Raw genomic sequence first — 43,471 nt, 5'->3', positions numbered from 1 at the left:
ACCAGCGCCAGCCAGGCCTTGCCCATGCGCTGCGAAAGCATGCGCTGGCGGCCGGCCTTGTTGATCGCATCGGCCAGGTCGCTGACCTGGGCCCGCGCGCCCAGCGGTGCGGCGGCGGCGGCGATGAGGAGGTGGCGGCGTTGCATGTCGGTCGGCTCAGACGGGGATCAGGGGGATGAACTGGCGCGTGTCCACGGCCGCGTCCTTGAAATCGAACCACGGGTCGGGCTCACCGTCCAGCGCGAACTGCAGCTGTTCCCACAGCGCCTTGCGGCCGGCGGCATCGTCCAGGATGCGCTGCTTGATGTAGTCCAGGCCCACGCGGTTGACGTAGTGCACCGTGCGTTCGAGGTACCAGCCTTCCTGGCGGTAGAGCTCGCAGAAAGCGCCGGTGTATTCCATGACCTCTTCGGCCGTCTTCACCTTGACCAGGAAGTGCGCCACCTCGGTCTTGATGCCGCCGTTGCCGGCGATGTACATCTCCCAGCCCGAGTCGACGCCGATCACGCCCACGTCCTTGATGCCGGCCTCGGCGCAGTTGCGCGGGCAGCCCGACACCGCGAACTTCACCTTGTGCGGCGCGTACATGCGCCACATGGCTTTTTCCAGGTCCTTGCCCATCTGGGTGCTGTCCTGCGTGCCCATGCGGCACCACTCGCTGCCCACGCAGGTCTTCACCGTGCGCAGCGCCTTGGCGTAGGCGTGGCCGCTGGGCATGCCGATGTCGCGCCACACCGCCTGCAGGTCTTCCTTCTTCACGCCCAGCAGGTCGATGCGCTGGCCGCCGGTGACCTTGACGGTCGGGATCTGGTACTTGTCCACCGCATCGGCGATGCGACGCAGCTCGTCGGCCGTGGTCTCGCCGCCCCACATGCGCGGGATCACGCTGTAGGTGCCGTCCTTCTGGATGTTGGCGTGGCTGCGTTCATTGATGTAGCGGCTTTGCGGATCGTCCTTCGCCTCTTTCGGCCAACTGCTGATGAGGTAGTAGTTGACGGCCGGGCGGCAGGAGGCGCAGCCGTTGGGCGTCTTCCAGTTCATGGCCTTGAAAACGTCGGTTATCGTCAGCAGCTTGTTGGCCACGATCGCCTCGCGCACCGCCTGGTGGCCGTGCTCGGTGCAGCCGCACATGGCCTTGGTCTTGGGCGTGGCCGAGTAGTCGCCGCCGGCGGTGAACATCAGGATCTGTTCCACCAGCCCGGTGCAGGAGCCGCAGGAGGCACTGGCCTTGGTGTGCTTGCGTACCTCGTCCAGTGTGAACAGGCCTTTTTCCTTGATGGCCTTGCAGATCGTGCCCTTGGTGACGCCGTTGCAGCCGCACACTTCATCGGTGTCGGCCATCGCGGCCGCCTTGCTGTGGCCCTCATGCCCGGCGTCGCCGATGTTCGATTCGCCGAACATCAGCTTGTCGCGGATGTCGGCCACCGGGCGGCCGTCGCGCAGCAGCTTGAAGTACCAGCTGCCGTCCACCGTGTCGCCGTAGAGGCAGGCGCCGATCAGCTTGTCGCCCTGGATCACGAGCTTCTTGTAGACGCCACCCGAGGGGTCGCTCATCACGATCTCTTCGGTGTCGTCACCGCCGGTGAAGTTGCCGGCGCTGAAGAGGTCGATGCCCGTGACCTTGAGCTTGGTGGAGGTGAGCGAGCCGGTGTAGCGGCCGATGCCGAACTCGGCCAGGTGCGTGGCCAGCACCTTGCCCTGCTCGAACAGCGGCGCCACCAGGCCGTAGGCGATGCCGCGGTGCGCCGCGCATTCGCCCACCGCGTAGATGCGCGGGTCGGTCACGGTCTGCATGGTGTCGCTGACCACGATGCCCTTGTTCACGTGCAGGCGCATGCTCTCGGCCAGGGCGGTGTTGGGGCGGATGCCCACGGCCATCACCAGCAGGTCGGCCGGCACTTCGGTCCCGTCCTTGAAGCGGATCGCTTTCACGCGGCCATCGTCACCGCCCACCAGCTCCTGCGTCTGCGCGCCGATCAGGAACTTCATGCCGCGCTCTTCCAGCGAGGCCTGCAGCATCTTGCCCGCCACGTCGTCCAGCTGGCGTTCCATCAGCCAGGGCGCGACGTGCACCACGCTGACCTGCATGCCGCGCTTCATCAGGCCGTTGGCCGCTTCCAGGCCCAGCAGGCCGCCGCCGATGACGACCGCGTGCTTGTAGGTCTTGGCCGCGTCGATCATGGCCTGCGTGTCGGCGATGTCGCGGTAGGCCAGCACGCCCTGCAGGTCTTTGCCGGGGATGGGCAGGATGAACGGGTTGGAGCCGGTCGCCATGATCAGGCGGTCGTACTCCGCCGAGACGGGCTCGCCGTTCGGGCCCACCGCGTGCACCACGCGCTTGACGCGGTCCACCTCGGTCACCTTGAAGCCCGCGTGCAGCGTGACGCCGTGCTCGGTGTACCAGGACCAGTCGTTGAGGATGATCTCCTCGATGGTCTGTTCGCCCGCCAGCACGGGGCTGAGCAGGATGCGGTTGTAGTTCGGGTGCGGCTCGGCGCCGAAGACGGTGATGTCGTAGAAGTCCGGCGCGATCTTCAGCAGTTCTTCGAGTGTGCGCACGCCGGCCATGCCGTTGCCCACCATCACCAGTTTCATCTTTTTCATCGTGGCCACTCCTGTGAAAGGTTCGAAGCGTTGGGGTGGGCGGGCCCGTGCGCTCGCGCTGACGACGCGAACGTGTGGGCACCGGCGCACCGGAAAGGGGGTTGGGGTTTCAGACCCGGTCGACAACCGGGGCGGAACCAGCCGTCGGGCCGGTTCACGCTGTGTCACTGCGCACGTCGTTGTGCTCAGGCCCACGACGCTGCGGTCGGGGTTGGACGCTTCGTCACGTCTGGCCTGTTCAATGCAAGAGGTGTGCCATATCATCGGCGCCCCGCAGCGGGTCGCGCGCCGGGCCGTTCGGGGCCCGGGGTCAGGGCGCTCGCCGGGCCCCGCTCCGTTTTCACAAGTGGTTGATTTGTATGACGTCTGTACTGGTTCTGCGCGACGGCCTGCCGGGCCTGCACCCCTTGATCCAAGACCTGGGCGGTGCCGGCTTCACCGTGCTGGCCGAGGTGGACGACCGCAGCAAACTGGTGCAGGCCGCCGTGCAGCACGCACCAGATCTGGTGGTGGGCGAGGCCGCGCGCCCCGATGAGGCGCTGTTCAAGGCCACGCAGACGCTGGCCGAGGTGCTGCCCCGGCCGGTGCTGCTGTTCACCCCGGACGCCGATGCCGCCCACATCGAACGCGCCACCGGCGCCGGCGTGCACGCCTGGGTGGTCAATGGCTACGGCGCCCAGCGCCTGCTGCCGCTGGCCCGCCTGGCGCAGGCGCGCTTCGAGCGCGAACAGGCCCTGCTGGAGCAGCTGCGCGACGTGTCGCAGCGCTTCGAGGAGCGCAAGCTGGTCGAGCGCGCCAAGGGCATCCTCATGCGCGCACGGGCGCTGACCGACGACGGCGCCTTCGAGCTGCTGCGCAACGCGTCCATGCACACCAACCAGCGCCTGGGCCAGGTCTCGCAGCAGATCATCCACTCGGCCCACTTCGCCGACGCCGTCAACCGCGCGGGGCAGCTGCGCATGCTCTCGCAGCGCCTGGTCAAGCTGCACCTGCTGCGGCTGGCCGACGTGCAGCCGCGCCAGCAGCAGGCGCTGCTGGACGATTCGGTGCAGCGCGTGGACGCCAACCTGGCCTGGCTGGGCAAGAACACCTCCGCCCCCAGCTTTGGCGAACCGCTGGGCCTGCTCAACGGCAGCTGGGCACCGCTGAAAACCGCGCTGACCGGCAAGCCCTCGCCCGATCGCGTGGCGCTGGTGGCCGACCTGGCCGACCGCCTGCTGCAAGACGCCGAGCGCCTGACCACCCGCTTGCAGAGCGCCGGCTCGGTCGCTTCGCTGCAGGTGCTCAACGTGGCCGGCCGCCAGCGCATGCTCTCGCAGCGTTTTGCCCAGCTCACGCTGCTGGACCTGCTGGGTGTGGACGTGGGCGCCGCCGACCGCGCCGCCACGCTCACCGCGGTGCAGGGCGACTTTGAACGCGCGCTGGCCTACCTGAACGGCCTGCCCCTGTCCACGCCCGACATCCGAGCCGCGCTGGACCAGGCCGCCACCGGCTGGCAGCAGATGCTGGCCGCCACCCCGCAAGACCGCCGCCCCGCCGGCCGCGACCGCCTGGCGCGGCTGGAGACCGTGGCGAACGCCAGCGAGGCGCTGCTGGCGCAATTCGAGAGTCTTTCGACGCATTACGAGCGCAGCATGCAGATGTTGATGGGATGAAAAGGACGCCCCCTGCGCCGCGCTGGTGCGCGTCACCCCCCACTGGGGGGCGATGCCTGCGGCCCGGCAAAGCCGGTTCCACGGCATCCTGGCAACGGGGGGACGCCACTGCTTTGCTGCGGCGCACCAAATTTGGGCGCTGTTCTTGCTAGGGTGGGTGCATGGCTTTTGACATCGACATCGGTTACGCCTCGCAGGCCGGCCGCAAAGAACCCAACGAAGACTTCTGCGCCGCCATGCTGCCGCCGCCGGGGCAGGCCGACATGGGCTCCATCGTCGCCATCGCCGATGGCGTGAGCGCGGGCGGGCTGGGCAAGGAGGCGGCGCAGACCACGGTCACCAGTCTGGTGCGTGATTACTACGGCACGCCCGAGCACTGGGACACCACGGTCGCCATGGACCGCATCATCGGCGCGCAGAACACCTGGCTGGCGGGGGTGAACCGGCGCCGGCAGCCGGCGATGGGCCTGACCACGCTCACGGCCATGGTGCTGCGCGGCCAGGGCTACACCCTGGCCCACGTGGGCGACACGCGCGCCTGCCTGCTGCGCCAAGGCCAGCTCACCCAGCTCACGCACGACCACGTCGCCACCCACCCCGACCTCAGCCACCAGCTGCTGCGCTGCATCGGCGTGGAAGACCGCGTGGTGGTCGACTACACCCAGGGCGACCTGCTGGTGGGCGACCTGTTCCTGCTCATGAGCGACGGCGTGCACAACCTGCTGAACGAGTCGCGCCTGAAGGCCCTGATCGACGAACACGGCGCCGATGCCCCCGCCCAGGTGCTGTGCGAAGCCCTGGTGGCCGCCGCCCTGCAGCGCGGCAGCCAGGACAACCTCACCGCGCTGGCCGTGCGCGTGCGCGGCCTGGACAGCGCCACCCTGCAGGACCAGAACCGCCTGGCTGCGCAGCTGCCCATCCCGCCCCGACTCAAGCTGGGCGAACCGATCGACGGCCTGCAGGTCACCGCCGTGGTGGCCGACAACGGCATCAACCTGGTCTACCAGGTGCGCGACCCGGCCACGCAGAAGCTTTACGCCCTCAAGACCCTGCACCCGCAGCGCGCGCACGACGCCGAAGAGCGCGCCATGCTCGCGCACGAAGCCTGGCTGGCGCGCCGCATGGCCACCAGCCGCGCGGCCGAACACCTGGTGGCCGTGCACGACGCGCCGCCCACGCTGGCAGCGGGGCAGGGTGCCAGTGCCTTCTACCTGCTGTACGACTGGCACGCCGGCGAGTCGCTGCAGCACATGCTCGACCGCCAGCACCACCCCGGCGTGGCCCAGTGCATCGCCATGGCCACGCAGGCCGCCAAGGCCCTGGGCCACCTGCACCGCCAGGGCGTCATCCACCGCGACGTCAAACCCGCCAACCTGCACCAGGGCGAAGACGGCGTGCTGCGCCTGCTCGACCTGGGCGTGGCGCTCAGCGGCCGCGAGCCCGCGTCGGCCCGCGCCCTGCACGCCGGCACGCCCAGCTTCATCAACCCCGAGCAATGGGGCTTCCGGCTGCGCGGCGGCGGGGTGGACACCGACGCCGATCCCGAAGCCGCCGACGCACGCAGCGATCTGTTCGCGCTCGGCGTCACGCTCTACCAGTTGCTGACGGGCAAGCTGCCCTATGGCGAGGTGCTGCCCTACCAGGCCGGGCGTTATTACCGTGACCCGGTGGCGCCCAGCCGGCACCAGCCCGGCGTGCCGATCTGGCTCGACCACATCGTGCTCAAGGCCGTCAGCCGCGACCAGAAACTGCGCTTCGAAACCGCCGAAGAACTGTTGCTCGCGCTGGAGCGCGGCGCCTCGCGCCCGCTCACCGCACCGCCCGCCACCCCGCTGATCCAGCGCGACCCGACCATGTTGTGGAAGCTGCTGCTGGGCTTCAGCGTGCTGCTCAACCTGCTGCTCATCTACTGGCTGGCGTTTCTGCCGCGCTGAAGATCGTGCGCCGCGTGGCTGGCCCAGGTTCACACCACCATCAGACGCATCGAGACGAAGCAGAGCGCCGCCAGGAACGCGGTTTCCAGGATGACCAGCACCACCGGCTTCCGGCCGACGCGCAGGATGCCCTGGCCCACATCGCGGCGCAGCTTCTGCACGCCTGGGCCGCGGCGACGTCGGCGCCCTGCAGCACCCCGTTGACCGGCATCGTGGTGTGGGCCAGCGGGTGGTCACGCACGCCGGCGTCCAACGCCTGGCGCAGCGACTCCGCGCACCGCAGCGCGTACCCAAACATGCCGGCGCTGGAGACGTGCAGCCGCTGCCCGGCGCGCAGGCCCGCGGCTGTGTCGGGGTGCAGGCTGGCGGCATGGTGCGAGACGGTCAGGCACTGCTCCGAAAAGGCGTTGGATCGTGTGCCGGCCCATGCGCTGCAACCGTGCCACTTGGCGGTCCTTGGTCTTGAAAAGCATCTGTGCCATCCACCCCTGCCCATGCGTTGAGCGGCCCCGGATGGCCAGTTCGGGGCCCATATTGTCCGAATTTGACACGGCCTGTCCTGTGTGAGCCTTGAGCTCCATGGCTCAAGCGGAGATATTCATCGCCACTCGAAATCAGAACTCCAGCGAGGGAGACAAGGCATGCAACAAACCATCGCTGAACCGGCGCCGAGCAGCGCGACGCTGGTGAACCCGGACGTGACGCTGGACGACAAATACCGCCAGCAGCAAGGCTGGATCTTCGTGTCTGGCACGCAGGCGCTGGCGCGCCTGCCGATCCAGCAGCGCATGCGCGACGCGGCCGAGGGCAAGAACACCGGCGGCTACATCTCGGGCTACCGCGGCTCGCCGCTGGGGCGCTACGACATGGACCTGTGGCAGGCCGCGCCCGTCTTGAAAGAACACAACATCGTCTTCCAGCCCGGCGTGAACGAGGACCTGGCGGCCACCGCCCTGTGGGGCTCGCAGCATGTGGGCAACTTCCCCGGCGCGCGGGTGGACGGGGTGTTCGGCATCTGGTACGGCAAGGGCCCAGGCGTGGACCGCAGCGTCGATGCGCTGCGCCACGCCAACACCGCGGGCACCTCGCCGCTGGGCGGCGTGATCGCACTGGCCGGTGACGACCATGGCGCGAAATCCTCCTCCATCGCCAATTTCTCGGACCCGCTGTTCATCGCCGCCGGCATGCCGGTGCTGTACCCGTCGAACACCCAGGAACTGCTGGACTTCGGACTGCACGGCATTGCCATGTCCCGCTTCTCGGGCTGCTGGGTCGGCATGAAGGTGGTGACCGATGTGGTGGAAGGCGGCGGCACCATCCGCGTGGCGCCGCACTGGCCGCCCATCACGCTGCCGCCCGTGCCGTCGCTGCCGGCGCCCAACCCCTTTGACGCGCCCAGCCTGAACATCCGCGCCGTCGACATGCCCCTGATCGGCGAAGACCGGCTCTACAACCACAAGCTGGGCGCCGCGCTGGCCTACGCCCGGGCCAACAGCCTGAACCGCATCACCCACCCGGTGGCGCGCGCGCGCGTGGCCATCGTGGCGGCGGGCAAGGCCTACCAGGACGTGCTGCAGGCCGTCATGGAACTGGGCTGGGACCGCGCGCAGTTGGCCGCCATGGGCATCCGCATCGCCAAGGTCGGCATGCTGTGGCCGCTGGACCCGGAGTTCGTGCGCGCAGCGGCGCAGGACGCCACCACGCTGCTGGTGGTGGAAGAAAAGCGCCCGCTGCTCGAAGACCAGATCAAGTCCATCCTCTACGACCTGGGGTTGCCCCAACCGCCGAAGGTCATCGGCAAGCGCGCCGGTGCACCCACCTACGGCGGCACGGCGCCGCGCGTGTTTCCGAACAACGCCGAGCTGTCGCCGCTGATCGTGGCCAAGGTGCTGACCGACCTGCTGCGCCAGCTCGACCCGGCCTGCGGTCTGGCGACGATCACGCTGCCCGTGCCGAAGCCGCCGCAGCCGCAGCGCAACGCCAGTTTCTGCTCGGGCTGCCCACACAACCGCTCGACCCAGGTGGTGAACGGCTCGCGTGCGCTGGCCGGCATCGGCTGCCACACCATCGCCATGCTGCAGGACCCCAAGAAAACCGGCACCGTGTCGCACATGGGCGGCGAGGGCGTGATGTGGCTGGGCCAGTCGCCCTTCACCGACGAAGCGCATGTGTTCGCCAACATGGGCGACGGCACCTATTTCCACAGCGGTTTTCTGGCCATCCGCCAGGCCATCGCCGGCAAGGTCAACATGACCTACAAGCTGCTGGTCAACGGCTTTGTGTCGATGACCGGCGGCCAGCCCATCGACGGCGACCTGGGGGTGCCCCAGACCATTGCCGAGTTGCTGGCCGAAGGCGTGCGCGAAATCGCGCTGGTCAGCGACGAACCTGAAAAGTACCAGGGCAGTTCCTTCGGGCCGCTGGTCACGGTGCACCACCGCGACGACCTGGAGGCGGTGCAGTTGCACCTGCGCACGGTCAAGGGCGTCACCGTGATGATCTACGAACAGCCTTGCGCCACCGAACGCCGGCGTCTGCGCCAACGCGGCAAGTGGGCGGACCCGGCCAAGCGAGCCTTCATCAACGCCGCGGTGTGCGAAGGCTGCGGCGACTGCAGCACGGCCTCCAACTGCCTGTCGATCGAGCCGCTGGAAACACCCCTGGGCCGCAAGCGCCAGATCAACCAGAACAGCTGCAACAAGGACCACACCTGCGTCGAGGGCTTCTGCCCCAGCTTCGTGACGGTGCACGGCGGGAGCCTGCGCAAGCCGGCCAAGGCCGGTGCGGGCCCGCAGGCCGCCTTGCTCGTGCCCCCCCTGCCGGACGTGCCGCGCCCCGTGCTGCGCAGCACCTCGGTGCTGGTGGCGGGCATTGGCGGCACAGGCGTGGTCACCATCGGGCAGATCCTGGGCATGGCCGCGCACCTCGACGGCCTGGCCTGCTCGATCCTGGACATCACCGGCCTGTCGCAGCAATACGGTGCCGTGCTCTCGCATGTGCACATCGCGGCGCATGCCGATCAATTGCACGCCACGCGCATCGCGCCGGGCCAGGCCGACACGGTGATCGGCTGCGACCTGATCGTCTGCGCCGGTGACGAAGCGCTGTCGCGCATGCAGCCCGGTCGCACCCGTGCGGTGGTCTGCACCGATGTGATCCCCACCTCGGATTTTTCGCGCAACCCGGACTGGGCGGTGGACAGCAACGCCATGCTCGGGAACATCCAGGCGGCCTGTGGCGGCGCGGTGTTCTCGGCCAATGGCATCGAGCTGGCCAAGGCCCTGCTGGGCGACACCGTGGCGGCCAACATGTTCATGCTGGGCGCGGCCTGGCAGCGTGGCTGGATTCCGGTCTCGCTGGCCGCGCTGGACCGGGCCATCGAACTCAACGGCACGCAGGTGGAATTCAACCGCGAGGCCTTCCTGTGGGGCCGCCGCGCCGCCGCCGACCTGGCCGCCGTGCGCCAGCGGGCCAAGCCCGCCACGGTGGTGGCATTTGTGCCGCGTGAGCGTGATGAAGATCCGGCGCAAATGATCGAGCGGCATCAGCGCTTTCTGACCGAGTACGACAACGTGGCCTATGCCCAGCGCTACCGCAGGCTGGTCGACCGGGTGGCCGCGCTCGACCCGAAACTGCAGGCCAATGGGCGTCTGACACAGGCCGTGGCGCTGAGCTATTTCAAGCTGCTGGCCATCAAGGACGAATGGGAAGTCGCGCGGCTCTACACCTCGGACGCCTTCGCCCAGCAGCTGCAAAGCACCTTTGACGGTGACTTCACGCTGCACTTTCACCTGGGTGCCTGGCCCTTTGCCAGGAAGGACCCGGTCACCGGCAAGCTCCGCAAGACCGAGCTCGGTCCCTGGGTGATGGGCGCGTTCAAGGTCATGAACGCGCTGCGCGGTCTGCGCGGGTCCTGGCTGGACCCGTTTCGCCACCGCGCAGACCGCCGACTCGGGCGCCAGCTGCTGGCGCAGTACGAGCGCGACATCGATGAGCTGCTGAGCCAGCCCCGCCGGCGCCCGCTGGACCGGGTGCTCAGGCTGGCGGCCTGGCCGCAAACGATCCGCGGCTATGGCCATGTGCGCGAGGCGGCTGCCCGGAAGGCCGCGGCCGAGCGGGCCGAACTGCTGGCGGCCCCTGTCGGGCAAACCATCCAGGCGGCCTGAAGGGGTGCAGAAGGAGACGCATGAACACCGTCGCATCCCTTCGCGCGCTGGTGGGTGAGACCGCGGTGCTGGACGCCTCGGCGCTGGCCACGCGCAGCGCAGGCGTCTTGCGCTCCGACCACCTGAAGGCAACGCTGATCAAGTCCCTCGCGGCGCGCTCATCCCGCTCTCGGGCGGTCTGCCGCGTTGCAAAGCCTCGCCGGGCCGCCCGGCCCGCCTGCGTTTTGCGCCTTGCAGCCCATCCCGACAGCGGGCGATCGCATCCACGGGGACTTGTTCAGCGTCGCCTTCAGGCCCAGGCGCTGGTGCGCCCGTCCACCACCGAGGAGTTGTCCCGTGTGCTGGCCTGGTGCCATGCGCAGGGCATTGGTGTGGTGCTGCAGGCGCTGCAAGAGGCCGTGGAGGCCCACGACCTGGTCTTCCCGCTGGACCTGGGGGCCCGCGGATCGGCCACGCTGGGGGGCAATGCCGCCACCAATGCCGGCAGCAACCGGGCGATCCGCTACGGAATGATGCGCGACATGGTGCCGGGCCTGGAGGTCGTGCTGGCCGATGGCACGGTGGTGTCGTCCATGAACCGGCCGATCAAGAGCAACACCGGCGACGACCTGAAGCAGCTGTTCATCGGCTCTGAGGGCACGCTGGGCGTCATCACCCGGCTGGTGCTGCGCCTGCGCGAGAAGCCGCAAAGCCACCAGGCGGCGCTGGTCGCGGTCGAGCGCTTCGATGCGGTGGCCGCGCTGCTCAAGCACATGGACCGCTCGCTCGGTGGCGCGCTGTCCGATGCCGATATGCAGGCCCTCTGGTCACTGCGCGACGACGTGATGCAGGTCACCGTGGGTGGCGCGCCGGTGGTCTTCGATGTGTCCTTGCCGATCGCGGAAATGCAAGCCTTTGTCACCGCGCTGCGCCAGGCCTTGCCACAGGCGATCGGTGAACACCCGTTGTGGGTGTTCGGCCACCTGGGCGACGGCAATCTGCACGTGATCGTCCAGGTGCCCGCGCCGGACCACCTGGCGCTGCGGCAGCGGGGCGAAGCCCTGGTCTACGAGGGCCTGCGGGCCTTCTGCGGCTCGGTGTCTGCCGAGCACGGCATCGGCCTGGAAAAGAAACCCTGGCTGCCCATCAGCCGCAACCCCGGCGAGATCGCCTTGATGCGCTGCCTGAAACAGGCGCTCGATCCGAAAAACATTCTCAACCCAGGAAAGATGTTCTGACGCCACGCCCCCCGATTTCCCTCCCCCGCTCCCTGACCGCAGCTTGATCAACAAACCAACAACCACTTTGGAGATACCCCATGCAAGGCGATATTGTTTCCAGCATCTTTTTGCCGGCCAGTCTGGCATTCATCATGTTTTCACTCGGCCTGGGGCTGACCCCCGGCGATTTCCGTCGCATCGTGGCACAACCGCGCGCGCTGCTGGTGGGCGTGGGCTGCCACTTCGTATTGCTGCCGCTGGTGTGCTACCTGATGGTGCAGGCCTTCGGCATCACCGGTGTGTTTGCGGTGGGCTTCATGATCGTGGCCGCGTGCCCGACCGGTGCCACCTCCAACATCCTGACCTACATCGCGCGGGGTGACGTGGCCCTGGCGGTGAGCTTCACCGCCGTGGCCAGCGTGCTGACCATCTTCACGCTGCCCTTCATCGTGGCCTGGGCGCTGGGCCACTTCGTGGGCACGCAGCAGACGGTGGAGGTGCCGGTGCGCCTGATCATGGGGCAGGTCTTCATGCTGCTGGCCTTGCCGGTGGCCGTGGGCATGGGGGTGCGCCACCTGTGGCCGGCCGCAACGCAGCAACGCGAGCCCTTGGCGACCCGCATCGGCACGGTGCTGTTCGTGATCATTCTGCTGGCGTCCATCTTCAAGAACTGGCCCTTGCTGCGCGACAACTTCAGCACCCTGGCGCCGTTCGCCCTGGGCCTGAACCTGACCATGCTGGCGATTGGTTTCTCGGTCGCCTGGCTGGCACGTCTGTCGCGGCGCCAGTCGGTGACCCTGGGGATCGAAACCGCCGTGCAGAACGCGGCACTGGCGCTGGTGATCGCCAGTTCGGTGCTCAAGCAGGATGCCATGGCCGTGCCGGGCGTGCTCTATGGCGTGCTGATGTACGTGGGTGGTCTGCTGTTCGCGAACCTGATGCGCCGCTTCACGAAGACGGACCAGAACCTGGGCGCCGTGCCCGGCGCGGTGTAAGCGCGGCCGGCCGGACACCGCTGGCGGTCCGCCAGAGGGTGGCGGCAGGGCGCTGCCTGACAGCGGGCGCCGGCCGACGTGGCTGCGGTCAGGCCGCGTTGCGACCCCAGCCCTCGCAGCGCTCGGCGTCGATCGGGTGCTCCGCCGCCCGGAAGCGCGCCGCGGCGGCGGCAAAGCGCGCCTGCGCCTCGTCGGCGGCGCCGCATGCGGCCGCCATGTGGCCGCGCACCTCGTCGTGCGCGGCGTACCACGCCGGCAGGCGCATCACCACGTTGGCCAGGTAGGCGCACTGCGCCTCGTGTTGCTCGGCCAGCGCCACTTCGCCGGCGCGCGCGGCGGCGATGGCCGCGGGCACGGCGAAGGTGATGCGGCAGCCCGGGCAGGTTTCCAGCGGCCCGCGCACCGAGGCGCTGGCGTCCTCCATCACGTGCAGCGCCGCGCCCGGGTCGTCGGCGTGCAGGTTGATGCGCGTGCCGTAGATGCGGTCGAGCAGATGAAAGCCGATGTCGGTCTGGCGCGCCACGTCCAGCGCTTCATCGACGAGCGCGCGGGCCTCGTCCCGCTTGCCCTCGTGCAGGGCCAGTTCGGCCAGGCGCTGCAGCGAGAGCGCTTCGCCCACCGGACCGCCGATGGCGCGGTGCAGCCGGGCGCCTTCCACCAGGTGCTCGCGCGCTTCGCTCAGGCGGCCGGCCAGCCACTCGGCCTCGCCGCGCAGCGTCACGCCGAACGCGTGGCCGCGTGCGGCGCCCAGGCGCTGGGCCTCGGTGGACAGGGCCTGGGCAAACTGGATGACCTCGGCGTAGGGCCGCGCGCCGTACAGGAAGCGCTGGGTGATGCACAGGTGGCCGTCGAACACGCGCAGCGCCAGGTGCGGCACCTGGCTGGTCTCGTGCAGGTCGGCCCAGACGCTGCGGTGCAACTCGCCGCGCGCGTGCGCCGCTGCGGCCTGCGCCCACGACGCGATGACCAGCGAGGTGGTGTCGCCCGACTGCAGCGCCAGCCGCCGCGCCACCGCCGCCTTGGCCGTGCCGATGGCGGGGTCGCCGGTGCCCAGCGCGGCCGCGCCGCTGTAGGCCAGGGCTTCGCACAGCTGGCCTTCGACGCTGGTGGGCGTGAGGCCGGCCAGCACGAGCAGCGCCCCTTTGGGATCGCCCAGCTTCACCTGGGCCAGCGCGGCCTTGGCGCGCAGGTTGTGGCTCTCGGGTTCCCCCGCCACGTCGGCGGCGGCGTGGTACGCGGCCAGCGCGGCGGGTTCGCCCATGGCGTCCAGCGACTCGGCGCGCAGCCGCAGGCCCTCGGCGTGGTCGGCCTGGAACGCCAGCAGCGGTTCGAGGTGGCGCAGCGCGTCGCTGAAAGCGGCCAGGCGCACGGCCTCGCGCGCGGCGGCCAGCAGCCAGGGCCTCGCCTCACCCGGTTGGCCGGCCGCCAGCCAGTGGCGGGCGATGCCGGCCGGCGGGCCGTCGAGCTCGGCCAGGCGGGTGGCGATGCGGCGGTGCATCTTCAGGCGGTGGTGGGGCGGCACCTGGTCGATCAGCGCCTGCTGCACCAGGTGGTGGCGAAAGCGGTAGCGGCTGCCCAGCGGCAGCAGCACGCCGGCAGCCAGGGCGGCGTCCAGCGACGCCAGGCTGGGCACCTGGGCCTCGGCGGCCAGCGCCTCGACGGTGGCGGCGTCCAGCTCGTCGCTGCACAGGGCCATCCACTTGAGCAGCGCCAGCGCACTGTCGGGCACGTCGCACAGCCGCTCGGTGAGGGCCTCGGCCACGCCGCCGGGCAAGCGCCCTTCGGCGCCAGCGCCGGCACAGCGCGCCAGCTCGATGGCGGCGAAAGGGTTGCCCTCGGCCGCGCGCACGATGCGCGCCACGCCCTCGGCCGACACGCCGGCGGGTGCCACCCGCGCCACCAGCCGGCCGCACTCGTCGTCGGGCAGCGGCTCCAGATCGAGCAGCTGCAGCACGCCCGCGCGTTGCAGCCGGCCCAAGGCGCGCGCCAGCGGGCTGCCCGCCGCCGGCGGACGCGTGGCGAGCAGCAGGCACAGGCCGGCGCCGGTGGCCGCCAGCTGCGTGAGCACGTCGACATCGGCATCGTCGGCGAGGTGCGTGTCGTCCACCTGCAGCAGCACGTCCTGGCCCGGCGTGGCGGCCAGCAGCAGGCGCTGGATGGCCCCCACCACCTGGTGCCGGCCCAGCGGGCCGGGCAGGGGGGCGGCCGGTCCGGCGTGCGGGCTGAGCAGCGCCAGCACCGAGCGCGCCTGCGCCCCGACGCGGTCGAGCACGCTGCGGTCGGCGACGATCAGCCGTTCGGTGATGTCGCACATCACCGCGTAGGTGCGGCCGGTCTGCGCCGCCCCGACCCGGCACACCGCCCAGCCGTGGGTCTGCGCCTGCGCGGCGATCTCGCGGCCGAGGGCGCTCTTGCCGATGCCGGGCGGCCCGCGCAGCACGATGCCCCCCGGGCGCTCTTGGGTGCTCATGCCCAGCCAGGCGGCGGCCTGGGCACTGGCCTGGGCGCGGCCGACGAAGGCGGGCCCGGCCACCTGCAGGCCGGCGATGCAGCGCTCGTACAGCGCCTGGGTCTGCGCGTCCGGTGACACGCCCAGGTCCTGCTGCAGCGCCTCGCGCAGGTGGGCGTACCAGCGCAAGGCGGCGGCCCGGTTGCCAGCCGCCAGCTCGCGTTGCATCAGCGCGCGGTGCGCCGCCTCGTCTTCCGGGTCGATCTGCGCCAGCCGCTCCCATTGGCCGCTGGCGCGCAGCAGCTGCAGCTGGCGTTCGTGCAGGCGTTCGCGGGTCGCTTCGGCCCAGGGTTCAAAGCGCGCGCCGGGCAGCAGGTCGCCCGCGTAGCTGGCGGCGGCATCGGCACAGCCGGCGGGGTCGCGTTGCGCCAGGGCGGCATCGGCGCGCTGCTCGAATTGCTGCGCGTCCACCACCACCGGGCGCTCGGGCCACAGCAGCACCTCGCCGGCCTGCAGCACGATGCCGTCGTGCCGCCCCAGCGCCTGGCGCGCGTGGTGGGCGGCTTTTCGCAGGTTGGCGGCACCGGCCTCGGGTTCGAGCTGCGGCCACAGCGCGTCGATCACCTCGTCGCGCGAGAGCCGCTGGTGCGGCTGCAGGCACAGCAACTGCACCAGCTGCGCGGCGCGCAGGCTGGGCCAGCGCTCGGCCGCCAGCTCGACCCCGTCGATGGCGACCGCAAAACGGCCCAGCAAAACAACATCAAGGCGGGTGAAGGCCCCGGGCGGAAGGCTGGGCGGATGGATGTCCATGAGCGCGAGCGTAAGACCGCGAGCGGACCGCCACAAGCCCCGCAGACCCCAGGAACGATTCAGGAACGCCGGCCCGGCAATCTGTGGTCACGCCGAGCGACGGTTCGCCGACGTGAACCACGAGGAGCCCCCATGACCTGTCTCACACGCCCCCTTCCCGGCACAGGCACCGTGCCGGTCCTGATGCTGCTGCCGCAACCGCTGACCGCGCAGGCCCTGCGCGACCTCGAGCACGCGTTGGCCGACGCGCTGGCCACGCGGGGTCGCGACCCACACGCGGCCGAGGCTGCCGACCTCGAATACGCCTCCTGGATGCCCGATCCCGGTGCCATCGAGGTGGCGTCGTGGGCCGCCCACTTGCGGCCCGCTGTGCGCTGACCCGCCGCCGTCACCCCGCAGACCCACCGTTGCACCCATCCACCCAAGGAGAGCCGACATGAACACCACTGCTGCCACCACCACCCTCTACGAGCGCCTGGGTCGCCGCGAGGGCATCACCCGCATCACGGCGGACCTGATGAAGAACCACCTGGCCAACCCGCTGGTGAACGCGCGCTACAGGAACAGCGAGGACCTGGCCCGTGTGGAGCGCCGCGCGGTCGAGTTCTTCTGCGCCGGCACCGGCGGCCCCGAGGTCTACACCGGCCAGGACATGGTGAGCACGCACAAGGGCATGAACATCAACGAACAGGAGTTCATGACCGTCATCGACGACGCGATGGACGCGCTGCAGAAGAACGGCATCGACGACGCCACGCGCAACGAGGTGCTGGCCATCCTGTGGTCGATGCGGCGCGAGGTGATCCGGGTGTGACAGCCGATCACCGGGTGAGCACCCGGTGGTCACCGCGCTGCGCGGTGGCTAGGTATCGACCTGATCAGGTGCCGACCTGATCGCTGAGCCGCCAGCGACCGGGTTCGATCGGCAGGAAGGCCTCGATCGCGGCGGTCGCGATGACGTGGGTGCTGTCCTGCTGGGCATCGTGCACATCCAGCCCCCCCAGGACGGCCGTGACCTCGGCGCGGCCCCGCGGCAGTTCGGCGCAGACCTTGGCAATGTCCACCTGATCGGGCTGCTGAACGCCGATGGTGACCTGCACCCGCATGTCGCGGTGGTCGTAGCCCAGCGACTTGAACAGCACGATCGACGAGTGGTGCAGCGCGTCCTGCACGGCCCGGCAGGCCGCCTTGGTGTAGTCGCACCCGTAGAGGTCGTTGCCCGAGCCCATTTCCAGGATGATGCGCCGTTCAGCCATGGGTGGACTCCATGTCGAACGAGACCATGACCGCGGCGTTGGCGACGACGCTCCACCCTGGTTTTTCCCGGCGTGGAATGTCCAGGCCCCCCTTGACCACGGTGATCGTCGGCTGCCCGTAGGGAAAGACCCCCGTCAACGCGGCGATGTCCACCAGGTCGGGCCGTTGCACACCGAGTTCGACGTCGATGAGCATGGCCTCCTTGGGAAAGTCAAACGCTTCGGCCACGTTCAGCGAGTGGTGCCACAGGGCGTCGCGGATGGCGCGTGCGCAGGCCTCGGTGTAGTTGCCGCTGCGGATCGAGGTGCCCATGCCGAACTGGGTGACAAGGCGTTGCTTGGGCATGAAAGTTCTCCGGTCAAAAAATCGCTGGTTGCGGCTGCTGCTGTGGCTGCGTCAGTGGGCCTGGTGATACCGGACCACGAAGTGTTTGGTCGTGGTTTCGACCACCTCCCAGCAGCCGCTGAAGCCGTTGGGGATCATGAAGGCGTCACCGGTCGTGAAGGTTCGCACCGTGCCATCGTCGCCGATCAGGCGCACATGGCCGCTCACGATGTGGCAGAACTCGTCGCGGTGGGTGAAGGCCCGCCACTTCCCGGGCGTGCTGGTCCAGGTGCCCGCGATCACCTCGCCCTTCGCGTCGCTGAAGAAGACCGTGGTCTTGTGGTGCGGGTCCCCCTGCAGCACGCGGTCGGGCAGGTCGCGCAGGCGCCGGGCCTCCTGGGTGCCTGGGTCTTGCTGGAAGTCGATCACTTGTGGTGTGGATGGCATGTCGGGTTCTTTCTTCGACGGCACGGTCAGATCTTCTCGTCGCGCAGCCAGTACCACTTGTAGAGGAAGAACTGGCCGAAGCGGCGGAAGGGGGCGAAGGCTTCGGAACGCACCATGTTCCAGATGTTGGGGTATTCGAGCGGCGAGTTGTAGATCGGCAGATTCATGACCTCACGGCCGGCGTCCTTGCCCGCCACCTGCTCGGCGATGCGCTTGCCGGCCCAGGTGGACGAGGCCACGCCGTTGCCGCCATAGCCCAGCGCGTGCCACACCGTCTCTTTGGGGTCCGGGCGGGTGATGCGCGGCATCATGTCGTGGCTCACGTCGACCCAGCCCCACCAGGAGTGATCGATCTTGATGTCGGTCAGCGGCGGGAACTTGCGTGCGATGGCGTCGGTGAGCAGCTTCAGGTGCACCGGATCCTGGGCGTCGGCGCCGGTGATCGAGCTGCGGCTGCCCAGCTGCAGGCGGTTGCCTTCGAGCAGACGGTAATAGAAGCGCAGGGTGCGCGTGTCCGTCATGAAGGTCTTGGTGTGGAAATGGCAGGCGGCCATTTCGGCGTCGCTCAGGGGGCGCGTGACCACCGAGTTGGACAGGATGGGCAGGATCTTGTTCTTGAGCACCGGGGTGAGTTTCTGCCCGGAGTAGCCCCCGGTGCAGAGCACCACCCGCTTGGCGCGGACGACGCCGCCGGGTGTCTGCAGGTGGTGCACGCCGTTGACGGTCGTCCAGCCCTGCACCGGGCTGGCCGGGTGCACCTTCACACCCAGTTCGCGCGCCTTGCGGATCAGGCCGAACGTGAACTTCAGCGGGTGGATGCCGATGCCTTCTTCTTCGTACATCGCGCCGACATGTTCGCGTTCGTCGCAGTGCTGTTCCCGCACTTCGTCGGGGGTGAGCATGCGCGAGCGGTAACCGAACACCTCGTTGCGCACGCGGGTCATCTCGCGCAGGTACTCCAGCTTCTTGGGGCGGTGGGCCAGGTAGAGGTGGCCGCCGTCATAGGCCTCGCACTCGATCTCTTTGGTGAGCGCGCGGAAGTTCTCGAAACCCATGCGCACCTCGGCGTCGAGGCGCTTGGCCACGTCCAGGCCCCAGCGCTCGATCCACTGCGAGCGGGTGAGTCGGCCGTTGGCGTTCTGACCCTGACCGCCGCTGCGGCTCGAACAACCCCAGGCGGTCTGGGCCGCGTCCAGCACCGTGGCGCAGATGCCGTGTTCACGCGCCAGGTACAGCGCGGTGGACATGCCGGTGGAACCCGAGCCGATCACCACCACGTCGGTGTCGATGTCACCGCGCACCGGGCCGTCGTCGGGCGGCGGGCTGCCCGCCGAGGCCACCCAGTAGGTGGGCGCATAACCGGTGCCCTGGCCGGGCGTGGCCTGCACCAGGGGATCGTAGGTCGGGTCGTAGGGCCGCAGCACGCGGCCGCCGATGGTGGTCGAGGTCATCCATTGTCTCCAGGGTTTGTGGGGGGAACGCCGGTCGTCGGGTCAGGGCAGATCCATGCGAGCCATGCGCAGAGGTCACGGAACACAGGTCCCTTGAACCCCATCCGGGCCAAGCATAGGCAGGACCCGCCGGCGCTGGTTAGAACCAGTTGCGGCCATTTCATGGGGCCAGAAACCCCCGAGATGCGGACCCTGGGTGTGACCTTGGGGGTTTACCCGGAGGTCTGGTCTTAACGATTCGCCGCCGCTGGTTCTACAGCCACAGGGGCTTCGACTTCAACAATGCAGCCCGGGCACAAAACCGCTCTGGCACACACACCGTCCGCCCACCGCGATGGTGGGCCAGCCCGCTCGAAACCGCCACAGGAGACAACATGAACGAACCGCAGACAAGCATCACCGAGCACACCCTTGCCGCGTTTGCCGAGGCCTGGAACCGCCACGACCTGGAGGCCCTGATGGGCTTCATGCACGAGGACTGCGTGTTCCATGCGGTGGCGGGCCCCGACCTGCTGGGCCGCACCTTCACCGGGCGCGCCGAAGTGCGCGAAGGCTTCAAGGCCGCCTGGACCACGCTGCCCGACGCCGCCTGGCTGGACGGTGAGCATTTCGTCGTGGGCAACCGCGGCGTGTCGGAAAGCACCTTCAAGGGCACCCAGGCCGACGGCTCGCGCATCGAGGCCCGCATGGTCGACGTGTTCACGTTCAAGGACGGCAAGATTCTGATCAAGAACGCCTTCCGCAAGAACCGGCCGGCGCAGCCCGCGGCCTGAGCCGCCCCCTGTTTTCCGTGAGCGCCCGGCGCGACCGCCCGGGCCCACGACACCTGGCATCCCCTGTTGAAGACCGATCACCAAGTCGGTGCGATTCTTTTCCCCGTAAACCAACTCTGGAGACATCCATGACATTCAAAACCACCACCCTGGTCTCTCTGCTCGCCGCATCCTCCTTCTTCGCCGGGGGCAGCGCGCTGGCCACCACCTTCAAGGTCGCCGTGGGCGATGCCCAGGGCAGCGCCCAGTGGGAAATGGCGTCCAAGTTCAAGTCGTCTTTTGAAGCCAAAGTCGCCGGCAAGCACAAGGTCGATCTGTTCCCCAACGGCCAGCTCGGCAGCGAAGAGACCACGATCAACAGCGCGTCGATGGGCACCCTGGACTTCTCGGTCCTGGCCATCAACAACATCACGCCGTTTTCGCCCACGGTCGGTGTGCTCACGCTGCCGTACGTGATCCAGAGCACCGAAGAGGCCAGGAAGCTGGTGACCGGGGCGGTGGGCAAGGAGCTGACCGCCAACACCGTGCGCGACGCGGGCGTGCGCATCGTCGGCTGGACGTTTTCGGGCTTTCGCGTGCTGACCAACTCCAAGAAGCCGGTCAAAACCCTGGCCGACCTCCAGGGCCTGAAGATCCGTGTGCCCAAGAACGAGATCATGATCGCGTCCTACCAGGCCTGGGGCATCAACCCCACGCCGATGGCCTGGTCTGAAACGTTCACCGCGCTGCAGCAGCGCGTGGTCGATGGTCAGGACAACCCCTACGTCACCGTGAGCGCGATGAAGTTCAGCGAGGTGCAGAAGTACATCACCAACATCCGCTACGTGTTCTCGCTCGAACCCATCATCGTGGGCGAAGGCACGTTCAAGAAGCAGCCCGCCGACGTGCAGAAGGCGATCCTGGACGCGGGCGCCGAAGCGACCGAGCACAGCTTCAAGTGGCTCAATGAGACCGAAGGCAAGATCAAGAAGGACCTGATCGCCAAGGGCATGCAGATCACCGAGCCGGCCGATGGCGAAAAGGAGTGGATCTCCAAGGCCACGACCGCCGTGTGGCCGAAGTTCTACGACAGCATCGGCGGCAAGGCCAAGCTGGACGCGGTTCTGAAAACCCTGGGCCGTTGATCGCCTGAGCGCGGGCGGCCACACGATGTGGCCGCCTTTTTTGGCTTCTGTGTTGACCTGCGCTTGTGAAAGCGCCTGCTCTGGCGTGCCCTGCGCGCCCCTTGTTGAGGTAACTGCCATGACGCTTGCGCGCAAAACCCTGGCCTTTTTGAACGACATCGAGACCCTGGTGTGCGAATGGCTGCTCGCGCTGTTCGTGATCCTGCTGTTCGCGCAGATCGTCGCGCGCCAGCTGTTCGGTTATTCCATCGCCTGGTCCGAAGAGCTCTCCACCTACATGTTTGTCTGGTTCGCCTACCTCGGCTCTGTCGTGGCGGCCAAGATGTCGGCCCACAACCGCGTCACCTTCCACATGCAGTTCATGCCGAAGGCGCTGGCCAAGACGCTGATGACCGTGGCCGACCTGCTCTGGGTGGGCTTCAACATCTACTTCGTCTGGCTCAGCTACGACTTCGTGTTCAACCGCATGAACCTGTTCTGGAAGTCCCAGACGCTGGGCCTGCCGATGAAGTACTTCTACATGGTGCTCCCGATCGCGTTTGCCCTGATGTCGATCCGTGTGCTGTGGAACACCTACCTGAGCGTGGTGAAAGGCGAAGAGCTGCTGGATCCGGAAACCGCCGAGATCAAGAAGATGCAAGAGAACAACGACGCGGCGGCGGTTCGCTGAGCCCGCACTGGAGACCCCTCATGGACATGTACGTTGCAGAAATCCTGTTTGGCGGCTTCGCGCTGCTGCTGTTGCTGGGTGCGCCGATCACGGTGGCGCTGGGCGGTGCGGCCATGGGCGCCTACGTGGTGCTCGACAAGGACCCGATCGCCCTGGTGCAGATCGCCTTCAACTCGGTCGGCAGCTTTCCGCTGATGGCCCTGCCGGCCTTCGTGCTGGCCGGTGCGCTGATGGAGGCCGCGGGCATTTCGCGGCGCCTGGTCGACATCGCCGAAACCATGGCCGGCCCCATCACCGGTGGCCTGGGCGTGGCGACGGTGCTGGCCTGCCTGTTCTTCGGCGCGATCTCGGGCTCGGGCCCGGCCACCACCGCCGCCGTGGGCATGCTGATGATTCCGGCCATGACCAAGCGCAATTACGACCGGGCCTACGCTTCGGCGGTGACCGCCGCGTCGGGCGGGCTGGGCATCATCATCCCGCCCTCGATCCCGATGGTGATCTTCGGCATCGCGGCGCTGGGCATGGAGCCGCCTCCCGAGGCGGTGGAGAAGTTCGGCACCTTCGCGTCCCTGTCCATCCCCAAGCTGTTCATCGCCGGCGTGATGCCCGGCCTGCTGATGGCGGGCAGCCTGCTGGTGATGAACTACTTCATCTCCAAGAAGAGCGGCTACCGCGGTCTGTCGGAGACCTGGTCGGGCCACGAACTGCGCGCCGCGCTCAAGCGGGGGGTCTGGTCGATCCTGGCGCCGCTGATCATCCTGGGCGGCATCTACGCGGGCATCTTCACGCCCACCGAGTCGGCCATCGTGGCCATCTTCTACACCCTGTTCATCGGCTGGTTCGTGCACCGCGAACTGCGCTGGGGCGCGATCAAGACGGCGCTGCGCACCACCACCTGGATCACCGGGCGCGTGCTGCTGATCCTGTTCACCGCCACCGCGTTCGGCCGCCTGCTGGTAGAGCAGCGCATCCCCAGCGACATTGCCGAGTCCATGCTCAGCCTGACCTCCAACCCCTACATCATCTGGGCGATGGTGATCGTGTTCCTGCTGTTCGTGGGCATGTTCATGGAAACGCTGGCGGCCATCCTGATCCTGGTGCCGGTGCTGCTGCCGGTGATGTACATGACGGGCGCCGACCCGACCCATGTGGGCATCGTGGTGATCTGCACCCTGTCGATCGGGTTCATGACCCCGCCGCTGGGCGAGAACCTGTTCGTGGCCTCGGGTATCGGGGGCGAGTCGGTGGAGAAGATCGTCGTCCGGGTGATGCCCTTCGTGATCGTGAGCACCATCGCCACCTTCCTGATCGCCTACTTCCCCAAGATCTCGCTCTGGCTGCCGTCCATGGTTGGTTATTGAGTCGAGACCGTCGCCTCCGCACAACCGCCGTCGGCCGATTCAGTTCGGCGGACGGCGGTTTTGCATGTCGGTGATCACCTCGGCCAGGGTCGCGATGCCTTCTTCGATCACCCGCGCATTGATGGACTGAAAGCCCAGCCGGATGAATGGGCGCTGGGGGTCTTCCGCCTGGAAAAACACGTCCCCCGGTTCGATCAGCACGCCGCGCTCTGCCGCGCGCTGCGCCAGCTCAAAGGGGTGGACGTTGTCGGGCAGTTGCACCCAGCAGGAGCCCCCGCCGCCGAACGGCGTCACTTTGCACTGCGGGGCGCGGCGCGCCAGTGCGTCGAGCATCAGGGTGCCGCGTTCCTTTTGTGCCTCGGCGAGCCGCTTGAGGTGGGCGTCGTTGTAGCCCAGCGAGATGAACAGCGAGAGGCTGCGCTGGATGAAGGACGAGGGGTGGCGGAGCATGAGCCGCCGCAACGCGCGCAGCTCGGTGATCAGCTCGGGCGCCGCGACGATGTAGCCGATGCGCAGACCCGGCGCCAGGCTCTTGGAGAGGCTGCCGATGTAGATGACCCGGTGGTTGCGGTCCAGGCTTTTGAGGGCCGGAATGGGATTGCCCGAGAAGTTGTTCTCGCTCTCGTAATCGTCTTCGATGATCACCAGGTTGCTGGCATTGGCCAGGCGCAACAGCTCCTCGCGGCGGTGCAGCGGCATGGTCACCCCGGTCGGGCACTGGTGGCTGGGGGTGGTGTAGAGGTAGTCGTGTTTGCGCAGGCCGTCGTGGACGATCAGGCCGTTGTCGTCCACCGGCAGCGGCGTGATTTCGGCGTTGCGGCTGGTGAAGATGTTGCGCGCATCGGGGTAGCCGGGGTTTTCGATGCCGACCCGGATGCCTTCGCGCACCAGCAGGTCGGCCACCATGTAGAGCGCGTGCTGCGCGCCCACGGTGATGATGAGCTGGTCGGGCGTGGCCCACACGCCGCGCCGGGGCAGCACGCGGGTGCAGATCTGCTCCACCAGGGACTCGTCGTCGCGGGTGATCTGGTCGGGCGCCCAGTCCCGGATGTCCAGCACGCTCAGCGCCTTGAGGCAGCACTCGCGCCAGGCGGCGGTGGGGAACAGCGATTCGTCGAACTGGCCGTAGAGGAACGGGTAGGGGCTCTTCTGCCAGTTGAAGGGCTTGACGATGCTGCGCTGCAGGCTGGGGTGCTGGCAGAGCCGCTTCTTCCAGGCAATGGCGGGCTGGTCGGGCAGGTCCTCGGGCACCGTCCGCGTCTGCGCGCGCTGACCCAGCAGGGCCGCGCTGACGAAATGGCCCTTGCGCTCACGGGATTCGAGGTAGCCCTCGTCGGCCAGCTGCTGGTAGGCCAGCACCACCGTGATGCGGCCCACACCCAGCTCGGTGGCGAGTTCGCGGCTGGACGGCACCGGCGCGCCGGGCTTGAGCTGGCCGTCCAGGATCGCCGAGACCAGCATCTCCCGGATGCGACCTTGCAGGGTCAGGTTTTCGCGGGCGCTGCGCTGCAGCAGCTGCTTCCACATCGCGCCTTGTAGGGGTTGGACCATGGGCGTCTGTTCTGTGCGTGCAGAGAAATGGTGGCTCGGTTCCGGATTGTCCGTCAAGGTCCCGTGACGGCCTGCGGTGCCGGGCGCCGGTTGCCGGCCGCGATCAGGGCCACGATCTCGCGCAGCACCGCCTGGGTGACCGAGTGCGACAGATCGAGGGCGCGGTTGTGGCGGTAGTAGGGGCTGAGGTCCAGGCCGACGCCGATGCCGTAGACCTCGACCTCGCCCTGCGCCTGCAGCCCGGCCACCACCTGGCACAGGTGGTGATCGAGGTAGTGGGCGTCGTTGGCCAGCGCCGTGGCGCCGTCGGTGGGGCTGCCGTCGGAGATCACCAGCAGCAGGCGCCGGCCGTCGTGGCGCTGCACCAGGCGCTGCGCGGCCCAGGCGACGGCCTCGCCGTCCACGCCTTCGCGGAACAGGTCGCTCTTGAGCAGCGCGCCCATGGCGGGGCGGGCGCGGCGCCACGGCGTGTCGCTGTCCTTGAACACCAGGTGGGCGACTTCGTTGAGGCGGCCGGGGTGGGGCGGCCGGCCGGCGCGGCGCCAGGCCTTCTGGGCCCGCCCGCCGTTCCAGGCGTTGGTGGTGAAGCCCAGCACCTCGGTGATCACGCCGATCTGGTCCAGTGCCCGCGCCATCACGTCGACCAGGATCGCCACCGACTCGATGTGCTCGCGCATCGAGCCCGAGCAGTCGATCAGAAAGCTCACCGCGCTGTCGCAGACCGGGGCGTGCTGTTCGATGCGGAACAGGCGGCGTTCGGAGGGCGAGGTGATCAGCTGGCTCAGGTGGCGGCCGTCGATGTGGCCTTCTTCCTGGCCGTGCAGCCAGCCGTCGCGCACCGGGGTGGCGAGCACCGCGTTGAGCTCGCGCGCCAGCCGGGCCACCGACAGGCCCTGGCGTTCGATCAGTCGGTCCAGCTGTTCCCGGTTGTCCCGCAGCAGGGTGGTGCGCACCAGGGTGTCGGCGTGCGCCTCGGTGTCGAAGGCGTCGCTGAAGACCCGGTAGACGCCGCCCGATTCGGCCAGCGTGCGGCTGCTGCCCGAGCTGGCGGTGGTGAAGCCCTCGTCGCCGTCTTCGCCGTCGAAGTCCATCCAGAGGTTGAAGTCCAGCGGGTGGTCGTCGGGTTCGGTGTCGCTGTCGTCGGCGCCCGCCACCTGTTCCAGGTCGTAGGCGGCCAGCATGCCCGCCACCAGGCGGGCGATGGACAGCGCGTGCTGCGCGTACGCCGCCTGGTCGAAGCGCTGGCGGCGCAGCCCGGCCAGGTCGTGGCCCAGGCTGCGCACGATCGACATGCGGGTGGCTTCGATCGCGTCTTCCGTGGCCTCGACCACCGGTTGCGCGGTCACGCGCGAGCGGGTGATCTGCGCCACCGTGTACAGCAGCATGCCCTTGGCGGTTTCGGTCAGGCCGCTGTTGTAGAACGCCATCGACCAGGCTTCGAAGCGGTGGCGCAGGTTGTGCGCCATGCCGGGCATGTCGGCCGGCGCCAGCGCCTCGACGCGGAACTGCTCCAGCATCTCGAACAGCATGCGCTCCATCGGCTCGGCCGGGCGCAGGCGCGCGTGCAGCTGCGCATCGGCGCAGCGCAGGCGCAGTGCCATCGCGTCGGCGGCGCCGCGGAACGAACTGAAATCGTCCAGCGCCGGCTTGGGGCTGAGGTGCGGCGCGAACGGGGGCAGGGCCTTGTCGTCCCGGAACAGGCGCCGGCCGCGGAAATGCAGCCCGGCCTGGCCGCTCAGGGCCCGGATCGACGCGGCGCAGAGGTCGTCGATGCGCTGCTGGTGGCGCGTCGCGCCGGCCGTGGCCTGGGGCTCGACCATGAGGCTCAGGCGTCGCTGTGGGCGAACGAGGCTTCGAGTTCGCGGTGGAAGCAGCGCTGGAAGTACTCGGCGACGATGGGGCGCTCGGACTCGTCGCACTTGTTGACGAACGAGAGCTGGAACGCCAGGCCGGGGTCGCGGAAGATCTCCACGTTCTCGGCCCAGGTGATGACGGTGCGGGGCGACATCAGCGTCGACAGGTCGCCGACCCGGAAGCCCTGGCGCGTCAGCTCGGCCACCGCCACCATGGCGTTGATCATGTCCTGGCCCGCCGCGTCGGCGTAGGTTGGCACGCGGGCGGTGACGATGGCGACTTCTTCCTGGCGCTCCAGGTAGTTGAGCGCGACCACGATGTTCCAGCGGTCGATCTGGGCGTGGTTCAGGCGCTGGGCGCCGTGGTAGAGGCCGTTGAGGTTGCCCTGGCCCACGGTGTTGGCGGTGGCGAAGAGCCGGAAGAAGGGGTGGGGCCGCAGCACCCGGTTCTGGTCCATCAGCGTGAACTGGCCGTCGCGCTCCAGGATGCGCTGGATCACGAACATCACGTCGGGGCGGCCGGCGTCGTACTCGTCGAAGATCAGCGCCATCGGGCGCTGCAGCGACCAGGGCACGATGCCTTCCTGGAACTCGGTCACCTGCTGGCCCTCGCGCAGCACCACCGCGTCTTTGCCCACCAGGTCGAGCCGGCTCACATGGCCGTCGAGGTTGACCCGCACACAGGGCCAGTTCAGCCGTGCCGCGACCTGCTCGATGTGGGTCGATTTGCCGGTGCCGTGCAGCCCTTGCACCATGACGCGGCGGTCGCGGCTGAAGCCCGCCAGCAGCGCCAGCGTGACCGCCGGGTTGAAGCGGTAGCAGCTGTCGATCTCGGGCACGTGCTCGTCGCGCTCGGCGAAGGCCGGCACCCGCAGGTCGGTGTCGATCCCGAAAACGTCGCGAACCGAAACGGTCTGGGTCGGGCGCAGGGAACTCAGTTCGGACATGGGGTCGGGTCTTTCAGGTGGGGCGGCGGCCGGGCTCAGTCGAGCGTGCCGTCGTCAAGGGTGTCGGTGGCGTCGTGTTCGATCTGGCTGAGCGCGTCGGCGGCGCGTTGCAGCGCGGGCAGCAGGCCCAGCGCCTTGTCGGGGGTCAGCCGCATGATGGGCGCCTGCACGGCCACGCAGAGGTTGGAGCGGCCTTCGGGGCTGGGCACCAGCACGGCCACGCACATCAGGCCGGGCAGAAACTCTTCGTTGTCGAGCGCAAAGCCCTGGCGCTTGACCTGTTTGATCTCTTCTTCCAGCGCCTCCAGATGGGTCAGGGTCCTGGGCGTGAAGGCCTCCAGCGGGGCATGGCCCAGCAGGCGCTGGCGCTGGGCCGGCGTCATGCCGGCCAGGAACAGCTTGCCGCTGGCCGAGCAATGCACCGGCACCCGCGAACCCGAGTGCAGATAGAAGCGCAGCGGCGCGGGCGTCTCCACCCGGTCGAGGTACATCACCTCGCTGCCGCTGAGCGCTGTGAGGTTGCAGCTCTCGCCGATCTCGTTGACCAGCGCGCGCAGCACGCCGTGGCGGGCGCCGTGGAAGGTGTCGTTGAGCAGCAGGTTTTCGGCCAGCTTGCGCAGCCGCACGCCGGTGCCGTACTGGCGGCTGTCGCCGCTGCGTTCGAGCAGACCGGCGCTTTCGAGCTGCTGGAGCATGCGGTGCAGCGTCGGTTTGGGGATGCCGGTCTCTTCGGCCAGGCCTTGCAGCGAGAAGAACTGGTCCTTGGACGCGACGACTTCCAGCAGCGCGAACAGGCGCAGCGTGGGGGTGTCGCCGTTGATTTCGGTTGGAGCCTGGGCCGGAGCGGGGACGCTTTTCATGGGTTTGATCATAGCTGATTTTCAATAAACGACAAAAAACGTTCCGAAAAATGAGATTTCAGTTGACGATGACGCAAAGAGGCCATAAAGTCGCCATGCGTTTCAAAAAACGGAATGCAGCGTTTCATATTTAACCGTTTCATCACCGGCCAGCGCCGCAGGAGACTCTCGATGAGCAAGAACCCAACCGACACCCGCACCGTCGTCAGCGGCGTGCAAAAGATGACGCCTTCCGAGGCATTTGTGGAAACCCTGGTGGCCAACGGCGTGACCGACATGTTCGGCATCATGGGCTCGGCCTTCATGGACGCGATGGACATTTTCGCGCCCGCCGGCATCCGCCTGATCCCGGTGGTGCACGAGCAGGGCGCGGCCCACATGGCCGACGGCTATGCCCGCGTCTCGGGTCGCCACGGCGTGACCATCGGCCAGAACGGCCCCGGCATCAGCAACTGCGTGACCGCCATCGCGGCGGCCTACTGGGCCCACAGCCCGGTGGTCATCATCACCCCCGAGACCGGCACCACCGGCATCGGCCTGGGCGGCTTCCAGGAAGCCAACCAGCTGCCCATGTTCGAAGAGTTCACCAAGTACCAGGGCCATGTGACCCACCCCAAGCGCATGGCCGAGTACACGGCGCGCTGCTTCGACCGCGCCATGAGCGACAACGGCCCGACCCAGCTCAACATCCCGCGCGACTACTTCTACGGCGAGATCGAGTGCGAGATTCCCAAGCCCCAGCGCGTGGACCGCGGTGCCGGCGGTGAAGCCAGCCTGGCCGCCGCCGCCGAACTGCTGGCCACGGCCAAGTTCCCGGTCATCCTGGCCGGCGGCGGCGTGGTCATGGGCAACGCGGTGGAAGAGTGCAAGGCCCTGGCCGAGCGCCTGGGCGCGCCAGTGGTCACCGGCTACCTGCGCAACGACGCCTTCCCCGCCAGCCACCCGCTGTGGGCCGGCCCGCTGGGCTACCAGGGCTCCAAGGCCGGCATGAAGCTGATCGCCCAGGCCGACGTGGTGATCGCGCTGGGTTCGCGCATGGGCCCCTTCGGCACGCTGCCGCAGCACGGCATGGACTACTGGCCCAAGACCGCCAAGATCATCCAGGTCGAGGCCGACCACACCAACCTGGGTCTGGTCAAGAAGATCTCGGTCGGCATCTGCGGCGACGCCAAGGCGACCGCGCTGGAACTCACCAAGCGCCTGAGCGGCAAGACCCTGGCCTGCGACGCCACCAAGGCCGAGCGCGCCCAGACCATCGCCAGCGAGAAGGCCGCCTGGGAAAAGGAACTCGACGAGTGGACCCACGAGAAGGACGCCTTCAGCCTCGACATGATCGAGGAGAACAAGAAGGAGAAGACCTTCAACGGCGGTGACTACCTGCACCCGCGCCAGGTGTTGCGCGAACTGGAAAAGGCGATGCCGCCGCGCGCCATGGTGTCGACCGACATCGGCAACATCAACTCGGTCGCCAACAGCTACCTGCGTTTCGAAGAGCCGCGCAGCTTCTTCGCCCCGATGAGCTTCGGCAACTGCGGCTACGCGCTGCCGACCATGATCGGTGCCAAGCTGGCCGCGCCGGACCGCCCCGCCATCGCCTACGCCGGTGACGGCGCCTGGGCCATGAGCATGGTCGAGATCCTGACCGCCGTGCGCCACGACATCCCGGTGACGGCCGTGGTGTTCCACAACCGCCAGTGGGGCGCCGAGAAGAAGAACCAGGTCGACTTCTACAACCGCCGCTTCGTCGCCGCCGAGCTGGAAAACGAGAGCTGGTCCGAAATGGCCCGCGCCATGGGCGCCGAAGCCATCGTGGTCGACCGCCTGGAAGACGTGGGCCCGGCCCTCAAGAAGGCGACCGACATGCAGATGAACGAAGGCAAGACCTGCGTCATCGAGATCATGTGCACCCGCGAACTGGGCGACCCGTTCCGCCGCGACGCGCTGGCCAAGCCGGTGCGCTTCCTCGAAAAGTACAAGGACTACGTCTGATCGACTGAGTCCCTGAGCTCCCCTGTACCGCGCAGCGTCCGCTGCGCGGTACCGGTGCCCCTTTTCCCCTTGAAAGCGGAGGCCACATGGCTGCTCCCGTGATGTCGCCGGCGCCCGAGACCGCACCGGCGCAGGCCGTGAACGCGCCTGCACACCCCCATTTGAAGTCGCTGGTCGACGCCGCCCGGGTCCTGGGCCCGATGCGCGTGGCCATCGCCTACCCCTGTGACGCCGCTTCGCTGGGCGCGGCCATCGAGGCCGCTCGCGCCGGCCTGATCGTGCCGATCCTGGTCGGCCCGCGTGCCCGCATGGATGCGGCCGCCCTGCAGGGCGGGCTCGACCTGTCCGGCTGCGAAGTGGTCGAGACGGCCGACGACCCGCGCGCCGCCGCCGCACGCGCCGCCACCCTGTGCCGCGACGGCACGGCCGCCGCCCTGATGAAGGGCAGCCTGCACACCGACGAGCTGCTGGGCGCCGCCGTGGCGCGAGACGCCGGGCTGCGCGGCAGCTCCCGCGCCAGCCACGCCTTCGTGCTCGACGTGCCCGGTGTGGCGCGGCCGCTGGTGCTGACCGACTGTGTCGTCAACATCGAACCCGGCCTGATGGAAAAACGCGACATCGCCCAGAACGCGATCCACTTCGCGCACGCCATCGGCATCGCAAATCCCCGCCTGGCCATCCTGTCGGCGGTGGAGAACATCAACCCCGCCATCGCCAGCACGCTGGACGCCGCGGCCCTGTGCAAGATGGCCGACCGAGGCCAGATCACCGGCGCCGTGCTCGACGGTCCGCTGGCCTACGACAACGCGATCTCCAGCGTTTCGGCGCTCAACAAGGGCATCGTGTCCGAGGTCGCCGGCCGGCCCGACATCCTGCTGCTGCCCAACCTGGAGGCCGGCAACATGGTCTACAAGCAGCTGGTCTACATGGCCGGCGCCGAGTGCGCGGGCCTGGTGCTGGGCATGAAGGTGCCGGTCATCCTGACCAGCCGCTCCGACTCGATCACCGCGCGCATCACCTCGTGTGCGCTCGCGGTGCTGGTGGCCCGCCAGGGAGCATCCGCATGAGCGCGATCGCCCTTGACCGGCTGCAGCCCGCGAAGTTCGTCATGCACGTGCTGCCCGGCACGCTGCTGGCCGGTGTGGTGGCCATGGCGGCCACCCTGGTCTCTACCCTGCACGGGGGGCCCCAACTGCTGTATGCGCTGTTCTTCGGCGTGGCCTTCCACTACCTCAGCGCCGACCCGAAGGCCAAACCCGGGATCGAGTTCTGCTCGCGCAACGTGTTGCGCCTGGGCGTGGGCCTGCTGGGCGCGCGCATCACCGCCTCGCAGATCGCCGGGCTGGGCTGGACGACCGCGGCGATCGTGGTGGCCGCCGTCGTCACGACCCTGCTGGTCGGCTACTTCCTGGGCAAGCGGCTGGGGCTCAACCGCGCCCAGGGCACGCTGTCCGGCGGGGCGGTGGCGATCTGCGGCGCCTCGGCCGCGCTGGCGATCTCTTCGGTGCTGCCGCGCACCAAGGAGAGCGAACGCTTCACCCTGATGGTGGTGGTCACGGTCACGGTGCTGTCCACCGTGGCCATGGTGGCCTACCCGCTGATCGCGCGCGCCCTGAACCTGCCGCCGGAACTGGCCGGCCTGTTCCTGGGCGGCACCATCCACGACGTGGCGCAGGTGGTCGGCGCGGGCTACATGATCGACCACCCGACCGGCGACTACGCGACCATCGTCAAGCTGTTTCGCGTCTCCATGCTGGCGGTGGTGGTGGTGGCGGTCTCTGCCATGTTCAAGAGCGAGCGCGAGCAGGCCGAACGCGAGATTGCCGCCAACGGTGGGAAGGCCGTCACCGCCAAGCAGCCGCTGGTGCCCTGGTTTCTCTGGGTCTTCGTGATCCTGGTGGCCGTCAACTCGCTGGGTTTTGTGCCGTCCGCGGTGGGCACGGCGTTGAGCGATTTCTCCCGCCTGTGCCTGGTGGTGGCGATCGCGGCCCTGGGCATCAAGACCTCGTTCCAGCAACTGGCCGAGGCCGGCTGGCGGCCCTTCACCCTGTTGCTGGTAGAAACGGTGTGGATGGCGGCCTTTGTGCTCGTCGCCCTGTTCGCGCGCCAGCACGGACTTTTCTGACCACCCGCCCGACCCTGCGGGGTCGGGCGCTCCGACCCGAGGCGAGGGCTTCGTTTGAAGGCTTGGCTTCACCATGACGACGCTGGCTTCCCTGCCGCTCTGGGGCACCCTCGGTGTGCTGCTGTGCATCACCCTGGCGTCCTACGTGCAGACCCTGACCGGTTTTGCCTTCGGCCTGATCTTCCTGGCGCTGGTCGGGGTGTTCGACCTGATCCCGGTGGGGGTCGCGGCCAACGCCGTGACCCTCATCACCCTGAGCCAGACCGTCATCCACTTCCGCGAATACCCGCTCACCGACGACTGGCGTGTGATCCGCCCCGCGATCTGGCCCAGCCTGGTGGGCGTGGCGGCGGGGCTGGCGCTGTTGTTCTGGCTCAGTGACAGCGCGCTGTACCTGCTCAAGATGGCGCTGGGCGTGTCGGTGATCGGTTCGGCCGCCTTGCTGGTGGTGCGGTTCGTGCCCAAAGCCGAGATCGATGCCCCCGGTTCGTTCGCGCTCACCGGTCTGCTCGCCGGCCTGATGGGGGGCATGTTCTCCACCGCGGGGCCGCCGCTGGTCTACAAGCTCTACCGCCAGCCCCTGAGCCTGCCGGTGATCCGTCAGGCGCTGCTGGTGATGTTCGGCCTGAGCCAGCTGGTGCGGCTGGGCATCGTGCTGGTCTCGGGGCAGTTCACGCCGGCATCGCTCGTCTATGCCCTCATGGCCGTGCCCCTGGTGTTCCTGGTCACGCGCGGCAACCGGCGGTACCCGCTCAAGCTCTCTTCGGTGGCGATTTCCAGGGTGGCCGCCGGCCTGCTGCTGATGGCCGGCGCCAGCCTGATCGCCACCGCCTGGTAGCCGTTGCGGCCGGGATCAGCTGGCCGCTTCCGGCGGGTAGCGGTGAGCGCGGTCCACCAGATGGTTCATCTGGCCCGCCGCGTGCCGGGTGAGCGGGTGCGGCGTGTAACCCTCCCGCGGCGAGATGTAGGTGGCCATTTCCCGGGCCAGTGCCTTCTGCTGCGGGGAGGCATTGGCGAGCAGGGCAACCATCATGTTTTCCAGCGCGATGACCCGCACCCGCAACTGCACCAGTTCGGCGTTGCTCAGCGCGGGTTCGTCGCCCCGCATGGGGCCGGTGGGTGTGCGTCCGTCGGTCGGTGGCAAGGTTTCGGACATGGGGACCTCCTGGGTGGGCGGTGGCCGGCGATGCACGGCCCTCTGGGCGCCTCGCAGGATATTGCGCCCAAATCCCGTTCGGGTGGCGAAAAACCGCGCTGCGCACCGGTCTGCTGCGCAGATCACGCACTGCGTGCGCGGCCACCTTTTTTGCTTGTGCACAAAGTCCGGCCAGGTGCTTCGCTCCTGTCTGCTGCGCAGCTCACGCACTGCGTGCGCGGCCACCTTTTTTGCTTGTGCACAAAGTCCGGCCAGGTGCTTCGCTCCTGTCTGCTGCGCAGCTCACGCACTGCGTGCGCGGCCACCTTTTTTGCTTGTGCACAAAGTCCGGCCAGGCGCTTCGCACCCGTCTGCTGCGCAGCTCACGCACTGCGTGCGCGGCCGCCCTTTTCTGCCCAGGTCCGGGTCCAGCGCACCTGCATCTTGCGCATCACGCCCAGCATCAGCAGCGAGAACACGGCCAGCACGACGAAGCCGGTGAGGAAGCTGTCGGTGTTCTGTTTGGACTGGCCCATGAGCATGGGCACCAGGCCGCCGCCCAGGGCACCGATCTCGCCGATCATGGAACCGGCCACGGCGGTGGAGGTGGGCCAGCGCAGCGGCACCAGCTGGAACAGCGCGCCGTTGCCCGCGCCCAGCGCGGCAAAGCACAGGATCAGCAGCAGCGTGGTCAGCACGATGGACTGCGACGACAGGCCCACGCCGACCAGCGCCACGGCCACCACCACCAGCACCACGGTCAGCGTGTTGACGCCGCCCCAGTGGTCGGAGATCCAGCCGCCGAACACGCGCACCGCCGCGCCCATGAAGGCGGCGAGCATGGTGAGCTGGCCGGCCTGCACCTTGCTCACGCCGAACTGGTCGTGGTAGTAGGTGGGCAAAAAGGTGGTGATGCCGATGAAGCCGCCGAAGGTGACGACGTAGATCAGGCTGAAGACCCAGCCGTCTTTTTCCAGCAGGCAGGCCAGGTGGTCCTTCATGTTGGCGTGCTCGTCGCGGTCGGGCGGTTCCTTGGCCATGAAGGCCACCACCAGCATGGGCACGAACGAGGCGAGCGCCGCGAAGCCGTAGACGGTCTGCCAGCCGTAGGCCTGCGCCAGCGGTGGGGCGAGCAGCGCCGCCACGGCGGTGCCCACGTTGCCGGCGCCCACCAGGCCCATGGCCAGGCCCTTGTATTTGGGCGGGTACCAGCCCGAGCCCAGCGACATGGCCACGCCGAAACTGGCACCGGCCACGCCCAGCAGCAGTGCCATCTTCAGCAGGTCGTCGTAGCTGTGCACGAAGAAGTAGCCGAAGGCCATGGTGACCGTGATCAGGCTCAGCTCCACCAGGGTGGCGGTCTTGCGACCCACGTACTGCGCCAGCAGGCCGAGGGGGAACCGCATGATGGCGCCGGCCACGATGGGGATGGACAGCAGCAGGCCCTTCTGCGCCGGCGTGAGGTTGAACTCCTCGCTGATGAAGGGGGCCATGGCGCCGTTCATCACCCAGATGACGAAGGAGAACATCAGGTAGAAAAAGGCGGCGAACAGCGTGGGCGTGTGGCCACTTTTGAGGAAGGTGCGGAATCCGGCCATGGTGGTGGTCTGCTGTGGGGCGGTCTGGGGGATGAAGTCATTGCGGCCACGGGGCGCCGGCGCTGGCGGGTGCGGTCGCAATGGCGCGTGTACACCGCAGTCGCGGTGGTGCGCAGAGGGGGAAGGCCTTCGTCAGCCTTCAGCAGCTTCATTGCAAAGTCCGTGCCCACCGAAGTCTTGTGCAATGCACCATGTTTGTGAGATTCGCGCGAAAAAAGGGGCGCACCCAGCCGGGTGCGCCCCTTTTTGGTGGACGACCGGGGTGGTCCGTCAGGCAGCTTTCTCGACGTGCCCCTGGCGCGTGTAGAGGAAATCGATCACGGCCTTGCGGTAGTGCTGGTACTGCGGGTCGTCGGCCAGGGCCACGCGGTGGCGCGGGCGCGGCAGTTCGACGCTCAGGACTTCGCCGATGGTGGCGGCCGGGCCGTTGGTCATCATCACGATCTTGTCGGACAGCAGCACGGCCTCGTCCACGTCGTGCGTCACCATGACCACGGTGGCCTGGGTCTTGGCGACGATCTCCAGCAGTTCGTCCTGCAGCTTGGCACGGGTCAGCGCATCGAGCGCGCCGAAGGGCTCGTCCATCAGCAGCACCTTGGGTTCCATCGACAGGGCGCGGGCGATGCCCACGCGCTGCTTCATGCCGCCGGAGATTTCGCCGGGGCGCTTCTGCGCGGCGGCCGTGAGGCCGACCAGGGCCAGCGCGGCTTCGGTGCGTGCTTTGAGCTGCGCCTTGTTTTCGGTCGAGCCGAACACGCGCTCGACCGCGAGGTGGATGTTCTCGAAGCAGGTCAGCCAGGGCAGCAGGGAGTGGTTCTGGAACACCACCGCGCGCTCGGGGCCGGGACCGTTGATCTCCTTGTCGGCGCACAGCAGCACGCCGCTGGTGGGCGTGGTCAGGCCGGCGATGAGGTTCAGCAGCGTGGACTTGCCGCAGCCCGAGTGGCCGATCAGCGCGACGAACTCGCCCTTGGCCACGGTGAGGTGGATGTCCCTGAGCGCGGGGAACAGGCCCTTCTTGGTCTTGAAGGTCTGTTCAACGCCCTGGATGTCGATGTACTTCGTGTTCATGCTTTCACTTCCTCAAAGGTGAAGAGAGAGGCCAGCTTGATGAGCGCGAACTCCAGCAGCAGGCCGACGATGCCGATCACGAAGATGGCGATGATGATGCTGGAGACGTTGAGGTTGTTCCACTCGTCCCAGACCCAGAAGCCGATGCCCACGCCGCCGGTCAGCATCTCGGCCGCCACGATCACCAGCCAGGCGGTGCCCACCGCCAGCCGTACGCCGGTCAGCATGTAGGGCAGCACGGCGGGGAACAGGATCTTGGTGAAGATCTTCCATTCGGACAGGTTGAGCACGCGCGCCACGTTCATGAAGTCGCTCGGCACGCGCTGCACGCCGACCGCGGTGTTGATGACCATGGGCCAGATCGAGCAGATGAAGATGGTCCAGATGGCGGCCGGGTTGGCGCCCTTGAACACCAGCAGGCCGATCGGCAGCCAGGCCAGCGGCGAAACCGGGCGCAGCAGGCTGATGAGCGGGTTGAACATGCGCGAGAGGAACACCGAGCGGCCGATGGCAAAGCCCGCAGGAATGCCCACCAGCGCCGCCATGCCGAAGCCGATGGCCACGCGTTGCAGCGAGGCCAGCACGTTCCAGCCCACGCCCTGGTCGTTGGGGCCGTTGCGGTAGAACGGGTCGGAGAACACCTGCACCGCCTGTGCCCAGGTCTCGGCGGGCTTGGGGATGCCGCTGTCGCTGGTGCTGGCAATGGCCTGCCAGATCAGCACCAGCAGGGCCAGGCCCATCAGCGGCGGCAGCACCGCCATCCAGAACCCGCGGAAGTCGCGCGCCGGTTTTTTGGGGGCCGGTGCGGCGACGGCCTTGGGGGTGGGTGCGGTCATGGCTTTGGCCAGGGGTGACAAGGCGGGGCTGGGGGCCGGAGCCTCCAGCGGCGAATGAAAAACAGCGGCAACCATGGTGGTTCTCCTTGCGTTGGAACGATCAGGCTTTCACTTTGAAACTGTCGGCGTATTTCGCGGGGTCCTTGCCATCCCACACCACGCCGTCCACGAACTTGCTGCTGCGCATCTCGGACGCGGGCAGCGGCGTCTTGCTGGCGGTGGCGGCCTGCTTGTAGATGTCGATGCGGTTGACGGCCTTGGCCACGGCCAGGTAGTCGGGGTGGCTCTTGAGCAGGCCCCAGCGCTTGTGCTGCGTGAGGAACCACATGCCGTCCGACAGGTAGGGGAAGGTGGCGGCGCCGTTGTCGTAGAACTTCATGAAGTTCGGGTCGTCCCAGGTCTTGCCCAGGCCGTTCTGGTAGCGGCCCAGGATGCGCTGGTTGATCGCGTCCACGCTGGTGTTGACGTAGGCTCGCTGGGCGATGGTCTCGGCCATCTTGTTCTTGTTGGACAGGCCGCCGTCGATCCACTTGCCGGCTTCAAGGATGGCGGCCGTCACGGCGCGCGCCGTGTTGGGGTACTTGTTGACGAACTCGGCCGTGGTGCCCAGCACCTTTTCGGGGTGGTCCTTCCAGATGTCCTGCGTGGTGGTCGCGGTGATGCCGATGCCGTCGATGATGGCGCGGTGGTTCCAGGGCTCGCCCACGCAGTAGCCGTCCATGTTGCCCACGCGCATGTTGGCCACCATCTGCGGCGGCGGCACGGTGATGACCTTGGCGTCCTGCATCGGGTTGATGCCGTGCGCGGCCATCCAGTAGTACAGCCACATGGCGTGGGTGCCGGTGGGGAAGGTCTGGGCAAAGGTGTATTCGCGCTTCTCGCTGGCCATCAGCTTGGCCAGGCTGGCGCCGTCCACCGCGCCCTTGTCGGCCAGCTTCTTGGACAGCGTGATCGCCTGGCCGTTGCGGTTGAGGTTCATCAGGACGGCCATGTCCTTCTTGGGTCCGCCGATGCCCATCTGCACGCCGTAGATCAGGCCGTAGAGCACGTGGGCAAAGTCCAGTTCGCCGTTGACCAGCTTGTCGCGCACGCCGGGCCAGCTCGCTTCCTTGCTGGGCACGATCTTCACGCCGTACTTCTTGTCGATGCCCAGTTCGGCCGCCATCACCACGCTGGCGCAGTCGGTCAGGGGGATGAAGCCGATCTTGACCTCGGCCTTCTCGGGCGCGTCGGAGCCGGCGGCCCAGACGCCGCTGTGGCCCAGGGTGGAGAAGAAGGTGGCGGCGGCCGCCCCCTTCTTGATGAAGTCGCGCCGGCCGGTGTCGGCGGCGGGCGCAGCCGTGGTGGAGGCCGCGGTGGCGGGGGTGGTGCTGCTGCTGTTGCCAGAGGTCATGTCCAACTCCTTCAAGGTCAAAAAATCGGTGGCCCAAAAGCACAACGGCGTCCATCGCGTGACCTGCGCCAAGGGCAGGTCGGCAATGGACGCCGTTGTCCGTGTCTGGGAAGACGTGTCAGGTGGGAACCGCCATTGGCCCCCGCCCTTTGCAAGACCTAATGCAGGGAGCGTGCCAGCCCTCGGGTTGGCACGCGATCCGTCTGAAGACAGCTGATTTCAAAGGGAAAATCCGCCAGGCCGTGTGCGGGAGCGGCGGCGCGGGTGTGGCCCTGTCTTGGTGCACCGGCCCGGTGCGGCGGCTGTCGGGCACGCTCTTTGTGCGCTGCAGCAAACGCGCGCCACCGTCCGTGGCTCAGAGGAAGGGGCGCTCGGGCAGCACCTCGGCCATGGACAGCACGGCCTCGGCCACCTCGATCAGGCGGCGGTTCTGGTTCATCGCCATCTGGCGCATGGTCTTGTGCGCGGCGTCTTCGCTCAGGTGGCGGTGCGCCATCAGCAGGCCCTTGGCGCGCTCGATGGTCTTGCGCTCGTTCAGGCTGGCGCGCACCGTGTCCAGCTCGTCGCCCATGCGTTGCAGGCGCTGGGCCTGGTCGCGCACCAGCTCCAGGATGGACCGCTCCACCTGCGGGCCGTAGGGCTGGCCGGGCTGCGCCAGCGTCACCGGCAGCGGGGGCACCTGTCCGGGGGCGTCCTCAAAAAAGTCCGCCCCCTCGTCGGTGGCATCCGGCGCGGCGCCCGACACGCTGAGCTGCAGCCGCTCGAACGCGGCCAGGTCCAGCTCGGCGGCGCGCACGCGCTTGCCGCACAGCGCCAGCAGCTCCGCGGCCAGCGCGTCTTCCACCGTTTTCATGGCGTCGATGCGGCGGGTACAGGCGTCGAACCAGGTCTGGCTGGTGGCGGCGTCCAGCGGGGCGCCGGCCGCCGCCGTGCACAGGATGCGGCGCAGCCGTTCCAGGCTGGCGAGGATGTCGGGCCGCTGGGCCAGCTGCCAGACCTGCTGCAGCGGGTCGCCCGCGAAGTCGGCAAACACCTGCAGGCAGCGTTCCTGCGACTCGATCAGGTGCAGCAGGCGCTGCTGGTCGTCGGCGTGGGCGCGGCCGGCGGCGAACAGGGCCGAACCGGTGGCGCGCTCCTGCCCGGCAAATTCCTTGCCCTGCATGAAGTTGAACAAGGCCACCAGGTGGCGCGAGATGCCCGGGTCCCAGGCGCTGTCGGCGGCTTCGAACACCACCGCCAGCAGGGCACTGACCAGCCGGATGTAGGCCGCCGTGGCCTGCGCGGGCGACCAGCTCTGGGCCTGCACCCGCTCGCGCAGGCGGGGCAGGGCGGTCAGCCCCTGCAGGGCGTAGGCGATGCGGCCGAACAGCCGGGCGCGGTGGCCGCTCTGCGCGGCCTCGGTGTCCATCTGGTCGAAGCAGGCCAGCACCTTGGTCTGCAGGGCCAGGCTGCGCATCACCTGCTCGCGGCATTCCACCGCCCAGCGCTGGCCTTGTGACCCCAGGTACAGGTTGGACATGCCGCGCTCGCGCTGCAGGGCGTGCACCAGCCGCGCCACGGCGTTGACCAGCTCGCTGGTCAGCGCCAGTTGCCGCAGACCCGCGATCTCGCAGCGCTTGGCCGCCATCAGGAAACTCAGAGCCGATTTCATGCCCTGAAGGGCAGCAACATTCGTGCCGCGGGAGGGTTGCGACCCGCGCAGCGGCGGAGCGGGGGGGCTTTGCGATCCGGCGCCGGGCCGCCCCAAGGCAGGCCCAGCCCCCGTGGGGGGCAGCGACCCGCATCAGCGGCGGAGCGTGGGGGCCAGTCAGCCAGTCAGCCAGTCAGCCCGTCAGCCCGTCAGGCTTCAGGCCGGCATCATGCCGTGGCGCTGTTTGAGTTCTGCGGTGGCGGGGCTGGCCGCGAAATCGAGGAAGGCCTGCACCGCCGCCGCCTGCTGGCTGAGCGACGCGCGCGCGGCCGAGAAGGTGGTGACGATCTGTACGGCCTCGGGCAGGCCGCCGATGACCTGGATGCCGGGCACGCCCATCATTTCGCTGAGCTGCTGGAAGCCCAGCGCCACCTCGCCCCGGGCCACCAGCGAGCCGACCGACACGCCCGGCGGCGGGGTGACGATGCGCGGCGCGATCTGCTGTGCGATGCCCCAGCGCTCGAACAGCGCGGCCAGCTGCACGCCGCTGGGCCCGGTGGAATAGCCCAGCGTGGGTGCGGCCAGCACAGCGGCTTTCAGCGCCGCTTCGGTGCCGATGTCGGGCACCGGCGCGCCGGCCGGCACGGCCACGGCCACGGCCGAATGCACCAGGTCCGCGCGGGTGTCGGCCACCACATGGCCGCTGGCGGCCAGCCGGGCGATGGCGTCGGACGCGAGGGCGACGATGTCGAAGGCCTCGCCGGCCACCACCCGCTTGGCGGCGTCGACGCCGCCGACCGAGGTGACGGCGACGGTGGTGCCCGGCTGTTGCTGCGCGAACGCGGCCACCAGGTCGGCCAGCAGGGCCTTGGTGGCCATGGAAGAGATCAGGGTCAGGGTGGTCTGGGGCATGGCGGTGAGGGGGCTCGGTGGGGACCCCTCAGCCTATCAAAGCGCAGCCGGCCTGCCCCGTGGCGGGGCCATCTTTCTGTTATCAGGCCGCGGCATGGAGGGCGGTGTCGACCTCGTCCGCTGCCTCGGCGGTGGTGGCGGCTGGGGCGGTGGTGGGCATCAGCTGTGCCCGCACCGAGACCACCGAACCGATCATGATCAGCGCCGGCGGGCGCACCTGGTGGCGCAGCGCCAGCGAGGGCAGCTCGGCCACGGTGCCCGTGATGCAGCGCTCGTCGGGCAGGGTGGCTTTTTCCACCAGCGCGGCCGGCGTGTCCCCCGGCAGGCCGTGGGCCACCAGCTGGCGGCAGATCTCGGGCAGGTTGTTCACGCCCATGTAGAGCACCACCGTCTGGCGCGGGCGGGCGAGCATGGCCCAGTCCATGTCCAGGCCCTGGCCGTCGCGCAGGTGGCCGGTGGCCAGCACCAGCGAGGCGGCGTGGTCGCGGTGGGTGAGCGGAATGCCCACCGACGCGGCCGCCCCCTGCGCCGCCGTGAGGCCGGGGATGACGGTGAAGGGAATGCCCTCGGCCGCCAGCGCCTGCGCCTCTTCGCCGCCGCGGCCGAAGATGTAGCCGTCACCGCCCTTGAGGCGCAGCAGCGAGCGGCCGCTGCGCGCCAGCCGCAGCATGAGTTCGATGATGTCGTCCTGCGGCAGGGTGTGGCGCGAACTCTCCTTGCCGACATAGATGCGTTCGGCGCTGGGGCTGAGGTGGTCCAGCACGGCGGGGCTGACGAGGTGGTCGTACAGCACCAGGCTGGCCGCCTGCAGCGCCTTGACGGCTTTGACGGTCAGCAGCTCGGGGTCGCCGGGGCCGGCGCCCAGCAGCGTCACGGTGCCCGGCGGCGGCACCGCCGCACCCGACGGACGGGGGGCTGTCAGCGCTGGCGTGAGATTCACCAGGTTCATGGGGCGCACTCCTTGTGGTGACAGCGTGGGGCCGTCTGTGGTGTTGGTGCCCATTGTTGGAAATACAACGGTGCCCGTCCTTGAACCAGTTCAAGGACAGCGCGGTGGCCCGGGCGGACGATGCGTCCAGCTCGCACAAAGGCCTTGGACAGCTGCCTGGCGAGCGGTTCCGGTGCCCCAGGGAGGGCGCCGGATCACCTCCACAGCTGATCCGATCGGAGAGAGAAAACCCATGAAAGCCACTCAGATCGTCCTGTCCTCGCTGGCCATGGCCGCGATGTTGGTCGCCGGCGCCAGCCAGGCCCAGGACAAGAAGAATCTCACCCAGCCAGAGGCCAATTACCAGGCCGGCGGTTCGCCCCTGGCCAATGAGCCGATGTACCAGGCGAGCAACCCCAAGGCGCCGCCCATGACGCAGGCCGAGTTCGACCAGGCGCGCAAGATTTACTTCGAGCGCTGCGCCGGTTGCCACGGTGTGCTGCGCAAGGGCGCCACCGGCAAGCCGCTGACGCCCGACATCACCCAGAGCAAGGGCACCGACTACCTCAAGGTCTTCATCGCCTACGGCTCGCCCGCCGGCATGCCCAACTGGCAGACCAGCGGCGAGATGAGCGAGAAGGAAGTGGACCTGATGGCGCGCTACATCCAGCACGACGCGCCCACGCCGCCCGAATACAGCATGGCCGACATGAAGGCCACCTGGAAGGTCATCGTCCCGCCGGAGAAGCGGCCGACGAAGAAGATGAACAACTACAACATCACCAACATCTTCAGCACCACGCTGCGGGACACCGGTGAAGTGGCGCTGATCGACGGCGACACCAAGCAGATCATCAACATCGTCAAGACCGGCTACGCGGTGCACATCTCGCGCCTGTCGCAGTCCGGCCGCTACCTGTACGTCATCGGGCGTGACGCCAAGATCAACCTCATCGACCTGTGGATGGAGAAGCCGGACAACGTCGCCGAGATCAAGGTCGGCCTCGAGGCGCGCTCGGTGGATACCTCCAAGTACAAGGGTTACGAGGACAAGTACGCCATCGCCGGTTCCTACTGGCCGCCGCAGTTCACGATCATGAACGGCGACACGCTCGAGCCGCTCAAGATCGTCGCCACCCGCGGCATGACGGTGGACACGCAGGAATATCACCCCGAGCCGCGCGTGGCCTCGATCGTGGCCTCGCACTTCCACCCGGAGTTCGTGGTGAACGTGAAGGAAACCGGCCAGACGCTGATGGTGAACTACAGCGATCTCAACAACCTCAAGATCACGGCCATCGGCACCGAGCGCTTCCTGCATGACGGCGGCTGGGATTCGACTAAGCGTTACTTTCTGGTCGCGGCCAACCAGCGCAACACCATCGCCGTGGTGGACGCCAAGGACAACAAGCTCGTCAAGCTGG

36 protein-coding genes and 1 pseudogene are annotated in these 43,471 nt (G+C 68.4%); 16 read left to right on the top strand and 21 right to left on the bottom strand.

Annotated elements, in window-relative coordinates:
- The coding region (locus RMP09_RS04935; RefSeq protein ID WP_310564887.1) for a type IV pili methyl-accepting chemotaxis transducer N-terminal domain-containing protein at positions 1-146 on the bottom strand (146 nt) is incomplete at its 3' end.
- A 10-nt stretch (positions 147-156) separates the two neighbouring features.
- On the bottom strand, positions 157-2,604 hold the full coding sequence (nirB, locus tag RMP09_RS04930) for a nitrite reductase large subunit NirB (protein ID WP_310564886.1): 2,448 nt from the start codon (positions 2,602-2,604) through the stop codon (positions 157-159).
- A 359-nt stretch (positions 2,605-2,963) separates the two neighbouring features.
- On the opposite strand from nirB, the gene RMP09_RS04925 reads away from it, so the two are divergent.
- Positions 2,964-4,259: a type IV pili methyl-accepting chemotaxis transducer N-terminal domain-containing protein gene (locus RMP09_RS04925; RefSeq protein WP_310564885.1), complete on the top strand. Its 1,296-nt coding sequence runs from the start codon at positions 2,964-2,966 to the stop codon at positions 4,257-4,259.
- Between the two features lie 161 nt (positions 4,260-4,420).
- Positions 4,421-6,193: a bifunctional protein-serine/threonine kinase/phosphatase gene (locus RMP09_RS04920; RefSeq protein ID WP_310564884.1), complete on the top strand. Its 1,773-nt coding sequence runs from the start codon at positions 4,421-4,423 to the stop codon at positions 6,191-6,193.
- Between the two features lie 29 nt (positions 6,194-6,222).
- Here the strand turns inward: RMP09_RS04920 and RMP09_RS04915 are convergent, their stop codons facing one another.
- Positions 6,223-6,354, bottom strand: coding sequence for a hypothetical protein (locus RMP09_RS04915; protein ID WP_310564888.1), 132 nt, complete (start codon positions 6,352-6,354; stop codon positions 6,223-6,225).
- A 53-nt stretch (positions 6,355-6,407) separates the two neighbouring features.
- A pseudogene (locus RMP09_RS04910) lies at positions 6,408-6,689 on the bottom strand (AraC family transcriptional regulator ligand-binding domain-containing protein); the annotation flags it as partial.
- 145 nt (positions 6,690-6,834) lie between these two features.
- Between RMP09_RS04910 and RMP09_RS04905 the strand changes: the two are divergent.
- From RMP09_RS04905 to RMP09_RS04895, 3 genes are all read left to right on the top strand, one after another.
- Positions 6,835-10,359 carry an indolepyruvate ferredoxin oxidoreductase family protein gene (locus RMP09_RS04905; RefSeq protein ID WP_310564883.1) on the top strand — a complete coding sequence of 1,175 codons (3,525 nt, stop codon included), beginning with the start codon at positions 6,835-6,837 and terminating at the stop codon, positions 10,357-10,359.
- 20 nt (positions 10,360-10,379) lie between these two features.
- Positions 10,380-11,576 carry an FAD-binding oxidoreductase gene (locus RMP09_RS04900; RefSeq protein WP_310564882.1) on the top strand — a complete coding sequence of 399 codons (1,197 nt, stop codon included), beginning with the start codon at positions 10,380-10,382 and terminating at the stop codon, positions 11,574-11,576.
- Positions 11,577-11,656: 80 nt separating this feature from the next.
- On the top strand, positions 11,657-12,553 hold the full coding sequence (locus tag RMP09_RS04895) for a bile acid:sodium symporter family protein (RefSeq protein WP_310564881.1): 897 nt from the start codon (positions 11,657-11,659) through the stop codon (positions 12,551-12,553).
- Between the two features lie 88 nt (positions 12,554-12,641).
- Here the strand turns inward: RMP09_RS04895 and RMP09_RS04890 are convergent, their stop codons facing one another.
- Positions 12,642-15,812 carry an ATP-binding protein gene (locus RMP09_RS04890; RefSeq protein WP_310564880.1) on the bottom strand — a complete coding sequence of 1,057 codons (3,171 nt, stop codon included), beginning with the start codon at positions 15,810-15,812 and terminating at the stop codon, positions 12,642-12,644.
- 132 nt (positions 15,813-15,944) lie between these two features.
- Between RMP09_RS04890 and RMP09_RS04885 the strand changes: the two genes are divergently transcribed.
- Positions 15,945-16,190, top strand: coding sequence for a hypothetical protein (locus RMP09_RS04885; RefSeq protein ID WP_310564879.1), 246 nt, complete (start codon positions 15,945-15,947; stop codon positions 16,188-16,190).
- Between the two features lie 58 nt (positions 16,191-16,248).
- Positions 16,249-16,626 (top strand): group 1 truncated hemoglobin, encoded by a 378-nt coding sequence (locus tag RMP09_RS04880; RefSeq protein WP_310564878.1) that lies wholly within the window; start codon positions 16,249-16,251, stop codon positions 16,624-16,626.
- A 64-nt stretch (positions 16,627-16,690) separates the two neighbouring features.
- Here the strand turns inward: RMP09_RS04880 and RMP09_RS04875 are convergent, their stop codons facing one another.
- From RMP09_RS04875 to RMP09_RS04860, 4 genes are read right to left on the bottom strand one after another with little or no spacing between them, the layout of a single operon-like run.
- Positions 16,691-17,068 carry a Lin0512 family protein gene (locus RMP09_RS04875; RefSeq protein ID WP_310564877.1) on the bottom strand — a complete coding sequence of 126 codons (378 nt, stop codon included), beginning with the start codon at positions 17,066-17,068 and terminating at the stop codon, positions 16,691-16,693.
- Positions 17,061-17,414 (bottom strand): Lin0512 family protein, encoded by a 354-nt coding sequence (locus RMP09_RS04870; protein ID WP_310564876.1) that lies wholly within the window; start codon positions 17,412-17,414, stop codon positions 17,061-17,063. The genes RMP09_RS04875 and RMP09_RS04870 overlap by 8 nt, the downstream gene beginning before the upstream one ends.
- Positions 17,415-17,465: 51 nt before the next feature.
- Positions 17,466-17,864 carry a cupin domain-containing protein gene (locus RMP09_RS04865; protein WP_310564875.1) on the bottom strand — a complete coding sequence of 133 codons (399 nt, stop codon included), beginning with the start codon at positions 17,862-17,864 and terminating at the stop codon, positions 17,466-17,468.
- Positions 17,865-17,866: 2 nt separating this feature from the next.
- On the bottom strand, positions 17,867-19,291 hold the full coding sequence (locus tag RMP09_RS04860; RefSeq protein ID WP_310564874.1) for an FAD-binding oxidoreductase: 1,425 nt from the start codon (positions 19,289-19,291) through the stop codon (positions 17,867-17,869).
- Positions 19,292-19,665: 374 nt separating this feature from the next.
- On the opposite strand from RMP09_RS04860, the gene RMP09_RS04855 reads away from it, so the two are divergent.
- The 4 genes from RMP09_RS04855 (at position 19,666) to RMP09_RS04840 (ending at position 23,219) form a co-directional block, all read left to right on the top strand.
- Entirely contained in the window at positions 19,666-20,064 is a 399-nt protein-coding gene (locus tag RMP09_RS04855; RefSeq protein ID WP_310564873.1) for a nuclear transport factor 2 family protein, read from the top strand.
- 128 nt (positions 20,065-20,192) lie between these two features.
- The gene (locus RMP09_RS04850) at positions 20,193-21,188 is read left to right on the top strand and encodes a TRAP transporter substrate-binding protein (protein ID WP_310564872.1); all 996 of its coding nucleotides are present in this window, start codon (positions 20,193-20,195) and stop codon (positions 21,186-21,188) included.
- Positions 21,189-21,306: 118 nt separating this feature from the next.
- On the top strand, positions 21,307-21,858 hold the full coding sequence (locus RMP09_RS04845; RefSeq protein WP_310564871.1) for a TRAP transporter small permease: 552 nt from the start codon (positions 21,307-21,309) through the stop codon (positions 21,856-21,858).
- Positions 21,859-21,878: 20 nt separating this feature from the next.
- The gene (locus RMP09_RS04840; protein WP_310564870.1) at positions 21,879-23,219 is read left to right on the top strand and encodes a TRAP transporter large permease; all 1,341 of its coding nucleotides are present in this window, start codon (positions 21,879-21,881) and stop codon (positions 23,217-23,219) included.
- A 39-nt stretch (positions 23,220-23,258) separates the two neighbouring features.
- Here RMP09_RS04840 and RMP09_RS04835 read toward each other — a convergent pair whose 3' ends face one another.
- From RMP09_RS04835 to RMP09_RS04820, 4 genes are read right to left on the bottom strand one after another with little or no spacing between them, the layout of a single operon-like run.
- On the bottom strand, positions 23,259-24,770 hold the full coding sequence (locus RMP09_RS04835) for a PLP-dependent aminotransferase family protein (protein WP_310564869.1): 1,512 nt from the start codon (positions 24,768-24,770) through the stop codon (positions 23,259-23,261).
- Positions 24,771-24,823: 53 nt separating this feature from the next.
- Positions 24,824-26,590, bottom strand: coding sequence for a cobaltochelatase CobT-related protein (locus RMP09_RS04830; protein WP_310564868.1), 1,767 nt, complete (start codon positions 26,588-26,590; stop codon positions 24,824-24,826).
- A 5-nt stretch (positions 26,591-26,595) separates the two neighbouring features.
- Positions 26,596-27,570 (bottom strand): AAA family ATPase, encoded by a 975-nt coding sequence (locus tag RMP09_RS04825; RefSeq protein WP_310564867.1) that lies wholly within the window; start codon positions 27,568-27,570, stop codon positions 26,596-26,598.
- A gap of 35 nt (positions 27,571-27,605) precedes the next feature.
- Positions 27,606-28,442 carry an IclR family transcriptional regulator gene (locus RMP09_RS04820; protein WP_310564866.1) on the bottom strand — a complete coding sequence of 279 codons (837 nt, stop codon included), beginning with the start codon at positions 28,440-28,442 and terminating at the stop codon, positions 27,606-27,608.
- A gap of 159 nt (positions 28,443-28,601) precedes the next feature.
- On the opposite strand from RMP09_RS04820, the gene xsc reads away from it, so the two are divergent.
- From xsc to RMP09_RS04800, 4 genes are all read left to right on the top strand, one after another.
- Positions 28,602-30,419: a sulfoacetaldehyde acetyltransferase gene (xsc, locus tag RMP09_RS04815; RefSeq protein ID WP_310564865.1), complete on the top strand. Its 1,818-nt coding sequence runs from the start codon at positions 28,602-28,604 to the stop codon at positions 30,417-30,419.
- Between the two features lie 86 nt (positions 30,420-30,505).
- Positions 30,506-31,486 (top strand): bifunctional enoyl-CoA hydratase/phosphate acetyltransferase, encoded by a 981-nt coding sequence (locus RMP09_RS04810; RefSeq protein WP_310564864.1) that lies wholly within the window; start codon positions 30,506-30,508, stop codon positions 31,484-31,486.
- Positions 31,483-32,544, top strand: a complete 1,062-nt coding sequence (locus RMP09_RS04805) for a YeiH family protein (protein WP_310564863.1) — start codon at positions 31,483-31,485, stop codon at positions 32,542-32,544. Before RMP09_RS04810 ends, RMP09_RS04805 begins: the two co-directional genes overlap by 4 nt.
- Before the next feature lie 73 nt (positions 32,545-32,617).
- Positions 32,618-33,382 (top strand): sulfite exporter TauE/SafE family protein, encoded by a 765-nt coding sequence (locus RMP09_RS04800; RefSeq protein WP_310564862.1) that lies wholly within the window; start codon positions 32,618-32,620, stop codon positions 33,380-33,382.
- 15 nt (positions 33,383-33,397) lie between these two features.
- Here RMP09_RS04800 and RMP09_RS04795 read toward each other — a convergent pair whose 3' ends face one another.
- The 8 genes from RMP09_RS04795 to cobA form a co-directional block, all read right to left on the bottom strand.
- The gene (locus RMP09_RS04795) at positions 33,398-33,700 is read right to left on the bottom strand and encodes a hypothetical protein (protein WP_310564861.1); all 303 of its coding nucleotides are present in this window, start codon (positions 33,698-33,700) and stop codon (positions 33,398-33,400) included.
- Between the two features lie 362 nt (positions 33,701-34,062).
- A complete protein-coding gene (locus tag RMP09_RS04790; RefSeq protein WP_310564860.1) occupies positions 34,063-35,277 on the bottom strand; it encodes an MFS transporter in 1,215 nt (404 codons plus the stop codon).
- Positions 35,278-35,547: 270 nt separating this feature from the next.
- Entirely contained in the window at positions 35,548-36,348 is an 801-nt protein-coding gene (locus tag RMP09_RS04785) for an ABC transporter ATP-binding protein (RefSeq protein ID WP_310564859.1), read from the bottom strand.
- Positions 36,345-37,259: a nitrate ABC transporter permease gene (ntrB, locus tag RMP09_RS04780; RefSeq protein WP_310564858.1), complete on the bottom strand. Its 915-nt coding sequence runs from the start codon at positions 37,257-37,259 to the stop codon at positions 36,345-36,347. Before ntrB ends, RMP09_RS04785 begins: the two co-directional genes overlap by 4 nt.
- Positions 37,260-37,284: 25 nt before the next feature.
- Complete coding sequence (locus RMP09_RS04775) at positions 37,285-38,577, bottom strand: ABC transporter substrate-binding protein (RefSeq protein ID WP_310564857.1); 1,293 nt, start codon at positions 38,575-38,577, stop codon at positions 37,285-37,287.
- Between the two features lie 355 nt (positions 38,578-38,932).
- Positions 38,933-40,228, bottom strand: coding sequence for a nitrate- and nitrite sensing domain-containing protein (locus tag RMP09_RS04770; RefSeq protein WP_310564856.1), 1,296 nt, complete (start codon positions 40,226-40,228; stop codon positions 38,933-38,935).
- 195 nt (positions 40,229-40,423) lie between these two features.
- On the bottom strand, positions 40,424-41,119 hold the full coding sequence (locus RMP09_RS04765) for a substrate-binding domain-containing protein (protein ID WP_310564855.1): 696 nt from the start codon (positions 41,117-41,119) through the stop codon (positions 40,424-40,426).
- 82 nt (positions 41,120-41,201) lie between these two features.
- A complete protein-coding gene (gene cobA, locus RMP09_RS04760; protein WP_310564854.1) occupies positions 41,202-42,068 on the bottom strand; it encodes a uroporphyrinogen-III C-methyltransferase in 867 nt (288 codons plus the stop codon).
- Between the two features lie 232 nt (positions 42,069-42,300).
- On the opposite strand from cobA, the gene RMP09_RS04755 reads away from it, so the two are divergent.
- Positions 42,301-43,471, top strand: a 1,171-nt coding sequence (locus tag RMP09_RS04755) for a cytochrome D1 domain-containing protein (protein WP_310564853.1), incomplete at its 3' end; no start/stop codon positions are given.

Origin of the sequence: Hydrogenophaga sp. (assembly GCF_031426985.1) — a bacterium.
Lineage (GTDB): Bacteria > Pseudomonadota > Gammaproteobacteria > Burkholderiales > Burkholderiaceae_C > Hydrogenophaga.
Note: the sequence above shows the minus strand (reverse complement) of the source record. Positions and strands in the feature narration are given on the sequence as shown.

Bases quoted from the DNA above. Each gene is read 5' to 3' on its own strand.
- RMP09_RS04890 (WP_310564880.1), bottom strand. From the start codon at position 15,812: ATGGACATCCATCCGCCCAGCCTTCCGCCCGGGGCCTTCACCCGCCTT.
- ntrB (WP_310564858.1), bottom strand. From the start codon at position 37,259: ATGGTTGCCGCTGTTTTTCATTCGCCGCTGGAGGCTCCGGCCCCCAGC.
- RMP09_RS04795 (WP_310564861.1), bottom strand. From the start codon at position 33,700: ATGTCCGAAACCTTGCCACCGACCGACGGACGCACACCCACCGGCCCC.
- RMP09_RS04860 (WP_310564874.1), bottom strand. From the start codon at position 19,291: ATGACCTCGACCACCATCGGCGGCCGCGTGCTGCGGCCCTACGACCCG.
- RMP09_RS04905 (WP_310564883.1), top strand. From the start codon at position 6,835: ATGCAACAAACCATCGCTGAACCGGCGCCGAGCAGCGCGACGCTGGTG.
- RMP09_RS04900 (WP_310564882.1), top strand. From the start codon at position 10,380: ATGAACACCGTCGCATCCCTTCGCGCGCTGGTGGGTGAGACCGCGGTG.
- RMP09_RS04845 (WP_310564871.1), top strand. From the start codon at position 21,307: ATGACGCTTGCGCGCAAAACCCTGGCCTTTTTGAACGACATCGAGACC.
- RMP09_RS04775 (WP_310564857.1), bottom strand. From the start codon at position 38,577: ATGACCTCTGGCAACAGCAGCAGCACCACCCCCGCCACCGCGGCCTCC.
- RMP09_RS04790 (WP_310564860.1), bottom strand. From the start codon at position 35,277: ATGGCCGGATTCCGCACCTTCCTCAAAAGTGGCCACACGCCCACGCTG.
- RMP09_RS04800 (WP_310564862.1), top strand. From the start codon at position 32,618: ATGACGACGCTGGCTTCCCTGCCGCTCTGGGGCACCCTCGGTGTGCTG.
- xsc (WP_310564865.1), top strand. From the start codon at position 28,602: ATGAGCAAGAACCCAACCGACACCCGCACCGTCGTCAGCGGCGTGCAA.
- RMP09_RS04870 (WP_310564876.1), bottom strand. From the start codon at position 17,414: ATGCCCAAGCAACGCCTTGTCACCCAGTTCGGCATGGGCACCTCGATC.
- RMP09_RS04765 (WP_310564855.1), bottom strand. From the start codon at position 41,119: ATGCCCCAGACCACCCTGACCCTGATCTCTTCCATGGCCACCAAGGCC.
- RMP09_RS04770 (WP_310564856.1), bottom strand. From the start codon at position 40,228: ATGAAATCGGCTCTGAGTTTCCTGATGGCGGCCAAGCGCTGCGAGATC.
- RMP09_RS04820 (WP_310564866.1), bottom strand. From the start codon at position 28,442: ATGATCAAACCCATGAAAAGCGTCCCCGCTCCGGCCCAGGCTCCAACC.
- RMP09_RS04810 (WP_310564864.1), top strand. From the start codon at position 30,506: ATGGCTGCTCCCGTGATGTCGCCGGCGCCCGAGACCGCACCGGCGCAG.
- RMP09_RS04850 (WP_310564872.1), top strand. From the start codon at position 20,193: ATGACATTCAAAACCACCACCCTGGTCTCTCTGCTCGCCGCATCCTCC.
- RMP09_RS04805 (WP_310564863.1), top strand. From the start codon at position 31,483: ATGAGCGCGATCGCCCTTGACCGGCTGCAGCCCGCGAAGTTCGTCATG.
- RMP09_RS04920 (WP_310564884.1), top strand. From the start codon at position 4,421: ATGGCTTTTGACATCGACATCGGTTACGCCTCGCAGGCCGGCCGCAAA.
- RMP09_RS04855 (WP_310564873.1), top strand. From the start codon at position 19,666: ATGAACGAACCGCAGACAAGCATCACCGAGCACACCCTTGCCGCGTTT.
- RMP09_RS04875 (WP_310564877.1), bottom strand. From the start codon at position 17,068: ATGGCTGAACGGCGCATCATCCTGGAAATGGGCTCGGGCAACGACCTC.
- RMP09_RS04880 (WP_310564878.1), top strand. From the start codon at position 16,249: ATGAACACCACTGCTGCCACCACCACCCTCTACGAGCGCCTGGGTCGC.
- cobA (WP_310564854.1), bottom strand. From the start codon at position 42,068: ATGAACCTGGTGAATCTCACGCCAGCGCTGACAGCCCCCCGTCCGTCG.
- RMP09_RS04785 (WP_310564859.1), bottom strand. From the start codon at position 36,348: ATGAACACGAAGTACATCGACATCCAGGGCGTTGAACAGACCTTCAAG.
- nirB (WP_310564886.1), bottom strand. From the start codon at position 2,604: ATGAAAAAGATGAAACTGGTGATGGTGGGCAACGGCATGGCCGGCGTG.
- RMP09_RS04830 (WP_310564868.1), bottom strand. From the start codon at position 26,590: ATGGTCGAGCCCCAGGCCACGGCCGGCGCGACGCGCCACCAGCAGCGC.
- RMP09_RS04895 (WP_310564881.1), top strand. From the start codon at position 11,657: ATGCAAGGCGATATTGTTTCCAGCATCTTTTTGCCGGCCAGTCTGGCA.
- RMP09_RS04840 (WP_310564870.1), top strand. From the start codon at position 21,879: ATGGACATGTACGTTGCAGAAATCCTGTTTGGCGGCTTCGCGCTGCTG.
- RMP09_RS04825 (WP_310564867.1), bottom strand. From the start codon at position 27,570: ATGTCCGAACTGAGTTCCCTGCGCCCGACCCAGACCGTTTCGGTTCGC.
- RMP09_RS04835 (WP_310564869.1), bottom strand. From the start codon at position 24,770: ATGGTCCAACCCCTACAAGGCGCGATGTGGAAGCAGCTGCTGCAGCGC.
- RMP09_RS04885 (WP_310564879.1), top strand. From the start codon at position 15,945: ATGACCTGTCTCACACGCCCCCTTCCCGGCACAGGCACCGTGCCGGTC.
- RMP09_RS04925 (WP_310564885.1), top strand. From the start codon at position 2,964: ATGACGTCTGTACTGGTTCTGCGCGACGGCCTGCCGGGCCTGCACCCC.